This window comes from Rouxiella silvae (assembly GCF_002093625.1).
Classification (GTDB): Bacteria; Pseudomonadota; Gammaproteobacteria; order Enterobacterales; family Enterobacteriaceae; genus Rouxiella; species Rouxiella silvae.
On the sequence record NZ_MRWD01000054.1, the window covers coordinates 1 to 41,276 of the forward strand.

Sequence of the window (41,276 nt, forward strand, 5' to 3'; positions counted from 1 at the left end):
AGCGGGAATAGCTCAGTTGGTAGAGCACGACCTTGCCAAGGTCGGGGTCGCGAGTTCGAGTCTCGTTTCCCGCTCCAATTTTCTTCTTCAAATCACCAAGCCAGTCACGATGCCTCTTACGGGCGTTTTTGCCTTTGCCAAAAATGTGTTGAATTAATTTTGTGAACAGAGTTATCCACAGATTACGTTCGTTTTTTGCACTGTGGGTTATTCGTACACTGGATATTGCCAAAAAATAACTCGTTGATTTTTATCAATAAAAATTAATCACAAAACGTTATGGCGATCGCTTGCTCTTTTTTTTGCAATTGATCGGCAAAGCAATTTTATTTTTATGCACAGCGGGGATAATTCTGTATTCACAAAATAACCCCCATTTTATGCATCTCGCGGTAAACCTTTTTCCACCGCTCTGATCAGCCTTTTCTTCTGCGAAGACTGCACTTCTACCTGATGTTCGCTTCTTCTGGCCAACTGCTGCGCGATTGCCCATTCGATATGTTCGTCCAGCATACTATTTTCCCCTTTTCTGCTTTGCAGCGTTAAAACGATGTTTTCATCGTAGGGGGCATTGCCCAGTGCCACAGAAATATTACGCAGCCAGCGCAGGTGGCCAATGCGCCTAATGGGCGAACCTTCAGTGATGCGCAGAAACTTCTCCTCTTTCCAATTGAACAGCGCGATGAGCTCAGGTGCATGCAGGGCGGCACGCGGGCTGAAATCATCTTCGTCGGTCAGTTGCGAGTAGCGATTCCACGGGCAAATAAGCTGGCAGTCATCACAGCCATAAATACGATTGCCCATCAGTGGACGAAATTCTTCTGGAATAGCGCCCTCAAGTTCAATGGTGAGATAAGAGATACAGCGGCGTGCATCAACCTGATAGGGCGCAACGATAGCACCGGTCGGACAGATAGTGATGCAGGCCACGCAGCGCCCACACTGCTCTTCCTGTGGTTTATCCACCGGCAGAGGCAGGTCGATGAGGAGTTCGCCGAGAAAGAACCATGAGCCGGATTCTCGGTTAAGTATTAGTGAGTGCTTACCAACCCAGCCAAGCCCCGCCTTTTCGGCTAAAGGGCGTTCCATGATGGGGGCTGAATCAACAAATGGGCGGAAGCTAAGTGCCAGGTCAGGTTGGGACTCGGTGCAAAATGTCTGGATCATATCGCCCAGCTTTTTCAGCCTTTGGCGTAAAACTTTATGATAGTCGCGACCTAACGCGTAGCGGCTCACGTAGCCAAGCGTTGGATTATTCAGCGTTTTTGCAAAGGCTGCTTTGGCCGGAAGATAGTTCATGCGCACGCTAATAACCCGCAGCGTTCCGGGCAGCAGCTCATGCGGACGGGCGCGTAACATGCCGTGACGCGCCATCCACTCCATCTCTCCATGATATTGTTTATCAAGCCATGCCTGTAGCTTTGGCTCTTCTGCCGACAGGTCGGTATCGCAGATGCCAACCTGTTGGAAGCCTAGCGACTGGCCCCATTGCTTGATATGTTGGGCTAATTGTTCGAGATCGAGGAGGTGCGTCATGACTAACCAAATTGAAAAACAGGACCTGCACAGTTTACCCTATTCCGTCTATTCTGCAGACTGGTTGCGGCAGGCCGAAGCACAAGCGGCGCAGGATACAGGCCTTTCATTGTTTACGCTAATGCAGCGTGCAGCGGCCGCCGCTTTTCGTGCTGCTCGACAGAAATTTCCCCATGCTACCCACTGGGTGGTGCTTTGTGGCCACGGCAATAATGGTGGCGACGGCTACGAAGTCGCGCGTCTGGCTAAAAATGCCGGTCTCAACGTGACTCTGCTGGCGGTAAGCGGCTCAAAAATGCTGCCCGCCGAAGCTGAACAGGCAAGAAAAGGGTGGTTGAATGCCGGTGGGCAGGTTGGCGACATCAGCGCCGATTGGCCGCACGATGCAGACTTGCTGATTGATGCACTGTTGGGTACGGGGCTAACCTCGGCGCCGCGCGAACCGCTGGCGCAGCTCATTAAAGCGATTAATCAGCAACATGCGCCGGTTGTTTCCCTTGATATTCCGTCGGGGCTGGCGGCTGAAACCGGCACAACGGCGGGTGAAGCGGTTCACGCTGCGCTGACGGTAACGTTTATTGCCTTGAAACCCGGCCTGCTCACCGGACAGGCCCGCGACTATGTCGGTGAGTTGCAGCATAGCGCGCTGGGTCTCGAGAGTTGGCTGGGGGGGCATCGGCCTCTGCTGCAACGCCTAGACACTCGAAGGTTGGCGGAATGGCTCAAACCGCGTCGGCCCTGCTCTCACAAGGGCGAGCACGGACATTTGTTGCTGATTGGTGGAGATAGCGGTTTTGCTGGCGCCATCCGCATGGCAGCAGAGGCCGCGCTGCGTACGGGTGCAGGAATGGTGCGAGTACTTACTCACAAACAACACATTGCGCCACTTCTCACCGCCCGTCCCGAACTGATGGTGCAGGCGTTGACCGATGCATCGCTGTCCGAGGGACTTGAGTGGGCCAGCACTGTGGTCATTGGGCCGGGGTTAGGTCAGAACGATTGGGGAAAATCCGCTTTCAAACGCGCGTCCGAAAGCGAAAAACCTGCATTATGGGATGCAGATGCGCTTAACATGCTGGCAAAAAATCCACAGAAACGGCAAAATCGCGTCTTGACGCCTCATCCCGGTGAGGCCGCCCGACTGTTGGGTTGTACAGTGAAGGAAATTGAAAGCGACCGCTTACTTTCTTTGCAACGCCTGACCGAACGCTACGGTGGTGTCGTGGTATTAAAAGGCGCGGGTACGCTGATAGGCTCTGAAGACGGCCAAGTCGCGATTGCCGACGTCGGTAACGCCGGTATGGCAAGCGGCGGCATGGGTGATATCCTTTCAGGCGTGATTGGCGCCTTGCTCGCCCAGAAGTTATCTTTTTATGATGCAGCCTGCGCCGGAACGGTAGTTCACGGTGCGGCGGCAGACATCATTGCGCAACGCCAGGGCACACGCGGCATGCTGGCAACGGATTTGTTAACCTGGATAACCCCGTTGGTTAACCCTGACCTAGAAAAATAGACATTATCCAATGAATCAACTGACCTTACCTCTGCCAGACGAAGACGCAACCTTGAAACTTGGGGCTGATTTAGCCACTGCCTGTTTGGGCTCAACCGTTATCCATCTTTTTGGAGATTTAGGCGCAGGTAAAACCACCTTTAGCCGCGGTTTTTTACAGGCGCGCGGACACAAGGGCAATGTTAAAAGCCCAACTTATACGCTGGTGGAGCCTTATCAGCTTCATCCGATGGCGGTTTATCATTTTGATCTGTACCGTCTCGCCGACCCCGAAGAGCTGGAGTTTATGGGCATTCGCGACTATTTTACCGAAGACGCGATTTGTCTGGTGGAGTGGCCACAGCAAGGTGCGGGCGTTTTGCCTGAACCTGACCTGGAGCTGACGCTCGAATACCAGCCCGAAGGCCGATTGGCGACCATCAAGGCCGTTTCAGAGGCAGGTAACCGCCTACTGCAGAAGCTACAAGAGCAAGGATAATGCTGTAATGATTCATTGCGTTAACAGATTTTGGAAAACAGTCGCGGCTCTTGTGGTGCTCACTTTTACCGTGATGGCACCGGCTGCAATCGTTCCTGCCTTTGGCGCAGGTATGAAAAATATCAATGTTTCCAATGGGAGCGCGCAATCAACCGTCACCATCACTTTTGATGGCAAACCTGACTACTCCTTCTTTCCGCTGCATAGCCCAGAGCGGGTAGTCATCGACATCAAGCAAAGTGGCGTGATGCGTGGAATGCCGCTGAATTTTAGCGGACAAAATCTGGTAAAGCGCGTACGCGCCAGCACTCCGGCTGATGCCACCACGCAGCGTCTGGTGTTTGAATTGACTCAAAAGGTCAGAACCAACGCGCAGGTTCAACAGGACGGCAGCCGGTATACGGTGGTATTCACGCTCAATGCTGTCGCACCACAGCGGGGTTCATCACCCACTATTTCTCGCGTACAAACCACCAGCAGGCCCGCGACTGCCGCACTGCCGGCGGGTAATCCTTTTGACGGCGATAAGGCCCCTCTCGCGACCAGTGCTCCGGTTGCCAGCACCGGTCTCACGCCAAGAACGCGTGGCACAACCTCTGACAATCAGGTGATTGTGGCAATTGATGCCGGTCACGGCGGCCAGGATCCCGGCGCACAGGGCAGTGGCGGCCTGAAAGAGAAAAATGTGACCATTGCGATTGCCCGCAAGCTGCAGGCCGAGATGGCCCGCGACCCGATGTTTAAACCCGTTCTGACCCGTGACGGTGATTATTTTATCTCGGTTATGGGCCGCTCGGACGTAGCGCGTAAAAAGGGGGCTAACCTGCTGGTCTCTATTCACGCCGATGCGGCGCCGAATCGTAGTGCCAGCGGTGCGTCCGTGTGGGTGCTGTCCAACCGCCGTGCCAACAGCGAAATGGGTAACTGGCTCGAACAGCATGAGAAACAGTCGGAACTGCTCGGCGGTGCCGGAGACATGCTGGCAAATACTGCCTCAGATCCTTATCTCAGTCAGGCGGTGCTTGATTTACAGTTTGGGCACTCGCAGCGCGTAGGGTATGACGTCGCCACCAAAGTATTGCAGCAGCTGCGCAAAGTGGGCGCACTGCACAAAGCCAAGCCTGAACACGCCAGCCTCGGGGTATTGCGGTCACCGGATATTCCTTCGCTGCTGGTCGAAACCGGCTTCATCAGTAATCCAAATGGGGAGCGGCTGCTTGGAAGCAGCGCGTACCAGGATCAAATTGCGCATGCCATCTATGAAGGCCTGCGCAGTTATTTCCTGGCGCATCCGTTGCAATCCGGCCCAAAGGTCGAAAACCGACCGTTGCTGGCGAGCGCAACGGCGGTAACTAACTCAGCGCCAACAAGCGGTTCACTGAGCCAGCCGGGACCGATTGAAGCCACGGCAGCGCTGGGCGGTGCGACGCAGATTCATCAGGTCAAACGCGGTGAAACATTGACAGGCATTGCGGCGCATTACGCCACCACGCCGAGCGCGCTGCGCGACCTCAACAAGCTGAAAAAAGACGGCGTGTGGGTTGGCCAGCGGCTGAAAGTTCCGGCAGCGACCTCGGCGGTTTCACGAAACGTGACGGCGAAAGTCAGCAAAGCGCAGTCGGCCAAGAAGGCGGCGAAGCATAAAGTGGTGCGCGGCGACACGCTTTCGGCAATAGCGGCAAAATACGGTGTTAGTATGAGTGAGATCAGAACGGCGAATCATATGAAATCCGGTGATGTGCAGCTTGGTCAGACCCTGACCATTCCTCACTCCTGACCGGGCGTTGAAGGTAATCTTTTCACGATGACAGGAGCGACCATGCCGATTCGGATACTGCCACCACAGCTGGCAAATCAGATTGCCGCCGGTGAGGTTGTTGAACGCCCCGCGTCAGTGGTGAAAGAGCTGGTTGAAAACAGTCTCGATGCGGGCGCCACGCGCATTGATATTGATATCGACCGCGGCGGCGCCAAGCTTATTCGCATTCGTGATAATGGCTGCGGTATTGGTAAAGACGAACTTGCGCTGGCTTTGGCGCGTCATGCTACCAGTAAAATCAGCTCGCTTGACGATCTCGAGGCTATCCTCAGCCTGGGCTTTCGCGGCGAGGCGCTGGCCAGTATCAGCTCCGTTTCTCGCCTCATGCTGACCTCACGCACCGCCACGCAGGATGAAGCCTGGCAGGCCTATGCTGAAGGTCGCGACATGGCGGTGACGGTAAAACCGGCCGCGCATCCGCAAGGTTCAACGGTTGAAGTGCTGGATCTTTTCTACAACACGCCCGCGCGTCGCAAGTTTATGCGTACCGAAAAAACCGAATTCACCCACATCGATGAAGTGGTCAGACGCATTGCGCTGGCGCGTTTCGACGTGGCAATTAACCTCAGCCATAACGGCAAGTTGATGCGGCAGTACCGTGCGGTGAAAGATCCGGCACAAAATTCGCGTCGTCTGGCCAGCATCTGCAGCACTACTTTTGTTGAACACGCACTTGAGGTTGAATGGCGTCATGGCGATTTGGCTATTCGCGGCTGGGTTGCTGACCCTGCAGGTTCGCGCAGCCTGACGGACATGCAGTACTGCTACGTAAATAATCGCATGATGAAAGACCGGTTGATCAACCACGCGATCCGCCAGGCCTATCAGGACCAGCTCAAAGACGATCAACAACCCGCCTATGTGCTGTATCTCGATGTCGATCCGCATCAGGTTGACGTTAACGTGCATCCCGCCAAGCACGAAGTTCGCTTCCATCAATCGAGGCTGGTGCACGACTTTATCTATCAGGCGATAGTCACGGTGTTGCAGCAGGCGGGTAGCCCGCAGCTAAATAGCGAAGAAACGGCTGAAGAACAACCGCGCTGGCAGCCCGAGAATCGTCAGGCCGCTGGCGGTAACCATTTTGCTCAGCCTTCCGAACCCGCAAGAAGCACGCCAACGCAGCAAGAACTGGCGGTTAAAACACCTGCTGCGGCTAAACCTATTTTTCCTGAAACCTCGCGTTCTGCACACCTGCGTGAGCCGGCTCAACGTTTTACTGAAGGTAATCCTTACACTAGACCACAGGGCGATCTTTATCAGCGGCTGTTGCAACCGTCTGAAAATGAAACATATAACACCGAAAAACAGTCTGTGCCGAATAAAGCATCCGTCGCGCCAGCGGTGAGTGAGAAAACGTCGGTTGTTACCACACCCGCTCAGGAAGTGGCTCTTGAAGGGCACAGCCAAAGCTTTGGTCGGGTGATGACTGTGTGCCATTCACTTTTTGCCCTGCTTGAGCGCGAACAAAAACTTGTGCTTTTATCATTGCCCGTAGCGGAAAGATGGTTGAAAACGGCCCAACTCACCCCCACTACTGAAGGATTGCGGCCTCAGCCTTTACTTATTCCAGTAAAATTGACCTTAAGTAAGGAAGAACGCACGGCCTTTACTCAGCATCAGGCCATGTTGCAGCATTTTGGTATAGAAATGCTTTTGGAACAGCAGCGTGGGACCTTACGTGCCGTACCTTTACCATTACGTAAACAAAATTTACAAAAGTTGATACCCGACCTGTTAGGCTATATTGCGGTTCTGCGGGAGGTTACTCCTGATGCGGTAGCTATGTGGTTTGCTCGCAGTATCGGCAGTGAGCATGAGGTCTGGACCGTTTCACAAGCAATACAATTACTCACGGACGTTGAGCGGCTTTGCCCCCAGTTGGTCAAGTCCCCCCCGTCCGGACTCTTGCAACCTGTTGATTTACAGCCGGCATTGGCGGCTTTCAAGCATGACTGATCTCGAAAACAAAGCTTTACCCCCCGCTATTTTTATTATGGGTCCCACGGCTTCGGGTAAAACTGCCCTGGCGATGGCCCTACGCCAGCATCTTCCGGTTGAACTTATTAGCGTCGACTCTGCTCTTATCTACAAAGGCATGGATATCGGCACGGCAAAACCTACCGTTGAAGAGTTGCAGGCTGCACCGCACCGTCTGATAGATATTTTGGATCCCGCGCACTCTTATTCGGCCGCCGATTTTCGCGCCGATGCACTGCGTGAGATGAATGAGATAACGTCGCGTAAGAAAATTCCGTTATTAGTGGGTGGAACAATGCTTTATTTCAAGGCGTTGCTCGAGGGGCTTTCTCCTCTTCCACCGGCGGACCCAAAAGTGCGAGAACGCATTGAGACGCAGGCTGCGCAGATGGGGTGGGAAGCTTTACACGCTACACTGAGTGAGATAGATCCGGTTTCGGCACTGCGAATTCATCCGAATGATCCGCAGAGACTCTCCAGAGCACTGGAAGTTTTTTATATTTCGGGTAAAACTTTAACGGAACTCGTTAAAACTTCGGGTGAAAGCTTACCTTACCGGGTACATCAATTTGCGATTGCACCTACGAGTCGCCAATTGTTGCATGATCGTATTGAAATGCGCTTCCAGCAAATGGTCTCGAACGGATTCGAAACCGAAGCCAGGGCGCTTTTCACTCGAGGTGATTTGCATACGGACATGCCTTCCGTTCGTTGTGTGGGTTATCGCCAGATGTGGTCATATTTTTCTGGTGAAATCGACTACGATGAAATGGTTTATCGTGGTGTTTGTGCGACACGGCAGCTGGCCAAACGCCAGATGACTTGGCTGCGCGGTTGGGAAGGGGTCGAATGGCTTGATTCAGAGAAGCCTGAAGAAGCCTTAAACCGTGTAATTCAGGTTGTTAGTGCATAGGTTGGATGATTGTGTACAATTGATAAGTACTCAACGCGCAAATTTTTTATGTGATTTATTTTCGAGCTTATAGGCTCTAAGTTACAAACAACAAACAAATAAGGAAAAGATAGAATGGCTAAGGGGCAATCTTTGCAAGATCCGTTCCTGAACGCATTGCGTCGCGAACGTGTTCCGGTTTCTATTTACTTGGTGAATGGTATCAAGCTGCAAGGCCAGATTGAGTCTTTCGATCAGTTTGTGATTCTTTTGAAAAACACGGTAAGCCAGATGGTGTACAAACACGCTATCTCCACCGTTGTGCCTTCACGCCCGGTTTCTCATCACAGTAATAATCCAGGTGGTGGCACGACCAACAACTATCATCATGGAAGCACACCGACTGCTACCCAGCAGCCGCAGGATGGCGATGACGCCGAATAAGGCGCACAGCTGTTCAATTTCGAAGGGGTTCATAAGAGGTGTAAAACCGCTTATGTGCCCCTCGTTGAATCTTATTTCTCAATTGAGAGGTCACACGCTTGTTTGACCGTTATGAAGCCGGTGAGCAGGCCGTACTGGTTCATATCTATTTCTCGCAAGACAAAGTCACTGAAGACCTGAGCGAATTTGAATCGCTGGTATCTTCTGCAGGTGTTGAGGCGTTGCAAGTCATCACCGGGAGCCGTAAGGCACCGCACCCTAAATACTTTGTCGGTGAAGGAAAGGCCCAAGAAATCGCAGATGCTGTTAAAGCAACCGGCGCATCTGTAATCCTGTTTGATCACGCTTTATCACCTGGCCAGGAACGTAATCTGGAAGCCTTGTGCGAATGTCGCGTGGTCGATCGTACCGGACTTATTTTAGATATTTTTGCCCAGCGCGCCCGTACTCACGAAGGTAAATTACAAGTAGAATTGGCACAGTTACGCCATATTGCAACCCGACTTGTGCGAGGCTGGACTCACCTTGAACGTCAGGGTGGCGGTATTGGTTCGCGCGGTCCTGGGGAAACCCAGCTTGAAACTGACCGCCGTCTTTTACGCGACAGAATCACCCTTATTTTAAGTCGCCTTGAACGTGTTGCCAAACAGCGCGAGCAGGGACGACGCTCCAGAGTGCGGGCTGATATTCCGACTGTTTCACTCGTTGGATATACCAACGCCGGAAAGTCCACACTGTTTAACCGAATTACTGATGCCGATGTTTACGTGGCTAATCAGTTGTTTGCCACACTGGATCCGACGCTGCGACGCATTATGGTTGCCGATGTGGGTGAAACAGTGATGGCAGATACCGTAGGGTTTATTCGTCACCTGCCCCACGATTTAGTTGCCGCTTTTAAAGCAACGTTGCAGGAAACCCGACAGGCATCTCTGTTATTGCATGTGATTGATGCAGCCGATATTCGCGTTGAGGAAAATATCGACGCGGTAAATACGGTGCTGGCAGAGATTGAAGCAGATGACATCCCTGCGCTGTTAGTGATGAATAAAATAGATATGCTGGACGATTTTGTTCCACGTATCGACCGTAACGACGAGAATTTACCAATCAGGGTCTGGTTATCGGCCGTGACGGGTGAAGGTATCCCGTTGCTATTTCAGGCATTAACGGAGCGTCTGTCAGGTGAAATAGCACAGGTAGAACTGTGTTTGCCACCGGAAGCGGGCCGCCTTCGTAGCCGTTTTTACCAGCTTCAGGCGATTGAAAAAGAATGGAATGAAGAGGACGGGAGTGTGGGTCTTATGGTGCGTATGCCCATTGTTGACTGGCGTCGCCTCTGCAAACAAGAACCGGCTATGGGCGAGTATGTCCGTAACGGATTCCCGGTAGATTTCGAAGAGAAAAACCACTGGGATAACTTGACTGATATAGAGCCTGAAGAACACCAATCATAGAATAATGGAGCTATAACATGGCGTGGAATCAGCCCGGTAATAACGGACAGGACCGCGACCCCTGGGGAAGCAGCAACAATAGCGGCAACTCTGGTGGAAATAATTCTGGTGGCAATAATAACAAAGGCGGGCGCGAACAAGGCCCTCCCGATCTTGATGATATCTTTCGTAAACTCAGCAAAAAACTTGGCGGTTTTGGCGGTAAGGGATCCGGCAACGGAAATACCACCGGCCCGCAGAAGAACTTGAGTGGTCGTTTCGCCGGTCTTGCCGTGGTTGCCGTGGTGGTGATTTGGGCAGCCAGCGGATTCTATACCATTAAAGAAGCAGAGCGTGGCGTGGTCACTCGTTTCGGTAAGTTCAGCCATTTGGTTGAGCCAGGCCTGAACTGGAAGCCAACCTTTATCGATAAGGTTCAAGCGGTTAACGTTGAATCCGTTCGTGAGCTTGCAGCTTCTGGCATCATGCTGACCTCCGACGAAAACGTGGTGCGCGTTGAAATGAACGTGCAGTACCGCGTGACCGATCCTCGCGCCTATCTGTTTAGCGTGGCTAACGCTGACGACAGCCTGAGTCAGGCAACTGACAGTGCGCTGCGCGGCGTAATCGGCAAATACACCATGGATAAAATCCTGACCGAAGGCCGTACTACCGTGCGTAGCGATACACAGCGCGTGCTGGAAGAGACTATCCGTCCTTATCACATGGGGATTACCGTTCAGGACGTCAACTTCCAGACGGCACGCCCGCCTGAAGAGGTGAAAGCCGCGTTTGATGATGCGATTGCCGCACGTGAAAACGAACAGCAATACATTCGTGAAGCCGAAGCCTACGCCAACGAAGTGCAGCCTCGTGCGAACGGTCAGGCACAGCGTTTGTTAGAAAACTCTAAAGCTTACAAAGATCGTACCGTACTGGAAGCGCAGGGTGAAGTTGCCCGTTTTGCCGAACTGTTGCCTGAATATAAAGCCGCACCGGAAATTACTCGTGAGCGTCTGTATATCGAGACAATGCAAAACGTACTGAGCCACACGCGTAAAGTGCTAATTAACGATAAAAGCAATAATTTGATGGTGTTGCCGCTGGACCAGCTTCTGCGCGGTAAAGCCGGTGCAACCAACGACAGCGGTGATGATGCGAGCAGCATGATCCCACTTCGTCAGTCAGCCACGCCGTCAAACAGTGTTAAGAAAAGCAGTGCCAGCAACAGCTCAAGTTCTTCTGGCAGTGTCATGGATCAACGCCGTGCGGACGCACAGCGTGACGACACCCTTCGCGTAGGGAGAGAATAACCATGCGTAAGTCAATAATACTTGTCGTTGTTGTGGTGCTGGTGGCGCTCTATGCTTCACTGTTTGTGGTTCAGGAAGGCCAGCGTGGCATTGTGCTGCGTTTCGGTAAAGTTCTGCGCGATGGCGATAATAAGCCGCTGGTGTATGCGCCGGGCCTGCACTTTAAAGTGCCTTTCGTTGAATCAGTGAAAACATTGGATGCACGCGTTCAGACCATGGACAACCAGGCCGACCGCTTCGTCACCAAAGAGAAGAAAGACCTGATCGTAGACTCCTACCTGAAATGGCGTATCAGCGACTTCAGCCGTTATTACCTGGCAACGGGCGGTGGCGATGTGTCGCAGGCAGAAGTTCTGCTGAAACGTAAATTCAGTGACCGTCTGCGTTCCGAAATTGGTCGTCTGGACGTAAAAGATATCGTTACCGATTCACGCGGTCGTTTGACTCTGGACGTGCGAGATGCCCTGAATAAAGGCACCGATGATGATGATGCCGCTGCTGCCGCTACCACTGAAGCCGATGACGCTATCGCTTCCGTTGCCAAGCGCGTAGAGCAGGAAACCAACGGTAAAGTCCCTGCGGTGAACCCGAACAGTATGGCCGCACTCGGTATCGAAGTGGTTGACGTGCGTATCAAGCAAATCAACCTGCCGGCTGAAGTTTCTGACGCTATCTTCCAACGTATGCGTGCAGAGCGTGAAGCCGTGGCACGTCGTCACCGTTCACAGGGTCAGGAAGAAGCCGAGAAGCTGCGCGCCACTGCCGATTACGAAGTCACCCGTACTCTTGCAGAGGCAGAGCGTCAATCGCGTATTACTCGTGGTGAAGGCGATGCTCAAGCCGCCAAACTGTTTGCCGATGCATTCAGCGCCGACCCAGACTTCTATGGCTTTATCCGTAGCCTGCAGGCTTACAGAGAGAGCTTTAGCAGCGGTAACGACGTGATGGTCATGAGTCCAAATGATGATTTCTTCCGCTACATGAAATCACCGGCTAAAACCATCAAGCCGTAAGCCGATTTCACGCTGAAATTGTCTACTTTGCAGTATCCCAAAAGGCCCTTTACGGGCCTTTTGTCATATCTAGAGATTAAGAATTTTTGAGTAAGAGAGCTGCACCACGAAACGGATATTTTTCAGCCAATCGTATGCTAAAAGTACTGAAAGGCGTGGGTCAGGATGGTAGAATCCTTTTTTAACGCAACCGGGTGATTATCGAGATGGGTAAGAACGTTGTCGTACTTGGCACTCAATGGGGTGACGAAGGCAAGGGCAAAATTGTCGACTTGCTGACTGAACGGGCTAAATATGTTGTGCGCTATCAGGGCGGTCACAACGCCGGTCATACTCTGGTTATCAACGGTGAAAAAACCGTACTTCATTTAATCCCTTCTGGAATTTTGCGTGAAAATGTCACCAGCATCATCGGCAACGGTGTGGTTCTGGCGCCTGACGCATTAATGAAAGAGATGGGTGAACTCGAAGCCCGTGGGATCCCGGTTCGCGAACGTCTATTGATCTCCGAGGCTTGCCCGCTGATCCTCTCTTATCACGTTGCCCTTGATATGGCGCGCGAAAAGGCCCGTGGTGCGAAAGCAATCGGCACCACCGGTCGCGGTATTGGTCCTGCTTACGAAGATAAAGTGGCCCGCCGTGGCCTGCGCGTCGGTGACCTGTTCAATAAAGAAACGTTTGCCCACAAGCTGAAAGAAATTATCGATTATCACAACTTCCAGTTGGTTAACTATTACAAAGTGGAAGCAGTTGATTATCAAAAAGTTCTCGATGATGTCATGGCGGTCGCTGACATTCTGACCGCGATGGTGGTCGACGTGTCTGATCTGCTCGATAACGCCCGCAAGCAGGGTGAGCTCATCATGTTCGAAGGTGCTCAAGGCACGCTGCTCGACATTGACCACGGCACCTATCCTTACGTGACATCATCCAACACGACTGCGGGCGGCGTGGCCACCGGTTCAGGTATTGGCCCGCGCTATGTGGACTACGTATTGGGTATTGTTAAAGCATACTCAACGCGTGTGGGCGCAGGTCCTTTTCCTACCGAGCTGTTCGACGATGTCGGGGAATACCTGTGCAAGCAGGGTAACGAATTTGGCGCAACCACCGGCCGTCGCCGTCGCTGTGGCTGGCTCGACATCGTTGCGGTTCGTCGCGCAGTGCAAATAAACTCGCTTTCAGGTTTCTGCATGACCAAGCTCGACGTGCTTGATGGCCTGAAAGAGGTCAAACTGTGTATCGCTTACCGCCTACCAAATGGCAAAGAGGTGACCACTACGCCGTTGGCCGCTGAAAATTGGGAAGGTATCGAACCGATTTACGAAACCATGCCTGGCTGGAGCGAAACAACCTTTGGGGTTAAAGAGCTCGATAAACTGCCGCAGGCGGCGCGCGACTACATTAAACGTGTAGAAGAGCTAACTGAAGTGCCGATTGATATTATCTCTACCGGACCCGATCGCAGCGAAACCATGATCCTGCGCGATCCGTTTGACGCATAAACGTCATTCCGCGCTGTAAAATGCTCTGTCTCAACGTGTGCAATAAAAACCGGGTATCATGCCCGGTTTCAATTTATGTGCCAGCCAACGCCTTCGCCGACGTTTTTCCCCAGGTAATGCTCCCATTTTCAGCGTGTGTTTGATTTAAAGACAAACTTTGTGGCGGCCAGCCCATCCAATAGAGTAATCTTTAACTTACCTGACATCTTTCGGGTATATGCGGATTATTGCTGTCATCATAATCGCGAATGAAAAGGGTAAAAATACCCAGAGGTTAGTGTGCAGTTAACGAGTTTTACCGATTATGGTTTAAGAGCGCTGATTTATATGGCATCGCTGCCTGAAGGTCAGCTCACCAACATTTCGCAGGTTACCGAAGTGTACGGTGTCTCGCGTAATCACATGGTGAAAATTATTAATCAGTTGAGTCGGGCAGGATTGGTCACGGCAATGCGCGGTAAAAACGGTGGGATCAGACTGGGTAAGCCGGCTGAGACCATTTTATTGGGCAACGTCATCCGTGAACTGGAGCCGTTAGCCTTGGTTAATTGTTCGGCAGAGTTTTGCCACATCACCCCTGCATGTCGTTTAAAGCAGGTACTGCATACAGCCGTAGAACACTTTCTTGATGAGTTGAATCAATACACGCTGGCCGATATGGTCAAGGATAATTCTCAACTCTACAAATTATTGCTTGTTGAATGAAAGATTTTCAACAAACTGCTGATGACAACGGAGGAACCGCTATGTCACAAGATCCATTTCTGGAACGGGAAGCAGAAAAATACGAATCGCCTATCCCCAGCCGCGAATTTATTCTCGAACATTTAGGCAAGCGCGAAACGCCTGCCAGCCGTGAAGAGCTGGCAAATGAACTCAATCTGTCAGGTGAAGAGCCGCTGGAAGCGCTGCGTCGCCGTCTGCGTGCGATGGAGCGCGATGGTCAATTGGTGTTTACTCGCCGTCAATGCTACGCACTGCCTGAACGTCTGGATTTACTGAAAGGTACCGTGATTGGCCATCGTGATGGCTACGGCTTCCTGCGCCTTGAAGGCGTGAAAAAAGACGACGTCTACCTCTCCGCCGAGCAGATGAAAATGTGCCTTCACGGCGACGTGGTGCTGGCTCAGCCGGTGGGAACCGATCGCAAAGGCCGTCGTGAGGCGCGTATTGTTCGCGTCGTAGTGCCTAAAGTTAGCCAAATTGTGGGCCGCTACTTTACCGACGCGGGCGCAGGTTTTGTGGTGCCCGACGACAGCCGTCTAAGCTTCGACATTCTTATCCCGGCCGACGCGGTAAACGGTGCGCGAATGGGTTATATGGTGGTGGTCGAACTGACTCAGCGCCCAACGCGGCGCACCAAGGCCGTGGGTAAAATCGTTGAAGTCCTCGGCGACAAAATGGGTACCAGCATGGCGGTTGATATCGCACTGCGTACCCATGAAATTCCTCACGTCTGGCCGCCGCAGGTTGAAAAACAGGTTGCTGGTCTGAGTGAGCTGGTGCCTGAAGAGGCCAAAAAAGGTCGCGTTGACCTGCGCAATTTGCCGCTGGTCACCATCGACGGCGAAGACGCGCGTGACTTTGATGATGCCGTTTACTGTGAAGCAAAACGCGGTGGCGGATGGCGTTTATGGGTTGCCATCGCCGACGTCAGTTATTACGTTCGCCCAGGCACTGCACTAGACGCCGAAGCACGCAGCCGTGCTACCTCGGTTTACTTCCCGTCTCAAGTGGTACCGATGCTGCCGGAAGTGCTGTCGAACGGCCTCTGCTCGCTGAACCCGCAGGTCGACAGACTGTGCATGGTCTGCGAAATGACCATTTCTGCCACGGGTAAACTCACCACCTCCAAGTTCTACGAAGCGGTGATGAGCTCCCACGCGCGCCTGACTTATACCAAAGTCTGGCACATCATCGAAGGCAATGAAGAGCTGCGTGAGCAGTATTCTCCGCTGGTTAAGCATCTGGAGGAGCTGCACAAGATGTACAAAGTGCTAGACCAGGCGCGTGCAGAACGCGGTGGTATTGCCTTTGAAACCGAAGAAGCCAAGTTTATCTTCAACGCCGAACGTCGCATTGAGCGCGTTGAGGCGACGGTGCGTAATGACGCACACAAGCTGATTGAAGAATGTATGATCATGGCGAACATTTCGGCGGCGCGTTTTGTTGAAAAACATAACGAACCGGCACTGTTCCGCGTGCATGACCGTCCGAGCGACGATCATATTTCTGCACTGAGAAGCGTGCTGGGTGAGCTGAGCCTGACCATGGGCGGCGGGTTGAAGCCTGAGCCGAAAGACTACGCCGACATCATGGATCAGCTAAAAGATCGCCCCGATCGCGAGATGCTGCAAACCATGCTGCTGCGTTCAATGAAGCAGGCGATTTACGATCCGGAAAACCGTGGGCACTTCGGTCTGGCATTGACTTCATACGGCCACTTTACCTCGCCAATCCGTCGTTATCCTGACCTGGCACTGCACCGCGCGATCAAATATGTGCTGGCAAAGGAGCATGGGACTCTGAAAGATCGTTGGACGCCGACCGGCGGTTACCACAGCGATTACGACGAAATGGTGGTGTTGGGCGATCACTGCTCAACGGCAGAGCGCCGCGCCGACGAAGCGACCCGCAACGTGGCCGACTGGCTGAAATGCGACTTCATGCAGGACCACGTGGGCGAGGTCTTTAACGGGATTATCTCCAGCGTGACCGGATTCGGCTTCTTTGTCCGTCTGGCGGACCTGTTTATCGACGGGCTGGTGCACGTTTCATCGTTGGACAACGACTACTATCGCTACGACAACATTGGCCAACGTTTGGTCGGTGAGTCTTCAGGCAGCGTTTATCGCCTGGGTGATGCGGTCGAAATTCGCGTTGAGGCCGTTCATATGGACGAGCGCAAAATCGATTTCGCTCTGGTTTCCAGCACCCGTAAACCGCGCGGTGAAGGTAAAACGGCACGAGACAGAGCCAAGAAGGGGGGTGAACGCAGTATGCGTCCCGCCGGTGCAGCGAATGCAGGCCGCCGTCGTTCTGCTAAAAAGAACGTGAATTTTGAGCCTGATAGCGCCTTCCGCAAAGAGGGCGACAAGTCCGCCAAACCGGCGAAAGCCAAAAGAGCGGGCACCGGCAAAGCAGAAACTGCGAAGGCTGAGGCAGGCAAAGGCGCTAAAGTGGTCAGTGCGGTCGGTAAAGACGGCAAGCCAAAGAAAGCCAAAAAGCCTTCTGATAAAACCCAAAAAATAGCGGCGGCCACCAAGGCCAAACGGGCGAAAAAAAAACAGGTTGAATCTTAATCTGCGTATTTATTGACTGATGCCTGCGTCAGTCAATGATAGAATCGCCTTAAGCCACTAAGCTATCACTCCATCATGCGGGCACTTGCCCGCATGATGTTTTTTTAAAGAGTCCTATTTTAAAGAGCATCATGAGCGAAATTATTTACGGTATTCATTCCGTTAAAGCCTTACTCGACAACGATCCGCAGCGCTTTCTGGAGGTGTTTATTCTGAAAGGCCGTGACGATAAACGCCTAAAACCGCTGATCGACGATCTGGAAGCCAGCGGCATCGTGATTCAGGTTGCCAGCCGTCAGTGGCTGGACGACAAATCGGAGGGCGCGGTCCATCAGGGGATCATTGCGCGGGTAAAAGAGGGGCGTCAGTATCAGGAAAACGATCTGCCGGCCCTGCTTGAGAGTCTCGAATCTCCCTTCCTGCTGGTGCTGGATGGTGTAACTGACCCACATAATCTGGGTGCCTGCCTACGTACTGCCGATGCAGCCGGTGTCCACGCAGTGATTGTGCCTCGCGACCGTTCGGCCAAGCTGAATGCTACGGCGAAAAAAGTGGCCAGTGGCGCGGCTGAAAACGTGCCATTGATTAACGTCACTAACCTGGCGCGCACCTTACGTGTGTTGCAGGAGCACAACGTCTGGATCGTTGGCACCGCTGGTGAAGCCGATCACACCTTGTTCCAAAGCAAAATGACCGGCCCGATGGCGCTGGTGATGGGCGCTGAAGGCGAAGGTATGCGTCGCCTGACGCGTGACCACTGCGATGAACTGATCAGCATCCCTATGGCCGGTTCTGTTTCATCACTGAACGTCTCCGTGGCAACCGGTGTATGCCTGTTTGAAGCGGTTCGCCAGCGTGCAGTAAAAGCCAAAGGCTGATAGCCGGCTTTGGCAAGGTCGACTTAAACAATAACTCAGGCCTGATCCCTCTCCCGCAGCTTTCACGGCTGCGGGCGTTTCCCCTGTTTGTGATCCACTCTGCGGTAAAAAAATCAGTTTTTACCATACTGAATCCTGAAGCTATGGATGACGGAGGTGGTAATGAACTGGGAAACTCACCGGGTGTTTAATCAACCCAAGCCTTTAAACAACAGTAATCTCTTCCTTTCTGATACAGCGTTGCGCGAAGCCGTGGTTCGTCAACATGCTGGCTGGGACCTGGACGTGCTCGCCTCGCTGGGCCAGCAGCTCGGCTCGGCGGAGTCGCTGGAGCTGGGGCGCCTGGCCAATGCTAATCCACCTGATTTGCTGCGCTTCGAGCCAACCGGAGAGCCGCTGGACGACGTGCGTTTTCATCCTGCCTGGCATCTGCTGATGCAGGGTCTGGTGGCCAATCGAGTGCATAATCTCTCGTGGGAAGAGGACGCGCGCATTGGCTCGTACGTGGCACGCGCTGCCCGCTTTGTGCTGCACGCGCAGGTTGAGGCAGGAACGCTTTGCCCCGTCACCATGACGCACGGTGCCATTCCTCTGTTGCAGCAGAGTTTGCCTGCCGAGTTCAGCGGCTGGCTTACACCGCTGCTTTCAGACCGCTATGACGCACATTTGCTCTCCGGTGATAAAAAACGCGGGCTGCTGATTGGCATGGGCATGACGGAGAAGCAGGGCGGTTCGGACGTGCTCAGTAATACCACCACTGCTACCGCCGTTGAGGGGCGCGGACCGGGCAAACCCTATCGACTGGTCGGGCACAAGTGGTTTTTCTCAGTACCACAGAGTGACGCGCATCTGGTATTGGCACAGGCCGAAGGTGGACTCTCCTGCTTCTTTTTACCCCGAGTTCTGCCCGACGGTGAGCGTAATCGCGTGCGTATTCAGCGTCTGAAAGACAAGCTGGGGAATCGCTCCAACGCCAGCAGTGAGGTTGAGTTCTTCGACGCCGTCGGTTGGCTGCTGGGCGACGAAGGTGAGGGCGTGCGCCACATCCTGAAAATGGGCGGCCATACGCGGTTTGACTGCGCACTCGGCAGCCACGCCATAATGCGCCGAGCGTTCTCCGTGGCGCTGTATCACGCCTTTCAGCGTCAAGTTTTCGGCAAACCCCTGATAGAACAAGCGTTAATGCGTCAGGTGCTGGGCCGAATGGCGCTACGTCTAGAAGGGCAGACCGCGTTGCTGTTTCGTTTGGCTCACGCCCGTGCGAGCGTGAACGATACGCACGAACAGGTGATAAGCCGATTACTTACTCCCGCCGCCAAGTTCGAAATTTGCCGTCAAGGGATCCCCTTTGTGGCTGAGGCGATGGAAGTCTTGGGCGGGATTGGCTACTGCGAAGAAAGTGAGCTGCCACGGCTGTATCGCGAAATGCCGGTCAACAGTATTTGGGAAGGGTCAGGCAACGTCATGTGCCTTGACGTACTGCGCAGCCTGAAAAAGATGCCGTCGGCGGTTGAGGAGGTACAACACCGGTTGCATCAGTCGCGCGGTCAGAATCGCCTGTTTGATAAAGCGATACGACAGTTTGCCCAGCGGCTGAAAAGGGCAGATGAAGGTATGGGGCGCGTCATCGCCAGTCAGCTGTTTAATCTTTATGCCGCGGCAGAAATGCTGGAATACTCTTCACCCCCGCTGGCCGATGCCTGGTGCCGTCTGACGCTTGACGATTGCGGCGACAGCCAGATTGATGACCGGCTGTGCCAGCAGCTTCTTGAGCGAGCTATCGGCGCACAGTAGCGGTGTGCCGATTAATCTCAACTTTATCATTTATTTATAAAGGATTGCTTCCGAGTACCAGCGCCCCGGACGAATACTGTCACTGACCAGCAGAATCAGGTAGTAATGCGCACCCGCTTCGTCGGCCTTGTGTTTAATCGCCCGCTCAACGTCCATCGGGCTGCCTAATGCATCGGCAGAAACTGTGCCTATCTTGGTCAGGGTGGTGGTTTGCGCTCTGACCACTTCCTGCGCGTGGTGGGTCGGCGCAGGAGGCGGCGTCGGCGTGGTTTCAAAAACGCTGCAAGCGCTTAACGCGCTGAGTAACACGACTGCGCCAAGTACGCGCCTGATATTGCACAAGGTCATTTTCATGGGTTTTATTCCTCAACAAGCCTGACTCAGTGTAGCGCCGCAGACAGGCCGTTGGCGAATCCGATAGTGTGTCATTTTGAATATAAAAAATAGCCAAAAGTTAGTGGTGGCTTTTTTGCAGGTGGATAAAATGATTCGGTCAGCTTACAGGCAACCTGACCCAAACGGGCCTGCAAATTTAAGGAGCGAGAGATGGTTGAGATGTATGAGGAAAACGTTGAAGGTATTCAGCTTATCCACGCGGTGCCTGCCGGAAAATACCATGATTTACTGCCCACCGTATTCTTCTACCACGGATTTACCTCGTCGAAAGAGATCTACTCCTACTTTGGATACACGCTGGCAAAAGCCGGTTATCGGGTCATTTTACCCGATGCGTTGATGCACGGCGCCCGCGCCGAACCTGATGAAAGCGTGTTGCTCAATAACTTCTGGCGCATTTTGCAAACTAATGTCACAGACCTCGCGCTGTTAAAAGAGACCTTCGTTGCCCGCGGCCTGGCCGATGAAAATCGCCTTGGCGTCGGAGGGGTTTCGATGGGCGGCATGACCGCCATGGCGGCTCTGGCTCACTTTCCGTGGGTAAAAGTGGCGGCCAATTTAATGGGGTCAGGCTATTTTGCCTCGCTGGCTGATCATCTTTATCCTTCGTTTGGCATGGATACCGGCCTGACGCGTGAGGCGTTTGAGCACCAAACCGAGCTTCTGCTGAGTCTGGATATCAGCGATAAAATGGCACTTATCGCCAGTAAACCCCTGTTGGTGTGGCACGGCGAACAGGACGACGTGGTGCCATTCGGTGAAAGTGCCAGGCTTAGGCAGGCGCTTGAGGCGTATGATGATGCGCCTAATCTGACCTTTATCAGCGAACCCACCGCCAAACATCGCGTTTCGGTTTACGCATCTATCCGCACGACCGAGTTCTTCGCGGCCCATCTGTAAACCACGCCAAACGGTCACCGTACGACGTCGAAAAATTAATCAGACTGGGTGCTTGAGTTTTTGAGCGTCCAGTCATATAATTGCGCGTCATTTTTTCAGCCGTACACATAACACGTTCCTTGCTTCCATGGGCCACGGTTGACCCTGACAGGAGGCTGAATAATCCGTAAGGAGCAATTCTATGCGTCATTACGAAATCGTATTTATGGTTCACCCTGACCAGAGCGAACAGGTTCCGGGCATGATCGAGCGTTACAGTGCTGTAATCACTAACGCTGCGGGTCAGATTCACCGTCTGGAAGACTGGGGTCGTCGTCAGCTGGCTTACCCGATCAATAAACTGCACAAAGCCCACTACGTTCTGCTGAACGTTGAAGCTCCGCAGGAAGCGATCGATGAGCTGGAAACTAACTTCCGCTTCAACGACGCCGTTATCCGTAGCATGGTTATGCGCACTAAACACGCCGTAACTGAAGCTTCACCAATGGTTAAAGCGAAAGACGAACGCCGTGAGCGTCGTGAAGATTTCGCCGAAGCTAACGATGATTCCGAAGCTGGGGATTCTGAAGAGTAATTATTGTGATGACTAATCGCCTGGAGCTGTCTGGCACTGTGTGCAAGACCCCCATTCGTAAAGTCAGTCCATCGGGTATTCCTCACTGCCAGTTTGTGCTTGAGCATCGCTCGCAGCAACAGGAAGCCGGATTTAACCGACAAGCATGGTGCAGAATGCCCGTGGTTGTTAGTGGACATCAGTCACAAGCATTAACTCACAGTATAACGGTCGGCACGCAACTCACTGTTTCCGGATTCATTAGCTGCCATCAAGGTCGCAATGGACTGAACAAAGTGGTGTTACATGCCGAGCAGATTGATTTGATAGATTCTGGAGACTAGCCTAATGGCACGTTATTTCCGTCGTCGCAAGTTCTGCCGTTTCACCGCGGAAGGCGTTGTAGAGATCGATTATAAAGATATCGCTACGCTGAAAAACTACGTTACCGAAAGTGGTAAAATTGTACCGAGCCGTATCACTGGGACTCGTGCAAAATACCAGCGTCAGCTCGCTCGTTGTATCAAGCGCGCTCGCTACCTTTCTTTGTTGCCATATACTGATCGTCATCAGTAATAGGCCACTGTCCATAAACGACTTTGAGAGGTTAAGGTAATGCAAGTTATTCTGCTTGATAAAGTAGCAAACCTGGGCAGCCTGGGTGATCAAGTTAACGTTAAAGCGGGCTATGCTCGTAACTTCCTGGTACCACAGGGCAAAGCTGTTCCTGCTACCAAGAAAAACGTTGAGTATTTCGAAGCACGTCGTGCAGAACTGGAAGCCAAACTGGCTGACGTTCTGGGCGCCGCTGAAGCTCGCGCAACCAGCATCAACGAACTGGGCTCTGTTACCATCGCGTCTAAAGCAGGCGACGAAGGTAAACTGTTCGGCTCTATCGGTACCCGTGACATCGCTGACGCAGTATCTGCGGCTGGTGTTAAGGTTTCCAAGAGCGAAGTTCGTCTGCCAGAGGGCGTTCTGCGCACTCTGGGTGAACACGAAGTGGACTTCCAAGTTCACAGCGACGTGTTTGCCAAGCTGAACGTAGTTGTGGTTGCTGAAGCGTAATATTACGCGTTAAGCAATCCGTCAGAACGCCGGCCTTGTGCCGGCGTTTTGCATTTTAAGCGGTGAAGTTTTTAGCGTTGGCGCTGGTAGCTGCCGTCTGACTGGCGTGAGAAAGTCACGGTGGCGTTCTGATCGTTAGTCACCTGCAGCTCGGTCACTACGCCCTGGGCATTGAGCTGAATTCTCACCTGCTGACCGGCGTGAAGGTTGCTCAGTGGTTTGTCGTTTCCCTCCACCTGTGCCATGGCAAAAACGTCATTAACGATCAGATTGTTATCACGAAACAGCTGGGCCAATGTTTGCCCAGGCTGCACCTGATAACTTCTCCAGTTTCCTTGATTCTGCGAAGCCGATGGCTGAGCGGCGTTATCGGACTGCATCTGCGTGGTGCGTCCCTGTTCATTACGCAAATCGGCCTGCATCGGAATTGAGGTCGAGCGATCTGAAGGTGCGTAGGTATTCTCTGGCGAATAGGGCCAAAGCAGCGCCACCAACACCACGATAACGCTGATGATTAACCAACGGCGATGGAAATAGGGCAACGGTTCCATCCAGTGGAAATCATCACTGAAGTGCCAAATCTTGTCGAACAGTGACCGAGACTTGGGCTTCAACACCGGACGCCCAGCGGTTTGTGTATCAACTTCTTCATCCTGCGCTATTTCTGTGTCTGTCTCTACTTCTGGGGCTCTCTTTTGCAACGGCTTTTGCATAATCGAAATCCACGATCTCAACATCGGTTGATAAATGCGTGTGGCCTTCCTTCTCCTGGGCGGGTATTTGCCCATGACAACCTCTCTTGTTGCGCGTAATGTCAATAAAATCAGATGTAAATTGGTCGACTTGTTATTAACCCTAAGTATAGCTGCTTCACAGTGCTCCAGGATAGCGACAGAAGCGTGGATTTTCGTTGTAACATTTTACCCAAAAGTCCTGCGCTGTTATGCTGCGTCTTCGACTTTTTATGATTAAAGGAAATTCCATGACAACCCCTTCATTTGACAGCGTTGAAGCGCAGGCAAGTTACGGTATCGGCTTGCAGGTCGGTCAGCAGCTGCAGGAATCTGGTTTACAGGGCCTCGAGCCTGACGCACTTCTTGCAGGCTTACGCGATGCGCTAGAAGGGAACACCCCTGCTGTGCCAGTGGATGTGGTTCACCGCGCACTGCGCGAAGTTCACGAGCGTGCCGATGCCGTACGTCGTGAGCGTCAGGAAGCATTGGCCGTTGAAGGTCAGGAATTCCTGGCTGCCAACGCGCAGCGCGAAGGCGTGACCAGCACTGAGTCAGGTCTGCAATTCTCGGTGATGACTCAGGGCGAAGGTCCTATTCCAGGTCGTCAGGATCGCGTTCGCGTTCACTACACCGGTAAGCTTATCGACGGTACCGTGTTCGACAGCTCCGTACAGCGCGGTGAGCCAGCCGAGTTCCCAGTTAACGGTGTTATCGCTGGCTGGATTGAAGCACTGACCCTGATGCCAGTGGGTTCCAAGTGGGAGCTGTTTATCCCTCACAACTTGGCCTACGGCGAGCGTGGTGCAGGTGCATCCATCCCTCCATTCAGCGCACTGACTTTTGAAGTCGAGTTGCTGGAAATTCTGTAATCGTAACGATTGCAGAAAGTAAGCATAAAAAAGGCGCCTTCGGCGCCTTTTTTGTTGCTACAGGTTCAGGCTGTTAGCCTTTGGACTGCAAATCTATCTGATAAACGGCGAAGCCCACGGCGTCGGTGCCTTTCGGTGTCATCGGATACTGGGCCTGCGTTTTGATAAATTCGGCGGCTTTCGGGTCCGGCGAGGTTTCAAAACGGATATCCAGCGGCTGTCTGGCGACTATCGGCGCCAGACGCCAGTTATTATCGGCACTTGGCGTGACAGCGCCGTGTTTTTTGGTCTCGGCGCTGATGTAGGCGGCCAGCACGGCGCGGTTTTCATCCGGCGAGGCGAAGGCGATATGCTTGTCGCCTGTACCGGCAAATTTACCGCCGTAGGCGCGATAGTTATTGGTCGCCACCAGGAACACTGCATCAGCACGCACTGGCTTGCCCTGATAAGTCAGGTTCTTGATGCGTTCGGCGTTTTTGTTTTGCAGAGTGCAGTCGCCGTCAAAACGTGCAGGCTGAGTGACATCAATCTGGTATTTTACGCCGTCGATCACGTCAAAATTATAGGTACGAAAACCGTCCCAGTTGATCAGCGACTGCGGCTTGCTACTGTTGACGTCAATCTGATTAAACTGACCGGCCGAACATTCTAGCCAGTCTTTCACTTCCTGGCCGGTCACTTTCATCACGACCAACGTATTCGGGTAGAGATAGAGGTCGGCGGCGTTGCGGAAGGTCAGCGGACCTTTTTCGACCTCGACAAAGCTGGCCGGATCGTTTTTGCGCCCGCCGGCTTTAAACGGTGCAGCGGCAGAAAGCACTGGCAGATCGGCCAAGTCCGGATCGCCCTGGATAAAGTGCTCGGTGTACGCCTTCTGCGCATTGTTAACGATTTGCACAGTAGGATCATCCTGCACCAGTGACAGGTAGCTGTACATGTTGGCTGTTGATTTACCGATCGGTTGACTGACAAACTCGCGGGTGGCGCTATGATCGGCCGCGAGCACTTTCACCAGTTTTGGATCCTCTGCAGCGAGCGATTTTTTACCCACTTTATCGAAGATGGGTCTCGCTTCCGCCTTACTCTGGGTGACTTTCCAGCCGCCGTCGTCGTCGTTGATCACTAAGTCGATCACTCCGAGGTGATCGCCCCACATGCCGGGCATCACGGCAGGAACGCCGTTCAAGGTTCCCTGTTTAATGTCTGCCCCTTTGATATTGGCAAACTCTTCGCTTGGGAACACTGCGTGGGCGTGGCCAAACATAATGGCGTCGATGCCTTTAATTTGGCTGAGGTAATAGACCGAATTTTCAGCCAGTGTTTTGTAAGGTTCGGCGGAGAGGCCGGAGTGGGGAATGGCGACAATAATATCCGCACCCTGTTTGCGCATCTCCGGCAGCCATTTTTTGGCGGTCTCTGTAATGTCGGCCACGGTGACTTTGCCCTGCAGATTAGCTTTGTCCCACACCATAATCTGCGGTGGGACAAAACCGATGTAGCCGATGCGCAGGTTGTGCGTTTTGCCTTCGCTGTCCGTTACCTTATTATTGGTAATGATAAACGGGGTAAACAGCGGCTTACCGGTTTTATCATCAATCACATTGGCATTGATATAAGGGAATTTCGCCCCGGCCAACGCTTTTTTCAGATAGTCCAGGCCGTAGTTAAACTCGTGATTTCCCAGATTTCCCACGGCGTAGTCCAGCGTATTCATGGCCTTATAAACGGGATGAACTTCGCCGGTTTTTAGCCCTTTAGCTGCCATATAGTCGCCGAGCGGGCTGCCTTGAATCACGTCACCATTATCAACCAGCACTGAGTTTTTGACTTCGCTCCGCGCCGCCTCAATCAGGGTGGCGGTGCGTACCAGACCAAACTTGTCGGTAGGTTTATCTTTGTAATAGTCGAAGTCCATCATATTGCTGTGCAGGTCGGTGGTTTCCATAATGCGCAAATCGACCGTTGCTGCATGGGCAGTACTCGCCGCAACCAGCAGGGCGAGTGCAGAAAGTTTCAGGTGACGCTTAAGCATGACATTGGCTCCGTCAGAGGTAAAAGGGGGGAGTAAACACGACATGTATCTCAAAAATATTAGAGAATGTAACCAGTTGTCACCAGAAAATGTGATCTTAATCGATTTACTGCCTCAAGCTTGCGATGTGGGGCGCTAAAGAAAATACCTTTGAAATTAATTCATTAACAGAATCTGCATCCGAGATAGCTATTCACGGCAAAAAAAACTAGGCTTAATCAAAGATGATAAATTCATAGATTAAGTACTGAGGTGCAGAATGTTGGAACAAATTTGCCAGCTCGCGCGTGATGCAGGTGACGCGATTATGAAGGTGTACGACGGTGAGCAGCCGCTCCACGCACGGCAGAAGCATGATGATTCTCCGGTCACGGCGGCAGATATCGCCGCGCACAACGTCATTAAAAAGGGCCTGCAGGCGCTGGACGCACACATTCCGCTGTTGTCTGAAGAAGACCCTCCTTCTTGGTCCGTGCGCCAAAACTGGACACGTTTCTGGCTAGTCGATCCCTTAGACGGCACCAAAGAGTTTCTTAAACGTAACGGCGAGTTCACGGTCAATATCGCATTGATTGAGGACGGTAATCCGGTGCTCGGTGTGGTATATGTGCCGGTCACCGGCGTGATGTACGCGGCGGCTGAGGGTAAAGCATGGAAAGAAGAAAATGGCCAGCGCGTTGAAATCACCGCACGCGAAGCACATCCGCCGCTGGTGGTAGTGAGCCGTTCACACAGTAATGACCAAGAGCTGCAGGATTATTTGGCGCAGCTTGGCGAGCATCAAACCGTGACTATCGGTTCATCGCTCAAGTTCTGTCTGGTGGCGGAAGGCTCTGCTCAGCTTTATCCTCGCTTTGGACCGACCTCAGTGTGGGATACCGCTGCGGGTCACGCCGTCGCCAACGCCGCGGGTGCCACCGTTACTGACTGGCAGGGACAGACGCTGACCTATGTGCCTAAAGAGTCGTTTCTCAATCCAGGCTTCCGCGTCTCGCTGTTTTAAGCTTTTATCACGAGATAATAAGTAAAAGCGCCGCCGTGCGCTTTTACTTTTCGCTGATCCTCTTCCTACTCTTTCACCAGCTGGTTCACAGTATCAATCACCTTACGCACCTCTTCAGGCGTTAACGCACCCTCTTTTGCAAAATGCACGATGCCGTCTTTATCCAGCACCACAATGGCCGAACTTTGACTTTGTAGCGCCCAGGCCCTTTGCGCCACGCCGTTGCTGTCGACGATGACCTGCGACCACGGGAACTCCTTTTTACCGCCCTCTATGCTATGGCGTACAAACAATCCGCTGCCAATGATGGCATCGTCGGCGTTCACAATGGTGGTGGTCTGGTAGCGGTCGCGCGGCAGGTTGTCTTTTCTTATCGCTTCAATCAAGGGTTCGTTCATTTCTCGAGCAGAAGTACGCCCAGCAATGTGCTGCAGGATACGAACCTTGCCCGGCAGCTTGGCGCTGTTCCATTTACTGTAGCTAAATTCACCATTGATGTAATTGAGCTCCCCCTTATCGTCAATGCCGACAGCGTTTACGCGTTTGCCGATGTCAAAATTGTGGGCTGAAACCATAAATGAAACTGATAAGCAGGCTATAATTGATAAACACTTAACGAGCATAGATTCTCCTGTCAATTTCGGTAAGGGAGGCTGTTTGTGAGGTAAGTGGTGGTGCACACTGTGAGAAGCATAGAATGCTTTGAAGTGGTCTGTCCTGTTGAAACGTCAACAATGTGCTGTCCTTAGCAAAAATTTGGATTTTGTCCGATGGTGGCAGACTGTAGAATAGTGAAAAATTAATGCGCTGTAATATCCGGTACATATTGAAGGGTTACACTGCCCAGCGTTTTAAAACTGAACGTCAGTATCGTCAACGTGTGTAAAAGTAGTGAAATGGACTGGTGTAAAGGGAACTGGGTGGTACCTTCGAGGTCTACTCAGTGTATTTGAAGTACCACTCAGACAATCTGTACTCATTCTTTTGGTCAGAGTTGAGTCTGAGCATGCGAGATACTAAAAGGGAGGAAAAAGAAATAAAATGAGGATCTTCCAACGTTATAACCCACTGATGGTGGCGAAATATGTGAAAACGTTGTTCAGAGGCCGCCTGTACATCAAAGATGTCGGGGCATTTGAGTTCGATCAAGGCAAGATTTTGTTGCCAAAAATTCGCGACAAGCGCCATTTCAGCGTGATGTCAGAAGTGAACAAGCAGGTTATGCATTTGCAGCTTAATGCCTAAAACCGACAACGCGCCGTTCACGCTTTATTTGTATTAATTTTCAAGATATTAGCAATAACTTATTGGTTTTACGCCAAAACAGAAAAGGCCGCGATTCTTTCGCGGCCTTTTGTTTTTTATAACAGTGCAAGCGCAGACTAATCGGCAATATCCTGCGGCGATTTCGGCAACAGAGGTGTCACAGGCTTATCGGTTATTCTCGTCACCAACAGCTGGTCAATTTTATAACTGTCGATGTCCACTACCTCAAATTTGAAGCCGGCAAATTTCACAAAGTCAGTGCGCTTAGGAATTTTACGCAGCATAAACATCATAAAGCCGCCGATGGTTTCGTAATTGCCTGACTGCGGGAAGTCTTCAATATGCAGCACGCGCATCACGTCTTCGATTGGCGTTCCGCCTTCGATGAGCCACGAGTTCTCGTCGCGTGCCACAATTTGCTCTTCCATGCCCTGACCTACCAGGTCGCCCATCAGAGTGGTCATCACGTCGTTGAGGGTAATGATGCCCACCACTAACGCGTACTCGTTAAGAATGACTGCGAAGTCTTCACCCGCCGTTTTAAAACTTTCAAGCGCTTCAGACAGGGTCAACGTATCGGGAACGATGAGTGCCGAGCGGATTTGCACGCCGCTGCTCAGCATCAGGCTTTGATTACCCAGTACGCGGTTCAGCAGGTCTTTTGAGTCCACATAGCCAACAACCTGATCAATTTGCCCGTCACAGACTAAAAACTTGGAGTGTGGATGGGTAGAGATCTTGTTTTTGATGCTGTCTTCACTTTCGCGCAGGTCAAAATAAATAACGCTCTCGCGGGAAGTCATCGAAGACGGCACGGTGCGTGATTCAAGCTCAAACACGTTTTCAATCAGCTCATGTTCCTGCTTGCGTAACACTCCGGCCAAGGCACCGGCTTCGACCACCGCATAAATATCGTCGGAAGTGATGTCGTCGTTGCGCACGGTTGGCAGCTTGAACAGGCGAAAAATGACGTTTGCCAGTCCGTTAAAGAACCAGACCAAAGGCCGGCATACAAACAGGCAGAAACGCATCGGGTTGACTATCCGAACGGCAACAATTTCGGGTGAAATCATACCGATGCGCTTCGGTGTCAGGTCAGCGAACAAAATGAACAAGCTGGTGACGAGAACGAATGAGCAGATAAAGCTGACTTGATCGGCAAGTTCGGGTGACATGAACCTCTCGAAAAAGAGTTGAAATGCTGGAGAGAACGCGGCGTCGCCGACGATACCACCGAGGATGGCCACGGCGTTAAGCCCAATCTGTACTACGGTAAAGAACAGTCCTGGGGTTTCTTGCATTTTAAGAACGTGTTTGGCGTTGATGTTTCCTTCATCTGCCAAAATTTTGAGTTTGATTTTACGTGAGGCGGCCAGTGATATCTCCGAAAGGGAGAAAAATGCACTGATCGCGATTAATAAAAGAATCAGTAAGATACTGTTTAACATAGTCTATCCGTTTAACACCGGCGCCAGGGCCGACAGGGAAGGTAAATCGTTTGGTATTGTTAAAAGAAAAATCACGCGAAGGTGATAAAAGCTAAGATAACAGCAAGAAACGTATTTACCGGGCCGCGATTGCGGCCCGCATAGTATAGCAGTGCCAGTGATATAACCGCCACTGCTGAATCTCTGGCCGTTTTACCTGCGCCTGAATCAGTTCTGAAGCTGTGGTGGCAGACACACGCCAATTCCGCCGAGTCCGCAGTAGCCATGTGGATTTTTATACAGATATTGCTGATGGTCATCTTCAGCGTAGTAAAAGGGCAGCGCTTCAGTGATTTCAGTGGTGATGCGACGGCTGTCGTTGGCCGCCAGCATGGCCTGCTGAAAACGTGTAAAGCTCGCCAGCGCCGCGTCCTGCTGTTCACTGCTGAGCACGTAGATTGCTGAACGATACTGGGTGCCAATGTCTCCGCCTTGGCGCATGCCCTGTGCAGGGTCATGATTTTCCCAAAACGTTTGCAGCAGCTGTTCATAGCTGATTATTGCGGGATCAAACACTACGCGCACCACTTCGGCATGGCCGGTTTGACCGCTGCACACTTCGCGGTAAGTTGGATTAGGCGTAAATCCTCCCGCGTAGCCTGCCCCAGTGCTATAAACGCCGTCCAACTGCCAGAAAAGTCTCTCTACGCCCCAAAAGCAGCCCATTGCGAAAATGGCAACCTGCATGTTATCAGGAACGTGGGTCATGGAATGGCCGTTAACGGCGTGAAGCGTGGCGACCGGCATCGGCGTAGTGCGGCCTGGCAGCGCAGCTTCTTTTGTAATTGCCTGTGTTTTATCTGAGAGTTGGACCACGAGAGACTCCAGTCATATTATTCATTAAAGTTGTTGGTTGTATCTGATAGTGTCTTTGCACACAATAGCACCTTATGCACATCGTACTACGGCGACGATTTGCATAGCTATTTTAACAGGATAATGAAACATAGCAGGAGAGCTTGTGCCACGATACCGTGAACTTTGTTTGTTAGCCGTACTGCTGGCACCCCCGTTATCCTATGCTGCCAAGGTGCGGCTGCAATTGGAAGGACTGAGCGGAGACTTGCAGAAAAACGTTCGCGTACGCCTCTCTTCCATTGGAACTGACGAGGTGTCTGCTGATGGCCGTTTCCGCGCCAGGGTCAGTGAGGCGATACAGCTGGGGCTTCGCCCTCTGGGCTACTATCAGCCCACCATCGATTTTGATTTTGTGCAAACGCCGCCGCCGGGCAGACCCGTTCTGATAGCTAAAGTTTCGCCGGGTACGCCGATAAAAATCGCCGGAACCACTGTCACGATAGAAGGGCAGGCGAAAGGGGATGACGAATTCGAAGCCCTTAAAAGAACTAAAGTCCCGGCCAATGGCACCCTCCTCAATCACGGAACCTATGACAGTTTCAAAGGCTCGCTGAGCGGTCTTGCCCTGCGCAAAGGCTATTTCGATGCGGATATGCGCAAGAGCCAGCTAGGGGTGATTGAAGATGAACATCAGGCATTTTGGGATATCGATTTCGACAGTGGACAGCGCTATCGTTTTGGGCAGGTCAACTTCGAAGGCGCGCAGATACGCAATGACTATCTGCAAAACGTCGTGCCTTTCCATAAAGGTGATTACTACAGTTCGGCACAGCTGGCCGAGCTAAACCGCCGTCTGGCCGCCACAGGCTGGTTTAACTCGGTGGTCGTTTCACCCGACTTTGATAATAAAGAAGCCAAAGCCAGTAAAACGCTGCCGCTCAATGCCGTCGTCACGCCGCGCACGCGTAACACCCTTGAACTCGGTGGCGGTTATGCCACCGACGTGGGGCCGCGAGTGAAAGCCAACTGGAAAAAACCGTGGCTAAACGATCGCGGGCAGAGCCTTGAGACCTCGGTCAGCCTGTCTGCACCTGAACAAACGCTGGATCTGAGCTATAAAATCCCGCTGCTTAAAGATCCCCTCCAGCAATATTATCTGGTGCAGGGGGGCTTCAAACGTGAAGACCTCAACGACACAAAGTCTGACTCAAGTACCGCCAATGTGGCGCGCTATTGGGACAGTGACAGCGGCTGGCAGCGCTCGGTGAACCTGCGCTGGAGCCTCGACCACTTTACGCAGGGTAACGTCACCAACACCACGATGCTGATTTATCCGGGCGTTACCGTCAGCCGAACCCGTTCCCGCGGCGGCCTGATGCCAACCTGGGGTGATACGCAGCGCTATTCTCTCGATGTCTCTGATACCACCTGGGGCTCAGATATCGACTTTGCCGTAGTGCAGGCGCAAAACGTCTGGATCCGCATGTTAGGTGACAGAAACCGCTTTGTGGTGCGCGGCAACGTGGGTTGGATCGAAACTAACGATTTTGAAAAAGTCCCGCCTTCACTGCGCTTCTTCGCCGGTGGCGATCGCAGTATTCGCGGCTATAAATATAAGTCTATCTCGCCCAAAGATGACGATGGCAAGCTGACGGGTGCATCAAAACTGGCGACCGGTTCACTGGAATATCAATATAACGTGACCGGAAAATGGTGGGGCGCGGTGTTTGTTGACAGCGGTGAAGCGGTGAATGACATCGCGAAAAGTGACGTTAAAACGGGTGCGGGCGTGGGCGTGCGCTGGGCGTCACCGATTGGCCCGGTCAAATTTGACATCGCTGCGCCGGTGGGTGATCAGAACGAGCATGGATTGCAATTTTACATCGGCCTGGGTCCAGAACTATGAGTTTGTTTAAAAAGATTTGCCTGGCGTTCCTGATTATTGTGCTGCTGCTGATTGGCACGGTAGGTTTTTTGGTGGGTACGCAAACCGGTCTGCATCTGCTGCTTAACGGCGCGCAGCGCTTTGTGCCGGGACTGTCGATTGCCAACGTCGAGGGCGGCTGGCGCAGTCTGACACTAAAAGGTGTGGAGTATAAAATGCCCGGCGTTGACGTCCACGCCGGTGAGTTTCATCTGTCCGTTGATTTATCCTGTTTCAGGCACAGTCAGCTGTGTGTGAACGCCGTGCGCGCACAGGACGTCAACGTGGTGGTCAACACCCAAGAGATGGCGCCTTCAACCGCGCCAGAGCCAGAGTCCAGCGAGCCGTTGACCAACCTCAGTACGCCTTACCCGATCAATCTCAGGCTGTTGACGCTCAATAATGTCAACGTCACCATTGATGACAAAACGGTGTCGCTGGCGGAGTTTCGCACCGGCATCGAGTGGAAGGACCGCGCACTCACGCTTTTGCCGACTAATATCTCCGGTTTACTGATTGCTCTGCCAAAAACGCCGACGCATCCGCTGCCGCCTGTTGTACAGGCAGCTAGCGACAAAGCCGTTGAAAAGGTGACGGAAAAGGTTACCGGTCAACCGTCCGATGCGGCAAAAACAGCAGAAAAAGAGGCTAAATCCGCGGCTGAAGCGCCGCCGATTGGCGAGACGTTAAAAGCGCTGTTTGCCAAGCCGTTGCTGCCTGAGCTGCCGGACTTCACACTGCCGCTGGATCTCACCGTTCAACAAATTACGGGTGAGAACCTGCGTTTGACCGGTGATAACGACCTGCTGATTAATCACCTATTGCTAAAAATAACCACAGAAAATCAGCAGGTTAAGCTCGATAAGCTTGAGGTCAGATCCCCACAGGGATCAATCGACGGCCTAGGTCAGGCGCAGCTTACCGGTAACTGGCCGGTCGATATGACTGTGAATACTGCGGTCAATATCGATCCCCTGAAGGGCGAGAAAATAAAACTGACCGTTGGCGGTGAGCTGCGTAACCAGTTGAAAGTGGGCGTCAACCTTTCAGGACCCGTGCGCGCTCAGTTGGCGGTGCAAACCGAGCTGGCACTGGCTGGGCTGCCGATTGATTTGAATTTGCAAAGCGACGCGCTGCAGTGGCCGCTGACCGGTACGCCCCAGTATCAGGTGAAAGGCTTCAACATGAAGTTCAGCGGCAAGGCGACGGATTATGCGCTGTCTTTACGCTCCAGTTTCAGCGGTGACCAACTGCCTTCGGCTAACCTTTCGCTAGACGGTAAAGGCAACCTTGAGCAATTCAAACTGACGCTGCTGCGACTGGCCGCGCTACAGGGCAATACCGACCTAACCGGCGTAGTGGACTGGAGCAAAGCGGTAAGCTGGAATACCTTGCTGACCCTGAATGGTATTGATACTGCCAAACAGTGGCCGGAGTGGCCAGCTAAGCTGAAGGGCAAGATTGCCCTGCGCGGCAGTCTGTACGGCGGCAGCTGGCAGCTTCAAGTGCCTACCCTCGAACTCGATGGTAACGTTAAAAAGAATCTGGTGAAGGCCCGCGGTAATCTGCGTGGCAACAGCTACGGGCAGTGGGATATTCCGCAGCTGCATCTTGAACTCGGCCGCAATAATCTCGACGTTAAAGGCAAGCTTAGCGACAAATGGGCGCTGGATGCCAACGTCGATGCGCCTCACCTCGACGGCGCATTACCGGGACTGGGTGGCATTGTGAAAGGTATGATCCAGCTGCGCGGTAATTTGAAAGCGCCGCAGGTATTGGCTGATTTAACGGCCAGTAATCTGATATGGCAGGCTATGAGCGTCAGCCGTGTCAACATTAAGGGGGATGTGACGTCAAGTGACCAGATACAGGGCACGCTGGCGGTTAAGGTTCAGCAACTCAAGCAGGATGCGCTGGATATTAGCGACATTACACTCGATGCCAAAGGTAATGAAAAGCAGCATCAGCTTAACCTCAGTGTGAGCGGTAAACCGGTCAGCGGGCGTCTGGCACTGAACGGAAGTTTTGAACGCAAAACGCAGCAGTGGAAAGGCACTATCAGCAATACGCTGTTTGATACGCCGGTGGGCGAGTGGCGTCTAACGCGTCCGATTGCCTTGACCTACTTTAATACCGAGCAGCGTGTGACCATAGGTCCTCACTGTTGGCAGAACCCTAATGCCGACGTTTGTGTGCCGACGACCATCGACGCCGGTGCCAGCGGGCAGGCCAGCATCGTGCTTAATCGCTTTGATTTGGCAATGCTAAAACCCTTCCTGACCGACGATACCCAGCTTGCTGGGCAGTTCAGCGGCAAGGCCAACGTTGCCTGGAAGGCGCAGGGTGGTTTGCCGCAGGCCAGCGTGTCGCTGGTGGGCAAAGGGGTAAAAGTGCAGCAGATTGTGCAGGGCAATCCTCTGCCCGTGGCTTTCGATACGCTTAACCTTAATGCTGCACTGCAAAACGGTCGCGCGAATCTTGATTGGTTAATCAAGATTGCCAACAATGGTCAGCTTGATGGCAAGATTCAGATTGCCGATCCATTGGGCAAACGTAATCTCAGCGGTAACGTCAACATCACTCGCATCTCGATGGGTATTTTGCAGCCGGCGCTTATGGACGGTGAAAAAGCTTCCGGCATACTCAATGCCAATTTACGCGTGGCAGGGAATGCTAAAATGCCGCAGGTTTACGGCAAGCTGGCGCTGACCGATGTAGATTTTGATGCGCAGTTTATGCCGTTTGATATTACTAACGCCAATTTGAACATTAATTTCAACGGCATGTCATCGCTGCTTGCGGGGGTCATCAGGACCAATCACGGGCAGTTGGCGCTTGACGGTAATGCAGACTGGAGTGAGCCAAATAACTGGCGTGCGCGTATCGCGGCGAAGGGAGATAAGGTTAGGGTATCGGTTCCACCAATGGTTCGGCTTGATGTCTCACCCGATCTAGTGTTTGATGCTACACCGCAGGCATTTTCGTTGAACGGTAGGGTTGATATTCCCTGGGCGCGTATTACGGTTCAGGAGCTTCCTGAGAGCGCGGTTGGCGTCTCGTCTGATGAGGTTATGCTGAATAACCAGCATCAGCCGATTGCTCCGGCATCGACCTCGATACCTATCAACACGAATCTTGTGGTGAACATCGGAGATGATGTTCGACTTGATGCCTTTGGCCTGAAAGCGCGCTTGAAAGGCGCACTCAAAGTACAACAGGACAAACGTGGGTTAGGATTAAACGGCCAGATTGATATTCCTTCCGGTCGGTTCCACGCCTATGGACAAGACTTAATCGTTAGAAAAGGCCAGCTGTTGTTCTCGGGTCCGGCAGACCAGCCGTTGCTCAATCTCGAGGCTATCCGTAATCCGGATTCGACCGAGAATGACGTGGTGGCCGGCGTGCGGGTAACCGGTGAAGCAGACGCGCCTAAGCTTGAGGTTTTCTCAGACCCGACAATGTCGCAGGAAGAAGCGCTGTCTTATTTGTTACGCGGACAGGGACTCGACAGTTCGGGAGCCGACAGTAGCGCCATGACTTCAATGCTTATCGGCATGGGGGTTGCACAAAGTGGCAAACTTGTGGGTAAAATCGGTGAGGCATTTGGCGTCAGTAATTTGGCGCTGGATACGCAGGGCGTTGGGGACAGCTCTCAGGTTGTGGTCAGTGGTTATGTCCTGCCTGGGCTGCAAGTTAAGTACGGAGTGGGTATTTTTGACTCACTGGCGACCCTGACGCTGCGCTATCGTTTAATGCCTAAATTGTATCTGGAAGCGGTGTCTGGCATAGATCAGGCATTAGATTTGCTCTATCAGTTTGAGTTTTAACCATGCGAATAATTGTCTACGGCAGTTTACGACGCAAGCAGGGTAATAGTCACTGGATGACAAACGCTCAGTGGTTGGGTGACCACGAGCTTGACGGCTATGCCCTTTATAATTTGGGGCATTATCCGGCAGCAGTTCCCGGGGAAGGGAAAATCTATTGCGAAGTTTACCGCATCAACTCATCCATTATGGCTGAGCTTGACGAACTGAAAAGTAACACCAAAGATTACCGTCGTGAGCTAATCTCCACGCCGTACGGCAGTGCCTGGATCTACCTGTATATTCGTTCTCTCGAGGGAGTAGAGCGCATTAAGGGTGGTGACTGGCTAAAACGTGCGGATGAAGATAAGTGAGAAAAAGGTAAGGGTCGTCTTCGTCAGGTAAGTATAAAGTCGGTAAAAAAAACACCGCCCAATGGGCGGTGTTTTTTTGCGACAAAGCAAAGCAGGCAGCGGCCTTATTTTGCTTTAGCACGCTCGAATGAAGAAACAATTTCGGCTTTCGCCGCTTCTGCATTGTCCCAACCTTCAACTTTGACCCATTTGCCTTTTTCCAGCGCTTTATACTGCTCGAAGAAGTGGGTGATCTGGCCACGCAGCAGCTCAGGCAAGTCGTTCACATCTTTAATGTGATCGTATTCTTTGCTCAGCTTGGTGTGTGGAACCGCAACAACTTTCGCATCTTCACCTGATTCGTCAGTCATTTTCAATACGCCAACCGGACGGCAGCGGATCACTGAACCAGGTTGCAGTGGGTAAGGCGTTGGGACCAGAACGTCAACCGGGTCACCGTCAAGAGACAGGGTGTGGTTGATGTAACCGTAGTTGCACGGATAGAACATCGCCGTTGACATGAAACGGTCAACAAAAAGTGCACCGGTATCTTTATCTACTTCATATTTGATGGGATCGGCGTTGGCCGGAATTTCGATAACAACATAGATATCTTCTGGCATGTCTTTGCCAGCCGGTACATTGAGTAAGCTCATTGTTGGTTTCCTTTATTGAACCAGAAATGTAGTGCCGGACATTATAGCCAACTCCGACAGGAATTCCCGCCTTTTCATGGTCCGTTTTTTCCTAAAAAAGAATCGGGGCGGCATCATGCCACCCCGGAGTTTGGGTACTTAAAAGTAATTTAGCAAACAGCCCAGCTTGGATTTTTATTCGTCAGGGTACTGTTTGATAAGGCGTTCAGCATCTTCAACCATGTCTCTATTGCCGACGAAGAACGGGGCGCGTTCATGTAGCTTAGTAGGCACGATGTCCAGAATACGGTTTTTACCGTCGCTGGCTTTACCGCCTGCCTGTTCGGCAAGGAAGGCCATTGGGTTACATTCATAAAGCAGACGCAGTTTGCCCTGAGGATGGCTTGCGGTACTTGGATAAATGTAGATGCCGCCTTTCAACAAGTTGCGATGGAAATCTGCGGCCAAAGAGCCAATGTAACGTGAAGTGTAAGGGCGGCCGGACGCTTCGTCCTGCTCCTGACAGTATTTGATGTACTTTTTAACGCCTTTAGGGAATTTAATGTAGTTCCCTTCGTTGATGGAGTACATGTAGCCTTTTGGCGGGAACATGACTTTCTCGTGGGAGAGGCAGAATACACCTAAAGACGGATCATAGGTAAATGCGTGAACGCCAGCACCGGTGGTGTAAACCAGCATGGTGGATGACCCATAAACCACATAGCCCGCTGCAACCTGCTGGCTGCCCGGCTGCAAGAAGTCTGCTTCAGTAACCGGCTGACCCAGTGGCGAAGTACGGCGGTAAATTGAGAAAATGGTGCCGACTGAAACGTTAACGTCGATATTGGACGAACCGTCCAGCGGGTCCATCAGGATCACGTATTTCGCATTATTTGCGCGTTCACCTTCAAAGACAACAATTTCGTCTTCTTCTTCAGACGCGATGCCGGCGATTTCGCCGCGCGCTTTCATTGCAGCCTTGAGCTTTTCGTTAGCATACAGGTCGAGTTTCATCTGAACTTCGCCCTGAATGTTCTCAACGCCGCTGGTGCCGAGTATATCGACCAGGCCTGCTTTGTTGATATCTCTATGAATAATCTTGGCACCAAGTTTTATTGCCGAGAGTAGCGCAGTAAGCTCGCCTGTGGCATGTGGAAAATCTTGCTGCTTTTCAACAATAAATTCGCCTAACGTTTTCATGATACGTTCCCTGAATCCTAGGATGAGTAACCGATTTTTAATAAATCTTTTACAGAAGCGTAAGCAGTTTAGCCCAAATATATGGACGGATCATAGGCAAATCCATTTCTTCTGGAGGATTCTGAGCGTTAGAATAGCCACTGACTTAAGAGCAATAATGGAAAATTTATGCGCATTCATATTCTTGGGATTTGCGGCACGTTTATGGGCGGACTGGCAATGCTGGCCCGCGCACAGGGACATCAGGTAACCGGATCGGATGACAACGTCTATCCACCGATGAGTACGTTGTTGGAAAATCAGGGAATTGAGTTGATTCAGGGCTACTCTCCGACTCAGTTAGACCCTCAGCCAGACCTGGTTGTTATCGGTAATGCGATGACGCGAGGCAATCCATGCGTCGAGGCCGTGCTCGAGCAGGGCATCCCCTACGTTTCGGGTCCGCAGTGGCTTCACGACCATGTGCTTCCAGGCCGTTGGGTGATTGCTGTCGCCGGTACACATGGTAAAACCACGACTGCTGGCATGGTAACGTGGATCCTTGAAGAATGCGGTTACGAGCCTGGCTATGTGATTGGGGGTGTGCCGGGCAACTTTGAGGTGTCTGCACGTTTGGGCAATAGCCCGTTCATGGTCATCGAAGCTGATGAATATGACTGTGCGTTCTTCGACAAGCGTTCCAAATTTGTTCATTACAGCCCGCGCACGCTGATCCTTAACAATCTCGAATTTGATCATGCTGATATTTTCGATGACTTAAAGGCGATTCAGAAACAGTTCCATCATCTGGTCAGGTTGGTTCCGGGACAGGGGAAAATCATCCTGCCGGAGCACGACACGCCGCTTAAGCAGGTTATGGCGATGGGATGCTGGAGCGAGCAAGAATTTGCCGGTGATGGTTGTACCTGGAATGCCAAAAAAACCACACCGGATGCCAGCAAGTTTCAGGTGACGCTCAACGGTGAAGTTGCTGGCGAGGTTTCGTGGTCGCTGGTGGGTGAACACAATATGCACAATGCTCTCATGGCCGTTGCCGCCGCGCGCCACGTGGGGGTAAATCCTGCCGATGCCTGCAGGGCGCTGGACGGGTTCATCAATGCGCGTCGTCGTCTGGAGCTTCGTGGCATTGCCAACGGCGTAAGCGTATATGACGATTTTGCTCACCACCCTACGGCAATTCTGGCGACGCTCGCCGCTTTACGTAGCAAAGTGGGCGGCACGGCGCGGATCATTGCTGTGCTTGAGCCTCGTTCAAATACTATGAAAATGGGCATGAGCAAAAACGAATTGGCTCCTTCTTTGGGCCGAGCTGATGAAGTATTCCTGCTGCAACCGCAAAATATTCCGTGGCAGGTGGCTGAAGTTGCTGAACGCTGTATCCAACCGGCGCATTGGCATGCCGACGTTGACGGATTAACCGAGATGATTGTCAAAACGGCTCAGCCGGGTGACCATATTCTGGTGATGAGCAACGGTGGTTTTGGCGGGATCCACAGTAAATTGCTGGCGGCGCTTGAAAAAAAAGCTGAATCTTCGGCTAACCGGAAGTAAGCGTTAAACCCTAAAAAAAGCCCTCGCAAGCGAGGGCAAAAGGGTGTCGTCGGACAGGACGACGAGGGTTCAGAAGCGCCAGAGAACGGCGTATTAATTGTTTATATTCAGGTTATTAGGGTAAAGCCGCTCTCGCCAATATTTCGTTATTACTTATAAATTTCAGCAGTCGCGTGGTAGTTACCGTCATTGCGTGCTTCGATGACACGATAGGACGATGCGCCCTGGCTGTCTGCTTTCTGAGAGAGTTGCTGGCGAATATCGCTTGGCACGCCATCGATACCGCTCACGCTAATTGTGCCGACAGACTGCAGGTTTTCAGCCTGCTGATTTGTCACCAGTTGGGCGGCAGAAGCACCAAACGATACGGCAGAAAAGAGAGCCAATGCGGCAATAGTGGTAGTAATTTTCATGATAGTTTCCTCATTTACCTTTGCACGACCTGTCTTGAGGGTAAAGATTGCAGGTGCAGACGGTCATACGGTTTAATTGATGGACTTATCAGAACTGTAAAAAAGGGCGTTATGCCAAACGGGGTCGCGTGAGTCTTGCGAGCAGAGGTTTGTGCACATAATGCAGGATTTTTGCAGCGATAAATCCGTTTTATCGGCGGCATTTGAATGGATATTCAAATCTCGTCTTATAACAAAGTTGTGATGCCTTAACTCAATGTGATTCGCATCACGAAAACAAGTCTACATCTAATAACGTAAAATATTAATAGTTTGCTAATAGTTTTTCGCGTTGTTAAAAGGTGATTTGGTGTGTTTTTTATAACCTAAAAGAATAACTATTGGT

The 41,276-nt window shown here is 52.2% G+C and carries 36 protein-coding genes and 1 tRNA gene; 27 read left to right on the plus strand and 10 right to left on the minus strand.

All coding sequences use genetic code 11. The features are described 5' to 3' along the window. Position 1: 1 nt before the first annotated feature. A tRNA-Gly gene (locus tag BS639_RS19200) sits at positions 2-77 on the plus strand. 301 nt (positions 78-378) lie between these two features. On the opposite strand, the gene queG is transcribed toward BS639_RS19200, so the two are convergent. Continuing rightward, positions 379-1,536, minus strand: a complete 1,158-nt coding sequence (gene queG, locus BS639_RS19205; protein WP_055782307.1) for a tRNA epoxyqueuosine(34) reductase QueG — start codon at positions 1,534-1,536, stop codon at positions 379-381. Here queG and nnr point away from each other — a divergent pair. The 14 genes from nnr (at position 1,535) to BS639_RS19275 (ending at position 19,903) form a co-directional block, all read left to right on the plus strand. After that, on the plus strand, positions 1,535-3,049 hold the full coding sequence (nnr, locus tag BS639_RS19210) for a bifunctional ADP-dependent NAD(P)H-hydrate dehydratase/NAD(P)H-hydrate epimerase (protein WP_084984060.1): 1,515 nt from the start codon (positions 1,535-1,537) through the stop codon (positions 3,047-3,049). The genes queG and nnr overlap by 2 nt on opposite strands. A 10-nt stretch (positions 3,050-3,059) precedes the next feature. Further along, on the plus strand, positions 3,060-3,527 hold the full coding sequence (tsaE, locus tag BS639_RS19215; RefSeq protein WP_084984061.1) for a tRNA (adenosine(37)-N6)-threonylcarbamoyltransferase complex ATPase subunit type 1 TsaE: 468 nt from the start codon (positions 3,060-3,062) through the stop codon (positions 3,525-3,527). A gap of 7 nt (positions 3,528-3,534) precedes the next feature. Continuing rightward, positions 3,535-5,304: an N-acetylmuramoyl-L-alanine amidase AmiB gene (gene amiB / locus BS639_RS19220; RefSeq protein WP_084984062.1), complete on the plus strand. Its 1,770-nt coding sequence runs from the start codon at positions 3,535-3,537 to the stop codon at positions 5,302-5,304. Positions 5,305-5,346: 42 nt separating this feature from the next. Beyond that, on the plus strand, positions 5,347-7,305 hold the full coding sequence (gene mutL / locus BS639_RS19225; protein ID WP_055782321.1) for a DNA mismatch repair endonuclease MutL: 1,959 nt from the start codon (positions 5,347-5,349) through the stop codon (positions 7,303-7,305). Next, positions 7,298-8,239, plus strand: a complete 942-nt coding sequence (gene miaA / locus BS639_RS19230) for a tRNA (adenosine(37)-N6)-dimethylallyltransferase MiaA (RefSeq protein WP_055782324.1) — start codon at positions 7,298-7,300, stop codon at positions 8,237-8,239. The genes mutL and miaA overlap by 8 nt, the downstream gene beginning before the upstream one ends. Before the next feature lie 114 nt (positions 8,240-8,353). Beyond that, on the plus strand, positions 8,354-8,662 hold the full coding sequence (gene hfq, locus BS639_RS19235; protein ID WP_055782328.1) for an RNA chaperone Hfq: 309 nt from the start codon (positions 8,354-8,356) through the stop codon (positions 8,660-8,662). A gap of 98 nt (positions 8,663-8,760) precedes the next feature. After that, a complete protein-coding gene (gene hflX / locus BS639_RS19240; protein ID WP_055782331.1) occupies positions 8,761-10,119 on the plus strand; it encodes a ribosome rescue GTPase HflX in 1,359 nt (452 codons plus the stop codon). 17 nt (positions 10,120-10,136) lie between these two features. Next, positions 10,137-11,411 (plus strand): FtsH protease activity modulator HflK, encoded by a 1,275-nt coding sequence (hflK, locus tag BS639_RS19245; RefSeq protein ID WP_055782334.1) that lies wholly within the window; start codon positions 10,137-10,139, stop codon positions 11,409-11,411. Positions 11,412-11,413: 2 nt separating this feature from the next. Then, entirely contained in the window at positions 11,414-12,424 is a 1,011-nt protein-coding gene (gene hflC, locus BS639_RS19250) for a protease modulator HflC (protein ID WP_055782337.1), read from the plus strand. A 206-nt stretch (positions 12,425-12,630) separates the two neighbouring features. Then, positions 12,631-13,929 (plus strand): adenylosuccinate synthase, encoded by a 1,299-nt coding sequence (locus BS639_RS19255; RefSeq protein ID WP_055782342.1) that lies wholly within the window; start codon positions 12,631-12,633, stop codon positions 13,927-13,929. 279 nt (positions 13,930-14,208) lie between these two features. Further along, the gene (gene nsrR, locus BS639_RS19260; RefSeq protein WP_055782345.1) at positions 14,209-14,634 is read left to right on the plus strand and encodes a nitric oxide-sensing transcriptional repressor NsrR; all 426 of its coding nucleotides are present in this window, start codon (positions 14,209-14,211) and stop codon (positions 14,632-14,634) included. Positions 14,635-14,675: 41 nt separating this feature from the next. Continuing rightward, the gene (rnr, locus tag BS639_RS19265) at positions 14,676-17,231 is read left to right on the plus strand and encodes a ribonuclease R (RefSeq protein ID WP_055782943.1); all 2,556 of its coding nucleotides are present in this window, start codon (positions 14,676-14,678) and stop codon (positions 17,229-17,231) included. A 131-nt stretch (positions 17,232-17,362) separates the two neighbouring features. Next, positions 17,363-18,109 (plus strand): 23S rRNA (guanosine(2251)-2'-O)-methyltransferase RlmB, encoded by a 747-nt coding sequence (gene rlmB / locus BS639_RS19270; protein ID WP_055782348.1) that lies wholly within the window; start codon positions 17,363-17,365, stop codon positions 18,107-18,109. Positions 18,110-18,271: 162 nt separating this feature from the next. Then, positions 18,272-19,903 carry an isovaleryl-CoA dehydrogenase gene (locus tag BS639_RS19275; RefSeq protein WP_084984063.1) on the plus strand — a complete coding sequence of 544 codons (1,632 nt, stop codon included), beginning with the start codon at positions 18,272-18,274 and terminating at the stop codon, positions 19,901-19,903. A gap of 30 nt (positions 19,904-19,933) precedes the next feature. Here the strand turns inward: BS639_RS19275 and bsmA are convergent, their stop codons facing one another. Continuing rightward, positions 19,934-20,257 carry a biofilm peroxide resistance protein BsmA gene (gene bsmA / locus BS639_RS19280; RefSeq protein ID WP_055782355.1) on the minus strand — a complete coding sequence of 108 codons (324 nt, stop codon included), beginning with the start codon at positions 20,255-20,257 and terminating at the stop codon, positions 19,934-19,936. Between the two features lie 192 nt (positions 20,258-20,449). Between bsmA and yjfP the strand changes: the two genes are divergently transcribed. The 5 genes from yjfP (at position 20,450) to rplI (ending at position 22,820) form a co-directional block, all read left to right on the plus strand. Next, positions 20,450-21,199: an esterase gene (gene yjfP / locus BS639_RS19285; protein WP_084984064.1), complete on the plus strand. Its 750-nt coding sequence runs from the start codon at positions 20,450-20,452 to the stop codon at positions 21,197-21,199. 181 nt (positions 21,200-21,380) lie between these two features. Beyond that, positions 21,381-21,773: a 30S ribosomal protein S6 gene (rpsF, locus tag BS639_RS19290; protein ID WP_017492198.1), complete on the plus strand. Its 393-nt coding sequence runs from the start codon at positions 21,381-21,383 to the stop codon at positions 21,771-21,773. 8 nt (positions 21,774-21,781) lie between these two features. Further along, on the plus strand, positions 21,782-22,096 hold the full coding sequence (priB, locus tag BS639_RS19295; protein WP_071988424.1) for a primosomal replication protein N: 315 nt from the start codon (positions 21,782-21,784) through the stop codon (positions 22,094-22,096). Positions 22,097-22,100: 4 nt separating this feature from the next. Next, a complete protein-coding gene (rpsR, locus tag BS639_RS19300; protein WP_004392491.1) occupies positions 22,101-22,328 on the plus strand; it encodes a 30S ribosomal protein S18 in 228 nt (75 codons plus the stop codon). Between the two features lie 39 nt (positions 22,329-22,367). After that, the gene (gene rplI, locus BS639_RS19305) at positions 22,368-22,820 is read left to right on the plus strand and encodes a 50S ribosomal protein L9 (protein ID WP_055782364.1); all 453 of its coding nucleotides are present in this window, start codon (positions 22,368-22,370) and stop codon (positions 22,818-22,820) included. A 71-nt stretch (positions 22,821-22,891) separates the two neighbouring features. On the opposite strand, the gene BS639_RS19310 is transcribed toward rplI, so the two are convergent. Continuing rightward, a complete protein-coding gene (locus BS639_RS19310) occupies positions 22,892-23,608 on the minus strand; it encodes an OapA family protein (RefSeq protein ID WP_055782367.1) in 717 nt (238 codons plus the stop codon). Positions 23,609-23,802: 194 nt separating this feature from the next. On the opposite strand from BS639_RS19310, the gene fklB reads away from it, so the two are divergent. After that, positions 23,803-24,423 carry an FKBP-type peptidyl-prolyl cis-trans isomerase gene (gene fklB / locus BS639_RS19315; RefSeq protein ID WP_084984065.1) on the plus strand — a complete coding sequence of 207 codons (621 nt, stop codon included), beginning with the start codon at positions 23,803-23,805 and terminating at the stop codon, positions 24,421-24,423. A gap of 73 nt (positions 24,424-24,496) precedes the next feature. Here fklB and BS639_RS19320 read toward each other — a convergent pair whose 3' ends face one another. Beyond that, a complete protein-coding gene (locus BS639_RS19320) occupies positions 24,497-26,455 on the minus strand; it encodes a bifunctional 2',3'-cyclic-nucleotide 2'-phosphodiesterase/3'-nucleotidase (protein ID WP_084984066.1) in 1,959 nt (652 codons plus the stop codon). Between the two features lie 259 nt (positions 26,456-26,714). On the opposite strand from BS639_RS19320, the gene cysQ reads away from it, so the two are divergent. Next, positions 26,715-27,458, plus strand: a complete 744-nt coding sequence (gene cysQ, locus BS639_RS19325; RefSeq protein WP_084984067.1) for a 3'(2'),5'-bisphosphate nucleotidase CysQ — start codon at positions 26,715-26,717, stop codon at positions 27,456-27,458. A gap of 65 nt (positions 27,459-27,523) precedes the next feature. On the opposite strand, the gene BS639_RS19330 is transcribed toward cysQ, so the two are convergent. Then, complete coding sequence (locus BS639_RS19330; RefSeq protein WP_055782384.1) at positions 27,524-28,081, minus strand: YtfJ family protein; 558 nt, start codon at positions 28,079-28,081, stop codon at positions 27,524-27,526. A 418-nt stretch (positions 28,082-28,499) separates the two neighbouring features. Between BS639_RS19330 and BS639_RS19335 the strand changes: the two genes are divergently transcribed. Beyond that, complete coding sequence (locus BS639_RS19335; protein WP_055782386.1) at positions 28,500-28,703, plus strand: DUF1107 domain-containing protein; 204 nt, start codon at positions 28,500-28,502, stop codon at positions 28,701-28,703. A 137-nt stretch (positions 28,704-28,840) separates the two neighbouring features. Here BS639_RS19335 and BS639_RS19340 read toward each other — a convergent pair whose 3' ends face one another. Continuing rightward, positions 28,841-30,172, minus strand: a complete 1,332-nt coding sequence (locus tag BS639_RS19340) for a hemolysin family protein (protein ID WP_055782389.1) — start codon at positions 30,170-30,172, stop codon at positions 28,841-28,843. 207 nt (positions 30,173-30,379) lie between these two features. Further along, entirely contained in the window at positions 30,380-31,027 is a 648-nt protein-coding gene (msrA, locus tag BS639_RS19345; RefSeq protein WP_055782393.1) for a peptide-methionine (S)-S-oxide reductase MsrA, read from the minus strand. A 145-nt stretch (positions 31,028-31,172) separates the two neighbouring features. On the opposite strand from msrA, the gene tamA reads away from it, so the two are divergent. The 3 genes from tamA to BS639_RS19360 are packed head-to-tail and all read left to right on the plus strand — an operon-like array spanning position 31,173 to position 37,113. Next, positions 31,173-32,915, plus strand: a complete 1,743-nt coding sequence (tamA, locus tag BS639_RS19350; protein ID WP_084984068.1) for an autotransporter assembly complex protein TamA — start codon at positions 31,173-31,175, stop codon at positions 32,913-32,915. After that, a complete protein-coding gene (gene tamB / locus BS639_RS19355) occupies positions 32,912-36,760 on the plus strand; it encodes an autotransporter assembly complex protein TamB (RefSeq protein ID WP_084984069.1) in 3,849 nt (1,282 codons plus the stop codon). Before tamA ends, tamB begins: the two co-directional genes overlap by 4 nt. A 2-nt stretch (positions 36,761-36,762) precedes the next feature. Beyond that, complete coding sequence (locus BS639_RS19360) at positions 36,763-37,113, plus strand: gamma-glutamylcyclotransferase family protein (protein WP_055782403.1); 351 nt, start codon at positions 36,763-36,765, stop codon at positions 37,111-37,113. 104 nt (positions 37,114-37,217) lie between these two features. Here the strand turns inward: BS639_RS19360 and ppa are convergent, their stop codons facing one another. After that, positions 37,218-37,748, minus strand: a complete 531-nt coding sequence (gene ppa / locus BS639_RS19365) for an inorganic diphosphatase (RefSeq protein ID WP_055782407.1) — start codon at positions 37,746-37,748, stop codon at positions 37,218-37,220. A 174-nt stretch (positions 37,749-37,922) separates the two neighbouring features. Further along, positions 37,923-38,927: a class 1 fructose-bisphosphatase gene (gene fbp, locus BS639_RS19370; protein WP_055782410.1), complete on the minus strand. Its 1,005-nt coding sequence runs from the start codon at positions 38,925-38,927 to the stop codon at positions 37,923-37,925. Positions 38,928-39,095: 168 nt separating this feature from the next. Between fbp and mpl the strand changes: the two genes are divergently transcribed. Continuing rightward, on the plus strand, positions 39,096-40,478 hold the full coding sequence (gene mpl / locus BS639_RS19375; protein WP_055782415.1) for a UDP-N-acetylmuramate:L-alanyl-gamma-D-glutamyl-meso-diaminopimelate ligase: 1,383 nt from the start codon (positions 39,096-39,098) through the stop codon (positions 40,476-40,478). A 149-nt stretch (positions 40,479-40,627) separates the two neighbouring features. Here mpl and yhcN read toward each other — a convergent pair whose 3' ends face one another. Beyond that, the gene (gene yhcN / locus BS639_RS19380) at positions 40,628-40,891 is read right to left on the minus strand and encodes a peroxide/acid stress response protein YhcN (RefSeq protein ID WP_055782419.1); all 264 of its coding nucleotides are present in this window, start codon (positions 40,889-40,891) and stop codon (positions 40,628-40,630) included. Positions 40,892-41,276 lie beyond the last annotated feature (385 nt).

Bases quoted from the DNA above. Each gene is read 5' to 3' on its own strand.
- nnr (WP_084984060.1), top strand. From the start codon at position 1,535: ATGACTAACCAAATTGAAAAACAGGACCTGCACAGTTTACCCTATTCC.
- queG (WP_055782307.1), bottom strand. From the start codon at position 1,536: ATGACGCACCTCCTCGATCTCGAACAATTAGCCCAACATATCAAGCAA.
- tsaE (WP_084984061.1), top strand. From the start codon at position 3,060: ATGAATCAACTGACCTTACCTCTGCCAGACGAAGACGCAACCTTGAAA.
- amiB (WP_084984062.1), top strand. From the start codon at position 3,535: ATGATTCATTGCGTTAACAGATTTTGGAAAACAGTCGCGGCTCTTGTG.
- mutL (WP_055782321.1), top strand. From the start codon at position 5,347: ATGCCGATTCGGATACTGCCACCACAGCTGGCAAATCAGATTGCCGCC.
- miaA (WP_055782324.1), top strand. From the start codon at position 7,298: ATGACTGATCTCGAAAACAAAGCTTTACCCCCCGCTATTTTTATTATG.
- hfq (WP_055782328.1), top strand. From the start codon at position 8,354: ATGGCTAAGGGGCAATCTTTGCAAGATCCGTTCCTGAACGCATTGCGT.
- hflK (WP_055782334.1), top strand. From the start codon at position 10,137: ATGGCGTGGAATCAGCCCGGTAATAACGGACAGGACCGCGACCCCTGG.
- hflC (WP_055782337.1), top strand. From the start codon at position 11,414: ATGCGTAAGTCAATAATACTTGTCGTTGTTGTGGTGCTGGTGGCGCTC.
- BS639_RS19255 (WP_055782342.1), top strand. From the start codon at position 12,631: ATGGGTAAGAACGTTGTCGTACTTGGCACTCAATGGGGTGACGAAGGC.
- rnr (WP_055782943.1), top strand. From the start codon at position 14,676: ATGTCACAAGATCCATTTCTGGAACGGGAAGCAGAAAAATACGAATCG.
- rlmB (WP_055782348.1), top strand. From the start codon at position 17,363: ATGAGCGAAATTATTTACGGTATTCATTCCGTTAAAGCCTTACTCGAC.
- BS639_RS19275 (WP_084984063.1), top strand. From the start codon at position 18,272: ATGAACTGGGAAACTCACCGGGTGTTTAATCAACCCAAGCCTTTAAAC.
- bsmA (WP_055782355.1), bottom strand. From the start codon at position 20,257: ATGAAAATGACCTTGTGCAATATCAGGCGCGTACTTGGCGCAGTCGTG.
- yjfP (WP_084984064.1), top strand. From the start codon at position 20,450: ATGGTTGAGATGTATGAGGAAAACGTTGAAGGTATTCAGCTTATCCAC.
- rpsF (WP_017492198.1), top strand. From the start codon at position 21,381: ATGCGTCATTACGAAATCGTATTTATGGTTCACCCTGACCAGAGCGAA.
- priB (WP_071988424.1), top strand. From the start codon at position 21,782: ATGACTAATCGCCTGGAGCTGTCTGGCACTGTGTGCAAGACCCCCATT.
- rpsR (WP_004392491.1), top strand. From the start codon at position 22,101: ATGGCACGTTATTTCCGTCGTCGCAAGTTCTGCCGTTTCACCGCGGAA.
- rplI (WP_055782364.1), top strand. From the start codon at position 22,368: ATGCAAGTTATTCTGCTTGATAAAGTAGCAAACCTGGGCAGCCTGGGT.
- BS639_RS19310 (WP_055782367.1), bottom strand. From the start codon at position 23,608: ATGGGCAAATACCCGCCCAGGAGAAGGAAGGCCACACGCATTTATCAA.
- fklB (WP_084984065.1), top strand. From the start codon at position 23,803: ATGACAACCCCTTCATTTGACAGCGTTGAAGCGCAGGCAAGTTACGGT.
- BS639_RS19320 (WP_084984066.1), bottom strand. From the start codon at position 26,455: ATGCTTAAGCGTCACCTGAAACTTTCTGCACTCGCCCTGCTGGTTGCG.
- cysQ (WP_084984067.1), top strand. From the start codon at position 26,715: ATGTTGGAACAAATTTGCCAGCTCGCGCGTGATGCAGGTGACGCGATT.
- BS639_RS19330 (WP_055782384.1), bottom strand. From the start codon at position 28,081: ATGCTCGTTAAGTGTTTATCAATTATAGCCTGCTTATCAGTTTCATTT.
- BS639_RS19335 (WP_055782386.1), top strand. From the start codon at position 28,500: ATGAGGATCTTCCAACGTTATAACCCACTGATGGTGGCGAAATATGTG.
- BS639_RS19340 (WP_055782389.1), bottom strand. From the start codon at position 30,172: ATGTTAAACAGTATCTTACTGATTCTTTTATTAATCGCGATCAGTGCA.
- tamB (WP_084984069.1), top strand. From the start codon at position 32,912: ATGAGTTTGTTTAAAAAGATTTGCCTGGCGTTCCTGATTATTGTGCTG.
- BS639_RS19360 (WP_055782403.1), top strand. From the start codon at position 36,763: ATGCGAATAATTGTCTACGGCAGTTTACGACGCAAGCAGGGTAATAGT.
- ppa (WP_055782407.1), bottom strand. From the start codon at position 37,748: ATGAGCTTACTCAATGTACCGGCTGGCAAAGACATGCCAGAAGATATC.
- fbp (WP_055782410.1), bottom strand. From the start codon at position 38,927: ATGAAAACGTTAGGCGAATTTATTGTTGAAAAGCAGCAAGATTTTCCA.
- mpl (WP_055782415.1), top strand. From the start codon at position 39,096: ATGCGCATTCATATTCTTGGGATTTGCGGCACGTTTATGGGCGGACTG.
- yhcN (WP_055782419.1), bottom strand. From the start codon at position 40,891: ATGAAAATTACTACCACTATTGCCGCATTGGCTCTCTTTTCTGCCGTA.